General features: G+C 52.8%; 57 protein-coding genes (1 of these 57 running past the window's edge). 24 read left to right on the forward strand and 33 right to left on the reverse strand.

Annotated features, from left to right (window positions below; genetic code table 11):
* Window positions 1-40 precede the first annotated feature (40 nt).
* From RKA07_RS03125 to RKA07_RS03135, 3 genes are all read right to left on the reverse strand, one after another.
* Window positions 41-1,125 (reverse strand): IS3 family transposase gene (locus RKA07_RS03125; protein ID WP_310965554.1). Its coding sequence is split into 2 segments (ribosomal slippage): window positions 41-864 and window positions 864-1,125, totalling 1,086 coding nucleotides; the frame shifts between segments, so codons are not numbered across the junction.
* A 143-nt stretch (window positions 1,126-1,268) separates the two neighbouring features.
* Window positions 1,269-1,832 carry a DUF1415 domain-containing protein gene (locus tag RKA07_RS03130; RefSeq protein WP_310965555.1) on the reverse strand — a complete coding sequence of 188 codons (564 nt, stop codon included), beginning with the start codon at window positions 1,830-1,832 and terminating at the stop codon, window positions 1,269-1,271.
* A gap of 256 nt (window positions 1,833-2,088) precedes the next feature.
* Complete coding sequence (locus tag RKA07_RS03135) at window positions 2,089-3,675, reverse strand: ABC-F family ATPase (RefSeq protein WP_200202665.1); 1,587 nt, start codon at window positions 3,673-3,675, stop codon at window positions 2,089-2,091.
* Window positions 3,676-3,858: 183 nt separating this feature from the next.
* Between RKA07_RS03135 and RKA07_RS03140 the strand changes: the two genes are divergently transcribed.
* Complete coding sequence (locus RKA07_RS03140; protein WP_200202666.1) at window positions 3,859-4,137, forward strand: peptidylprolyl isomerase; 279 nt, start codon at window positions 3,859-3,861, stop codon at window positions 4,135-4,137.
* Window positions 4,138-4,202: 65 nt separating this feature from the next.
* Here the strand turns inward: RKA07_RS03140 and RKA07_RS03145 are convergent, their stop codons facing one another.
* Window positions 4,203-5,021, reverse strand: a complete 819-nt coding sequence (locus RKA07_RS03145; protein WP_200202667.1) for a DUF2059 domain-containing protein — start codon at window positions 5,019-5,021, stop codon at window positions 4,203-4,205.
* A gap of 167 nt (window positions 5,022-5,188) precedes the next feature.
* On the opposite strand from RKA07_RS03145, the gene RKA07_RS03150 reads away from it, so the two are divergent.
* Entirely contained in the window at window positions 5,189-5,830 is a 642-nt protein-coding gene (locus tag RKA07_RS03150) for a transglycosylase SLT domain-containing protein (protein ID WP_200202668.1), read from the forward strand.
* A gap of 19 nt (window positions 5,831-5,849) precedes the next feature.
* Here the strand turns inward: RKA07_RS03150 and RKA07_RS03155 are convergent, their stop codons facing one another.
* Complete coding sequence (locus RKA07_RS03155; protein WP_310965556.1) at window positions 5,850-6,749, reverse strand: LysR family transcriptional regulator; 900 nt, start codon at window positions 6,747-6,749, stop codon at window positions 5,850-5,852.
* Between the two features lie 141 nt (window positions 6,750-6,890).
* Here RKA07_RS03155 and RKA07_RS03160 point away from each other — a divergent pair, with 141 nt between their 5' ends.
* Window positions 6,891-7,085 carry a hypothetical protein gene (locus RKA07_RS03160; RefSeq protein WP_200202670.1) on the forward strand — a complete coding sequence of 65 codons (195 nt, stop codon included), beginning with the start codon at window positions 6,891-6,893 and terminating at the stop codon, window positions 7,083-7,085.
* A gap of 116 nt (window positions 7,086-7,201) precedes the next feature.
* Here the strand turns inward: RKA07_RS03160 and RKA07_RS03165 are convergent, their stop codons facing one another.
* Both RKA07_RS03165 and RKA07_RS03170 read right to left on the reverse strand, forming a co-directional pair.
* Complete coding sequence (locus RKA07_RS03165; RefSeq protein WP_200202671.1) at window positions 7,202-8,884, reverse strand: AMP-binding protein; 1,683 nt, start codon at window positions 8,882-8,884, stop codon at window positions 7,202-7,204.
* 410 nt (window positions 8,885-9,294) lie between these two features.
* A complete protein-coding gene (locus RKA07_RS03170; protein WP_200202672.1) occupies window positions 9,295-9,723 on the reverse strand; it encodes an Lrp/AsnC family transcriptional regulator in 429 nt (142 codons plus the stop codon).
* Between the two features lie 116 nt (window positions 9,724-9,839).
* Here RKA07_RS03170 and astA point away from each other — a divergent pair, with 116 nt between their 5' ends.
* The 4 genes from astA to RKA07_RS03190 all read left to right on the forward strand — a co-directional run bounded on the left by astA (window position 9,840) and on the right by RKA07_RS03190 (window position 13,190).
* Entirely contained in the window at window positions 9,840-10,949 is a 1,110-nt protein-coding gene (gene astA, locus RKA07_RS03175; protein ID WP_200202673.1) for an arginine N-succinyltransferase, read from the forward strand.
* Complete coding sequence (locus RKA07_RS03180) at window positions 10,939-11,745, forward strand: DUF1338 domain-containing protein (protein ID WP_200202674.1); 807 nt, start codon at window positions 10,939-10,941, stop codon at window positions 11,743-11,745. Before astA ends, RKA07_RS03180 begins: the two co-directional genes overlap by 11 nt.
* A gap of 98 nt (window positions 11,746-11,843) precedes the next feature.
* Window positions 11,844-12,341 carry a hypothetical protein gene (locus RKA07_RS03185; RefSeq protein WP_200369011.1) on the forward strand — a complete coding sequence of 166 codons (498 nt, stop codon included), beginning with the start codon at window positions 11,844-11,846 and terminating at the stop codon, window positions 12,339-12,341.
* A gap of 63 nt (window positions 12,342-12,404) precedes the next feature.
* Window positions 12,405-13,190, forward strand: coding sequence for a ZIP family metal transporter (locus RKA07_RS03190; RefSeq protein ID WP_200369010.1), 786 nt, complete (start codon window positions 12,405-12,407; stop codon window positions 13,188-13,190).
* Here the strand turns inward: RKA07_RS03190 and RKA07_RS03195 are convergent.
* The 3 genes from RKA07_RS03195 to RKA07_RS03205 are packed head-to-tail and all read right to left on the reverse strand — an operon-like array spanning window position 13,143 to window position 15,485.
* Window positions 13,143-13,862, reverse strand: a complete 720-nt coding sequence (locus RKA07_RS03195; RefSeq protein ID WP_200202677.1) for a Rossmann-fold NAD(P)-binding domain-containing protein — start codon at window positions 13,860-13,862, stop codon at window positions 13,143-13,145. The genes RKA07_RS03190 and RKA07_RS03195 overlap by 48 nt on opposite strands.
* A gap of 26 nt (window positions 13,863-13,888) precedes the next feature.
* Window positions 13,889-14,584, reverse strand: a complete 696-nt coding sequence (gene mtgA / locus RKA07_RS03200; RefSeq protein ID WP_310965557.1) for a monofunctional biosynthetic peptidoglycan transglycosylase — start codon at window positions 14,582-14,584, stop codon at window positions 13,889-13,891.
* The gene (locus tag RKA07_RS03205; RefSeq protein ID WP_310965558.1) at window positions 14,574-15,485 is read right to left on the reverse strand and encodes a diacylglycerol/lipid kinase family protein; all 912 of its coding nucleotides are present in this window, start codon (window positions 15,483-15,485) and stop codon (window positions 14,574-14,576) included. The genes mtgA and RKA07_RS03205 overlap by 11 nt, the downstream gene beginning before the upstream one ends.
* A 174-nt stretch (window positions 15,486-15,659) precedes the next feature.
* Between RKA07_RS03205 and RKA07_RS03210 the strand changes: the two genes are divergently transcribed.
* Complete coding sequence (locus RKA07_RS03210; RefSeq protein WP_310965559.1) at window positions 15,660-16,880, forward strand: iron-containing alcohol dehydrogenase; 1,221 nt, start codon at window positions 15,660-15,662, stop codon at window positions 16,878-16,880.
* A 31-nt stretch (window positions 16,881-16,911) separates the two neighbouring features.
* On the opposite strand, the gene RKA07_RS03215 is transcribed toward RKA07_RS03210, so the two are convergent.
* The 3 genes from RKA07_RS03215 to RKA07_RS03225 all read right to left on the reverse strand — a co-directional run bounded on the left by RKA07_RS03215 (window position 16,912) and on the right by RKA07_RS03225 (window position 18,667).
* Window positions 16,912-17,802 (reverse strand): DMT family transporter, encoded by an 891-nt coding sequence (locus RKA07_RS03215; RefSeq protein WP_310965560.1) that lies wholly within the window; start codon window positions 17,800-17,802, stop codon window positions 16,912-16,914.
* A gap of 126 nt (window positions 17,803-17,928) precedes the next feature.
* Window positions 17,929-18,165, reverse strand: coding sequence for a TIGR02647 family protein (locus RKA07_RS03220; RefSeq protein WP_200202682.1), 237 nt, complete (start codon window positions 18,163-18,165; stop codon window positions 17,929-17,931).
* A 25-nt stretch (window positions 18,166-18,190) separates the two neighbouring features.
* Window positions 18,191-18,667, reverse strand: a complete 477-nt coding sequence (locus RKA07_RS03225) for a hypothetical protein (RefSeq protein WP_310965561.1) — start codon at window positions 18,665-18,667, stop codon at window positions 18,191-18,193.
* A gap of 249 nt (window positions 18,668-18,916) precedes the next feature.
* Between RKA07_RS03225 and RKA07_RS03230 the strand changes: the two genes are divergently transcribed.
* Both RKA07_RS03230 and RKA07_RS03235 read left to right on the forward strand, forming a co-directional pair.
* The gene (locus tag RKA07_RS03230; RefSeq protein WP_200202786.1) at window positions 18,917-19,093 is read left to right on the forward strand and encodes a DUF1328 domain-containing protein; all 177 of its coding nucleotides are present in this window, start codon (window positions 18,917-18,919) and stop codon (window positions 19,091-19,093) included.
* 192 nt (window positions 19,094-19,285) lie between these two features.
* Window positions 19,286-19,984 carry a lytic transglycosylase domain-containing protein gene (locus tag RKA07_RS03235; protein WP_200202684.1) on the forward strand — a complete coding sequence of 233 codons (699 nt, stop codon included), beginning with the start codon at window positions 19,286-19,288 and terminating at the stop codon, window positions 19,982-19,984.
* A gap of 50 nt (window positions 19,985-20,034) precedes the next feature.
* Here the strand turns inward: RKA07_RS03235 and putA are convergent, their stop codons facing one another.
* Complete coding sequence (gene putA, locus RKA07_RS03240; RefSeq protein ID WP_310965562.1) at window positions 20,035-23,664, reverse strand: bifunctional proline dehydrogenase/L-glutamate gamma-semialdehyde dehydrogenase PutA; 3,630 nt, start codon at window positions 23,662-23,664, stop codon at window positions 20,035-20,037.
* 283 nt (window positions 23,665-23,947) lie between these two features.
* Here putA and RKA07_RS03245 point away from each other — a divergent pair, with 283 nt between their 5' ends.
* Window positions 23,948-24,400, forward strand: a complete 453-nt coding sequence (locus tag RKA07_RS03245) for an Lrp/AsnC ligand binding domain-containing protein (RefSeq protein WP_200369002.1) — start codon at window positions 23,948-23,950, stop codon at window positions 24,398-24,400.
* A gap of 5 nt (window positions 24,401-24,405) precedes the next feature.
* Here the strand turns inward: RKA07_RS03245 and RKA07_RS03250 are convergent, their stop codons facing one another.
* On the reverse strand, window positions 24,406-25,179 hold the full coding sequence (locus RKA07_RS03250) for a hypothetical protein (protein ID WP_200369001.1): 774 nt from the start codon (window positions 25,177-25,179) through the stop codon (window positions 24,406-24,408).
* 143 nt (window positions 25,180-25,322) lie between these two features.
* On the opposite strand from RKA07_RS03250, the gene RKA07_RS03255 reads away from it, so the two are divergent.
* Entirely contained in the window at window positions 25,323-26,480 is a 1,158-nt protein-coding gene (locus RKA07_RS03255; protein WP_310965563.1) for a hypothetical protein, read from the forward strand.
* Between the two features lie 39 nt (window positions 26,481-26,519).
* Here RKA07_RS03255 and efpL read toward each other — a convergent pair whose 3' ends face one another.
* Window positions 26,520-27,086 carry an elongation factor P-like protein EfpL gene (efpL, locus tag RKA07_RS03260; RefSeq protein ID WP_200368999.1) on the reverse strand — a complete coding sequence of 189 codons (567 nt, stop codon included), beginning with the start codon at window positions 27,084-27,086 and terminating at the stop codon, window positions 26,520-26,522.
* 284 nt (window positions 27,087-27,370) lie between these two features.
* On the opposite strand from efpL, the gene RKA07_RS03265 reads away from it, so the two are divergent.
* A complete protein-coding gene (locus RKA07_RS03265; RefSeq protein ID WP_310965625.1) occupies window positions 27,371-28,225 on the forward strand; it encodes a PA4780 family RIO1-like protein kinase in 855 nt (284 codons plus the stop codon).
* Between the two features lie 18 nt (window positions 28,226-28,243).
* Here RKA07_RS03265 and RKA07_RS03270 read toward each other — a convergent pair whose 3' ends face one another.
* The 7 genes from RKA07_RS03270 to RKA07_RS03300 form a co-directional block, all read right to left on the reverse strand.
* On the reverse strand, window positions 28,244-28,918 hold the full coding sequence (locus RKA07_RS03270) for a spermidine synthase (protein WP_200369583.1): 675 nt from the start codon (window positions 28,916-28,918) through the stop codon (window positions 28,244-28,246).
* A gap of 19 nt (window positions 28,919-28,937) precedes the next feature.
* Window positions 28,938-29,303: a thiol-disulfide oxidoreductase DCC family protein gene (locus RKA07_RS03275; RefSeq protein WP_200202692.1), complete on the reverse strand. Its 366-nt coding sequence runs from the start codon at window positions 29,301-29,303 to the stop codon at window positions 28,938-28,940.
* A 65-nt stretch (window positions 29,304-29,368) separates the two neighbouring features.
* A complete protein-coding gene (locus RKA07_RS03280) occupies window positions 29,369-30,625 on the reverse strand; it encodes a dicarboxylate/amino acid:cation symporter (protein ID WP_200368998.1) in 1,257 nt (418 codons plus the stop codon).
* Between the two features lie 102 nt (window positions 30,626-30,727).
* Window positions 30,728-31,759: a threonine aldolase family protein gene (locus RKA07_RS03285; protein ID WP_200202694.1), complete on the reverse strand. Its 1,032-nt coding sequence runs from the start codon at window positions 31,757-31,759 to the stop codon at window positions 30,728-30,730.
* Between the two features lie 23 nt (window positions 31,760-31,782).
* Window positions 31,783-33,855 (reverse strand): FUSC family protein, encoded by a 2,073-nt coding sequence (locus RKA07_RS03290; protein WP_310965564.1) that lies wholly within the window; start codon window positions 33,853-33,855, stop codon window positions 31,783-31,785.
* A gap of 4 nt (window positions 33,856-33,859) precedes the next feature.
* Window positions 33,860-34,744: an efflux RND transporter periplasmic adaptor subunit gene (locus RKA07_RS03295; RefSeq protein WP_200202695.1), complete on the reverse strand. Its 885-nt coding sequence runs from the start codon at window positions 34,742-34,744 to the stop codon at window positions 33,860-33,862.
* A 9-nt stretch (window positions 34,745-34,753) separates the two neighbouring features.
* Window positions 34,754-34,954 (reverse strand): DUF1656 domain-containing protein, encoded by a 201-nt coding sequence (locus RKA07_RS03300; RefSeq protein ID WP_200202696.1) that lies wholly within the window; start codon window positions 34,952-34,954, stop codon window positions 34,754-34,756.
* Window positions 34,955-35,153: 199 nt separating this feature from the next.
* On the opposite strand from RKA07_RS03300, the gene RKA07_RS03305 reads away from it, so the two are divergent.
* The gene (locus tag RKA07_RS03305; protein ID WP_200202697.1) at window positions 35,154-35,981 is read left to right on the forward strand and encodes a M90 family metallopeptidase; all 828 of its coding nucleotides are present in this window, start codon (window positions 35,154-35,156) and stop codon (window positions 35,979-35,981) included.
* 18 nt (window positions 35,982-35,999) lie between these two features.
* On the opposite strand, the gene RKA07_RS03310 is transcribed toward RKA07_RS03305, so the two are convergent.
* From RKA07_RS03310 to RKA07_RS03350, 9 genes are all read right to left on the reverse strand, one after another.
* Window positions 36,000-36,698: a crotonase/enoyl-CoA hydratase family protein gene (locus RKA07_RS03310; RefSeq protein ID WP_310965565.1), complete on the reverse strand. Its 699-nt coding sequence runs from the start codon at window positions 36,696-36,698 to the stop codon at window positions 36,000-36,002.
* Window positions 36,699-36,805: 107 nt separating this feature from the next.
* Window positions 36,806-38,287: an esterase/lipase family protein gene (locus RKA07_RS03315; protein WP_200368994.1), complete on the reverse strand. Its 1,482-nt coding sequence runs from the start codon at window positions 38,285-38,287 to the stop codon at window positions 36,806-36,808.
* Window positions 38,288-38,445: 158 nt separating this feature from the next.
* Window positions 38,446-38,625, reverse strand: coding sequence for a hypothetical protein (locus RKA07_RS03320; RefSeq protein ID WP_200368993.1), 180 nt, complete (start codon window positions 38,623-38,625; stop codon window positions 38,446-38,448).
* 14 nt (window positions 38,626-38,639) lie between these two features.
* On the reverse strand, window positions 38,640-40,016 hold the full coding sequence (locus RKA07_RS03325; protein WP_200368992.1) for a GGDEF domain-containing protein: 1,377 nt from the start codon (window positions 40,014-40,016) through the stop codon (window positions 38,640-38,642).
* The gene (locus RKA07_RS03330; RefSeq protein ID WP_200368991.1) at window positions 40,013-40,174 is read right to left on the reverse strand and encodes a hypothetical protein; all 162 of its coding nucleotides are present in this window, start codon (window positions 40,172-40,174) and stop codon (window positions 40,013-40,015) included. The genes RKA07_RS03325 and RKA07_RS03330 overlap by 4 nt, the downstream gene beginning before the upstream one ends.
* A gap of 169 nt (window positions 40,175-40,343) precedes the next feature.
* Complete coding sequence (locus RKA07_RS03335) at window positions 40,344-40,703, reverse strand: thioredoxin family protein (protein ID WP_310965566.1); 360 nt, start codon at window positions 40,701-40,703, stop codon at window positions 40,344-40,346.
* A gap of 2 nt (window positions 40,704-40,705) precedes the next feature.
* Window positions 40,706-41,146 (reverse strand): thioredoxin TrxC, encoded by a 441-nt coding sequence (trxC, locus tag RKA07_RS03340; RefSeq protein ID WP_200202702.1) that lies wholly within the window; start codon window positions 41,144-41,146, stop codon window positions 40,706-40,708.
* Window positions 41,147-41,192: 46 nt separating this feature from the next.
* A complete protein-coding gene (locus RKA07_RS03345; RefSeq protein WP_200202703.1) occupies window positions 41,193-41,576 on the reverse strand; it encodes a DUF2750 domain-containing protein in 384 nt (127 codons plus the stop codon).
* Window positions 41,573-44,188, reverse strand: coding sequence for a DUF2339 domain-containing protein (locus tag RKA07_RS03350; RefSeq protein ID WP_310965626.1), 2,616 nt, complete (start codon window positions 44,186-44,188; stop codon window positions 41,573-41,575). The genes RKA07_RS03345 and RKA07_RS03350 overlap by 4 nt, the downstream gene beginning before the upstream one ends.
* A 336-nt stretch (window positions 44,189-44,524) precedes the next feature.
* Here RKA07_RS03350 and RKA07_RS03355 point away from each other — a divergent pair, with 336 nt between their 5' ends.
* From RKA07_RS03355 to RKA07_RS03395, 9 genes are all read left to right on the forward strand, one after another.
* Entirely contained in the window at window positions 44,525-45,709 is a 1,185-nt protein-coding gene (locus tag RKA07_RS03355) for a thiamine pyrophosphate-dependent dehydrogenase E1 component subunit alpha (RefSeq protein ID WP_200202705.1), read from the forward strand.
* A 1-nt stretch (window position 45,710) separates the two neighbouring features.
* On the forward strand, window positions 45,711-46,688 hold the full coding sequence (locus RKA07_RS03360) for an alpha-ketoacid dehydrogenase subunit beta (RefSeq protein ID WP_200368989.1): 978 nt from the start codon (window positions 45,711-45,713) through the stop codon (window positions 46,686-46,688).
* 26 nt (window positions 46,689-46,714) lie between these two features.
* The gene (locus RKA07_RS03365) at window positions 46,715-47,989 is read left to right on the forward strand and encodes a 2-oxo acid dehydrogenase subunit E2 (RefSeq protein WP_200368988.1); all 1,275 of its coding nucleotides are present in this window, start codon (window positions 46,715-46,717) and stop codon (window positions 47,987-47,989) included.
* A 32-nt stretch (window positions 47,990-48,021) separates the two neighbouring features.
* Window positions 48,022-49,881 (forward strand): protein kinase domain-containing protein, encoded by a 1,860-nt coding sequence (locus RKA07_RS03370; protein WP_310965627.1) that lies wholly within the window; start codon window positions 48,022-48,024, stop codon window positions 49,879-49,881.
* A gap of 438 nt (window positions 49,882-50,319) precedes the next feature.
* Window positions 50,320-51,207 carry a LysR substrate-binding domain-containing protein gene (locus RKA07_RS03375; RefSeq protein WP_310965567.1) on the forward strand — a complete coding sequence of 296 codons (888 nt, stop codon included), beginning with the start codon at window positions 50,320-50,322 and terminating at the stop codon, window positions 51,205-51,207.
* A 135-nt stretch (window positions 51,208-51,342) separates the two neighbouring features.
* Window positions 51,343-52,350 carry a TRAP transporter substrate-binding protein gene (locus RKA07_RS03380; protein ID WP_310965568.1) on the forward strand — a complete coding sequence of 336 codons (1,008 nt, stop codon included), beginning with the start codon at window positions 51,343-51,345 and terminating at the stop codon, window positions 52,348-52,350.
* Between the two features lie 129 nt (window positions 52,351-52,479).
* Complete coding sequence (locus tag RKA07_RS03385) at window positions 52,480-53,019, forward strand: TRAP transporter small permease subunit (protein ID WP_310965569.1); 540 nt, start codon at window positions 52,480-52,482, stop codon at window positions 53,017-53,019.
* 43 nt (window positions 53,020-53,062) lie between these two features.
* The gene (locus RKA07_RS03390) at window positions 53,063-54,343 is read left to right on the forward strand and encodes a TRAP transporter large permease (RefSeq protein WP_310965628.1); all 1,281 of its coding nucleotides are present in this window, start codon (window positions 53,063-53,065) and stop codon (window positions 54,341-54,343) included.
* A 25-nt stretch (window positions 54,344-54,368) separates the two neighbouring features.
* A complete protein-coding gene (locus RKA07_RS03395; protein WP_310965570.1) occupies window positions 54,369-54,860 on the forward strand; it encodes a universal stress protein in 492 nt (163 codons plus the stop codon).
* Window positions 54,861-54,910: 50 nt separating this feature from the next.
* On the opposite strand, the gene gloA is transcribed toward RKA07_RS03395, so the two are convergent.
* A complete protein-coding gene (gene gloA, locus RKA07_RS03400; RefSeq protein WP_310965571.1) occupies window positions 54,911-55,318 on the reverse strand; it encodes a lactoylglutathione lyase in 408 nt (135 codons plus the stop codon).
* A 143-nt stretch (window positions 55,319-55,461) separates the two neighbouring features.
* On the opposite strand from gloA, the gene RKA07_RS03405 reads away from it, so the two are divergent.
* Window positions 55,462-56,231 carry the 5' portion of an aromatic ring-hydroxylating oxygenase subunit alpha gene (locus RKA07_RS03405; protein WP_310965572.1) on the forward strand. The gene runs 538 nt beyond the window's last position, so 770 of the gene's 1,308 nt are visible here — the first part of the coding sequence; its start codon is at window positions 55,462-55,464; its stop codon lies off the right edge, out of view.

Genomic DNA, 56,231 nt, shown 5'->3' on the forward strand with positions numbered 1-56,231 from the left:
TGTAATCCCCCCATTTATAACCGCTCTTTTGAGTAGAGGGTTAAGCTGCCTTTCGCAGCTTGGTTGGTGGTATGCCCCCGATAGCGGTATTGGGTCGCTCGTTATTGTATTGCCACAACCATTGCGTGGCTAATAGCTGGGCATGGGGAATACTGTTGAACTGATGCAGATCCAGCCATTCGTGCCGCGCAGTCCGATTGAAGCGCTCGATATAAGCATTCTGAGTAGGCTTGCCCGGCTGAATATAGATCAGCGTAATTCGATTCCTGTTGGCCCAATCAACCAGTGACTGCGAGATATACTCCGGCCCATTGTCACAACGAATGGCCGCTGGTTTGCCGCGCCATTCGATGATTTGATCCAGAGCGCGGATCACTCGTTGAGCAGGTAATGATAGGTCTACTTCGATGCCAAGGCCTTCGCGATTGTAGTCGTCAATCACATTGAACGTCCGGAACGTCTTGCCGCTAACCAGTTGGTCGCTCATGAAGTCCATCGACCAGACTTGATTTGGCGCTGTAGGAACGGCCAGCTCGCCCGGATAATCCCGCTGGATTCTTCGCCGGGGCTTGATGCGTAAATTCAGTTCCAGTTCCCGGTAAATGCGATACACGCGCTTGTGGTTCCAGCTGTAGCCCTTCACGTTACGCAGATACAGGAAACACAAGCCAAAACCCCAGCGCTTGTGGGTCTGAGTGAGCCGTAACAGCCAGTCAGCAACCAGAGCGTTCTCGCCGTCCAACTTCGATTGGTAGCGATAGCAGGTCTCGCTGATGCCATAAACTACACAGGCCAGGCTTATGCTAATTCCATGCTTGGCCACACCCTTTATGGCCATCTCCCGGCGCTGAGATGGCCTTACAACTTTCCCTCCAGGGCTTCCTGACGCAGCTCGGCCTTGAGCCGTTCTTCGGCATACATTTTTTTAAGGCGCGCATTCTCGGCTTCCAGTTCCTTCAGGCGCTTCATCATCGAAGCATCCATGCCGCCAAACTTCGAACGCCACTGATAAATCAGTGCGGTGCTGACGTTGTGCTCCCGGGCCAGTTCAGCTACCGGGACTCCGGCCTCATGCTGCTTCAAAATCGCCATAATCTGGCTGTCGGTAAATCGAGACTTTTTCATTTTTCGCTCCTTCTGCGATCATTGTAAAAGCCTCTACTCAAAACCTCGATTATTTTCTGGGGGGATTACACACCGGCTCTTCGTTCTACTCCCCTGTATTCCTTGCAGTGCATCTTTTAAGGGAGCCACCGTCAGCTCACTCTCTAGTCCACAGTTTTCTCTTGCGCTTTCAAACAGCCTGCAAGGATATCCCGCATTTTTTGTGCGCCGAGTTGGGTCATCAGTTCGATATTTCGCGGCGGTATGCCATCCACATCCGGATGGTTATCAATCGCAGATTCCAGGCTAGCTTCGCGCAACAGGTGAAGCATGGGGTACGGAGATCTGTTGGTGTAGTTCTCCGCATCATTCGATTCAGTGCCTGCAAACTGATATTCCGGGTGGAAGCTGGCGATCTGGTAGATGCCTTCCATATCCAGATAGGTCAGTAACCCGTCTGCAGCACCCAAAAATTCGTTGTAGTCTGCAAAGTCCTGCAGTACGTGAGGATGAATAAGAAGAGTGGTTTCAATTTCCGGCTCATCGTCCAAACGCAGGAGTTCTGTTTGCAGGGCCTGGAGGAGTGAGTCCTCGTTATCAGCCTCGGATACCACAAACCGAACCCGATCCCTGACCAGCTCGCGCTTGGCAAACGGGCATAGGTTGTAACCAACAACAACATCTTCGACCCATTTCCGGGTCGCCTGAACTACGGTTCCTTCGCTCACACAAAATTCCTCTTGTTGTTGATCCAACCTGTAAAGTTCAGATCGGGTAGACGGGCAGGGCGGGCCAAAAATGTGCGGAGCCATGGGTGGAGTGCGAAGCACTTCACGGGCAAGCCATGGACGGCTTGCCCAGGACCTTTAGCGCGACGCAGGAGCAATAAGCGCTAAAGGGCGGAGCCAAGCGTACACGGACGTATCCACAGCGTTTTTTGGCCCGCCCTGCCCGTCTGCCCAGCCCCCGCAGTATCAGTAGTTTTTAAAGATGACCTTGGCTACGAAGATAATCATCATAAGTCCCACTAAAGTCCGTAATCCCCTCAGGCGTCAACTCAATAATCCGAGTGGCCAAGGAAGACACAAATTCACGGTCGTGGCTCACGAAAATCAGTGTACCGGGATAGTTCTCCAGCGCGAGGTTTAGCGCCTCGATAGACTCCATATCCAAGTGGTTAGTAGGCTCATCCAGCAGCATTACGTTCGGCTTTTGCAGAATCAGCTTGCCGAACAGCATGCGCCCCTGCTCACCACCGGAAATCACCCGTACCGACTTACCAATGTCGTCTCCAGAGAACAGCATGCGCCCGAGAGTGCCACGAACCAGCTGCTCGCCACCGGTAGTCCACTGCGCCATCCATTCCGACAGGGTGTCGTCGTCAGCAAAATCATCCGTATGGTCTTGGGCGTAATAACCCACTTCGGCGCTGTCCGTCCATTTCACTTCGCCGCTGTCCGGCTCGTAAGCACCTGCAAGGCACTGCAACAAAGTGGTTTTACCAATACCATTAGGGCCAATGATGGCCACGCGCTCGCCGGCTTCTACTTGCAGGTTCAGCTTGTTGAATAGCGTATTGCCATCAAAACCTTTGGTCAGATCCCGGATGGTGACTGCCTGGCGATGCAGCTTTTTGCCCTGTTCAAAACGGATAAACGGACTAACGCGGCTTGAAGGCTTTACTTCATCCAACTGGATCTTGTCGATCTGACGGGCGCGGGAAGTGGCCTGCTTTGCTTTGGATGCGTTGGCAGAGAAGCGGCTAACGAACTGCTGCAGTTCCGCAATCTGTGCTTTCTTCTTCGCGTTATCCGATAGCATGCGCTCGCGAGCCTGAGTGGCCGCGGTCATGTATTCATCGTAATTGCCCGGGAACAGCCTCAACTCGCCATAGTCCAGGTCAGCCATGTGGGTGCACACGCTGTTCAGGAAGTGACGGTCGTGAGAAATGATGATCATGGTGCTGCTGCGAGCCACCAGAATGTTTTCCAGCCAGCGGATGGTGTTAATGTCCAGGTGGTTGGTGGGCTCGTCCAGCAACAGCACGTCTGGGTCAGAAAACAGAGCCTGGGCCAGCAATACTCGTAGCTTCCAGCCAGGGGCCAGGCTGCTCATCGGCCCTTCGTGCTGTTCCAGTGGAATATCCAGTCCCAAAAGTAGTTCACCGGCGCGGGATTCGGCGGTGTAGCCGTCCATTTCCGCGAACTGAACTTCCAGATCCGCCACCGCCATACCGTCTTCTTCGCTCATCTCGGCCAGCGAATAGATGCGGTCACGCTCTTTTTTGACGTTCCACAGTTCTTCATGGCCCATGATGACTGTGTCCATGACGGAGCAGGTCTCGTAGGCAAACTGATCCTGCCTCAGCTTACCCAGACGAACATTCGGCTCCAGCATAACCTGGCCGGCAGACGGTTCCAGGTCACCACCGAGAATCTTCATCAGGGTGGATTTACCGCAGCCGTTGGCCCCGATCAAGCCATAGCGGTTGCCGTTACCGAACTTTGCGGAAACATTTTCAAATAGGGGCTTAGCCCCGAATTGCATGGTGATATTGGCAGTAGAGATCAAGAAACAAACCTATAGAAGTAAGGGCCAGCGCAGCACCGGCTAAATAAAGCCGGCATTGTACAGGTTTGCGATGGTAACCGTGAGGCCGCAGAAACACGCATAAAAAGGGCTTGCCTAGAGCGCGGGGGAAAGGCAGCATTCCTTTTCAGAGTTACCCATTCATTTTATTTAAGGAACGTTTTCATGACACAGGCAACTGCACGCCACATTCTGGTAGACAGCGAAGCGAAATGCGAAGAGCTGAAGAAAGAAATTGAAGGTGGCAAGGATTTCGCGGAAGTAGCGAAACAGCACTCTTCTTGCCCGTCTGGCCGTAACGGCGGCGACTTGGGTTCATTTGGCCCAGGCCAGATGGTTCCGGAGTTCGACAAGGTTGTGTTCAGCGGTGAAATCAACAAGGTTCTTGGGCCGGTCAAGACCCAGTTTGGCTACCACCTGCTGGAAGTAACCAGCCGCAGCTAAGCAACCCGGAATGCCTGCAAGCTGGCTCCTGAATACTTTCGGAGCCAGCCTCTCCCATGCGGTCTTTACTTTTGCGGAGCGAGAAATCTCGCCATCTGGTTGCCGATAGACTCAATCGGATCGGTAATAGCCTGCTGGATACTCTGGGTGACGGTTTTTGAAAATGCAGAACCCGGCCCGCTTTCCAGAAAGTCGATATACAGCCCCATCTCCTGCATGCTTATTTTTTCATAAGTGTGCAAATAGCTGTCGTATACCTGCTGTTCAACCACACCCCTTATAGCATTGCGCTGGTTCTCTATCTTCCGTTTAAGCTCATCGTAGTTTGCTGAGTCAGGGCTGAACGCAGCCATGGCCGTTGCCAATCCAAGCTGCACGGCAATGGTGGTGTCTACAGCACTTTCCGTTGCGCGGGCTGCCCGATCAAAGCGCTCGAACATCCGGGCACGATCCGTGCCTTTGTACTTTTTACCAAGCTCCGCAGCCTTGGCCTGCATCTGTTGCCAGGCAGCCGGGTCTGAAGCTGCAATTTCCACAGCCGAGATTTTCCGGGCCACCGGTGTCTTGTACCAGCCTTCCACTGCTTCAAGCTGCTTCCCGGAGAGGTCGCGCTCCAGGTTTTTCACTATTTGCTGCTCTATATCCGCCGCACGAAAGCTGTTGCTGACAACGTATCCAATGGTGTCAGCAACCATGGGAGGCAGCTGCGGGCTGCGCTTCAAGCCTTCGCGAATGCCTTCGCTCATCATGGCCGGGTAGCGTTCAACAATGTCATCGACAGGCGATGCTGCCAGCACCTGCTGCGCACTGGGCGCGGCCATGGCAGGGCCAGCGATAATCAGGCCGGTGATTAAAAGAGGTTTAACTAGGGTACCAAGCTTCATTTAACTATCATCCTGTTTGGTGGATGCTGCGTTTATGACACGCACACCCTCCCCTGAGCAAGCAATCCATGGGTTCCGGAGATGACAGTTTGGTAGGAAAGCTCTGGACGCGGTCACGCACACGCAAAAGAAAGCGCCAGACACGTCGTGATCGGTGGCGATCTCGCGTGAAATGGTACGGGCTTCCGGTTCTGGGCTTGATCATCGGCACCTGGGCAACACTGCGTTTCAGCTTGCTCGCCCCGGAACCTCCCGTGAACCCGAACGATCTGTGCGAGATCTTTCGTGAACATACGGTTTGGTACGACTACGCAAAGGACTCCCAGGAACGCTGGGGAACACCCATCGCCACCCAGATGGCTTTCGTGTACTACGAGTCATCGTTCCGCAGCCACGCCCGGCCACCCAGAACCCGCTTATGGGGCTTCATTCCCTGGACCCGGCCAACCACCGCCTATGGTTACGCGCAGGCCCTGGACCCGGCTTGGGGTGAATACCTTGCCGCCAATGGCGATGGTTTGTTTACCGTACGGACTGATATGGAGTACGCGCTGGATTTTGTGGGATGGTACAACCACCTCTCCCATCGGCAGCTCGGCATCCCCTTCCATAGTCCACGCCTGCTCTACCTGGCATACCACGAAGGCCGCGGCGGCTACGCCCGCAAAACGTTTGCCCGCAAGCCGTCTATTACAGCCTTGGCATCTCGGGTGCAGTCAAGGGCTTTCCGGTACGACAACCAACTCAAATCCTGCGAAAAGGAGTTCCAGTGCTGGCGCTGGTACCAGTTCTGGCCATTCTGTGGCTGAGCGCCTGCACCCTGTATGCTCAGGGTGTCGGGTTGAACTCGATTGCTGAGGCCTGAGCTCGAAGCCTGTCCACCAGAAACTCTTTCACAATTCGAATTCTCGCCATTTGCTGAGTGTCCTGGCTTACGTGCACCCACAGGTCGACACTTTCGCCTTCCAGCGGATCTGACAAACGGCGAAGCTCTTTGGTGCTTTCCCCCAAATAACAGGGCAAAACTGCAAGACCAGCGCCTGACCGCGCCAGCGCATGCATGGCGTGCAAGCTGTTGCAGCGGATGACCGACGTGGCATGTTTAAGATGTTTGCGGTACCACCGACCCGTTGCCAGGTGGCTGAAGGTGTCATCCGGAATAATCCAGAGGCAATCTTCTGGCTGATTTTCAATATCCATATTGCGATGACGCCGGCAATAACTGGCAGAGCCGTATACCGCCGATTCGATGGCCGCTATGCGCTCACCCTCCAGCGTTGCCTGAGGCTTGTTCTCGGGGCGCAAAGTGAGGTCGGCTTCCCTGTGGGTAAGATTGGTAACATCATTATCGGTGAGCACTTCCAGCTCAATATCAGGAAATTCCCGCACCAGTTCAGCAAGAACCGACCCGAGCAACTCGCTCATCATCGTATCTTCCGCCGCCAGGCGTACCTTGCCTACGGGCGCTGCATCCTGCCCAACCAGCTTGCGCTCAAGGTTTTCCATTTCTACTGACAATTTTTCGGCATTACGGAAAGCGGTTTCTCCCACTGGTGTCAGTTGAAGTCCATCCCGGTTGCGTTCAAAAAACTGCACGCCCAAGGTCTCTTCCATCTGGTCGAGCCGGCGCAAAACAGTGGTTTGATGCACGCCCAGCAATTCTCCAGCTTTCGCCAGGGTTCCACCTATTGCCAGAGCATGTATATATCGAAGATAATCCCAGTCCATAGCTACTGCATATTTGCAACATGAGTACGGATTTTAACGTATTTACGCTGCAAAAAAATACCCTTATAATTCAATGTAAATTCAGGTAAATAGATTTTAACCAATCACAAATAGCAACTCACCAGAAAGGAGGAAGTCGCTATGGCACAAAGACATATGGCAACCGTTAAACCGCTACCATCCAGCATCCTCCACAATGGTGCTGAGGTTAGAAGTCAGCACACACGTGCGGCAGCAAAGATGGCGGTCCGGTTCATGAGCCGCAAGCTGCGGTCATTCAACCGTAAGGCTGCAGAAGCAACGCCCGATATCGTTCAGATGCAAGGCGGTCACTAATTCCAGTCAGGCCAACGTAAAGAGCTGCACCATATAGCGCAGCTCTGAAGCAAGTAGCCAAACTGAAAACGCCGGTGGTGCTGATTCCAGAGCCACCGGCGTTTTGCATTACCCGATCATAATTCCCAAACCACTTTCCTTTTCTGCTCAAACCAACTGTCCATTTTGCGGTTGTAAGTGTCCTCGATTACGTTCCGCTTGATCTTCATGGTTGGCGTGAGCATTCCGTTCTCCATGGTCCAAGGCTCCTTCACAACCACAACGAAGGATATTTTTTCGTGGGCTTCGCATTCTTCGTTTACTGCGCCCAGTTCTTTCAGCAACTCCTGCTCAAGCTCTGCCCGGTCCATTCCATTTGAAAGCGCCTCCCGAACGTCCTCTGACAGAAGTATCATCAGGCAAGGTTGAGGCTGGTTGGCACCGGCTACACAGACTACTTCCACCGAAGGATGGTTAAACCGGTTCTCGATAGGAACCGGCACAACGTATTTACCTTTTGAGGTTTTGAACAGGTCTTTTACCCGGCCGGTAATTTTCAGATAGCCGCTTGCATCAATCTCACCCATATCACCGGTTTTGAGAAAACCATCAGCGGTAACATCCTCGCGGGTTTTCTCTTCGTTTTGGTAGTAGCCCATCATCATTCCCGGGCTTTTCACCTCCAGTTCACCCCCTTCGCCAATGCGGTGCTCAACACCCGGATTGGCCTCGCCTACCCAACCTATCCGGGCTCGTCCGGGCCGACTGGCATGGGAGTATCCGAAATTTTCTGTCATACCATAAACTTCAAGCAACTCCAGACCAAGGTTGCGATACCACAAAATAATCTCTTCCGACAAAGGTGCTGCCCCCGTCAGTGCAGCCCGGCAATGATCCAGCCCCAACTGTTTAAGCACCTTCTTTTTCACAACGGAACGCACAAACGGGATGCTGAATAACAGCTTTTGCTTTTTGGGAGGCAGTTTGGCATTCACCCCAAGATAAAACTTCATCCACAGCCGCGGCACAGAGAAGAACAGTGTTGGCCGGGCACGCTGAAGATCCTGCTGAAAGGTGTCCAGGTTATCGGCGAAATAGGTATGAAAGCCAAAATACAGGGATTGCGTTTCAACCGCCGCTCGCTCCGCCACGTGAGCCAACGGAAGGTATGACAGCATTCGATCCTCAGAGGTCACCGTGAACATCTGCTGCAAACCGTCGGCCACAGACATCATGGATCCAAAATTATGCATTACTCCTTTAGGGCGGCCAGTACTGCCCGAGGTGTAAACAATCGTAGCAAGTGCATCCTGGCTCGGTAACTTTGGTGCCGCTGGCTCGTGCCTGGCAATGACGTCAATCCACTTGGGCGTATCATCTCGCGGCGACATAGGCAGGGAGATGATTGGGAGATCAGAAGGAATGTGCCCTTTTATATCGTTCCAGCCATCTGCGGTGCCATCCAGCTTCCCCAGGAACAGCAATTTTGCCTTTGAGTGTTCAAGAACATAGGCAGCAGCGTCCCCATTAAGCGTGGGATACAACGGCACTGAAACATGCCCGGCGGCCCAAATAGCGAGATCCGACAATATCCAGTGCGCACTGTTTTTGCCGAGGACGGCAATATTACTGCGCTCAGGGAGTTCAAGGCTGTTGAGATGGGCGGCCATGCGTGAAACCTGGTCCGCAGCCTGTTTCCAGTTAATATCCTCAACAGTCCCATCGGGATAGGGCTGAGTGAGGTATGTCCGTTCCGGGCTTTTCTCGGCCCAATAGTACAAACAGTGCAAAGAAGTCAGCTTGCGGGGATCCACTGCCATGAAAAACTCCTGATTATTGTTATCGGTGACGAATTCCGCCCAACATGTGAATTAGGATTCACTCTAATGCACTTCCACTGGAATTCACAAATATTAGCGGTATTTGGCGAGAGCTCAATGGCATTAAATACCCGCCTTATTGACTAAATCCACCCCATACTCTGTTTCGCGCCAACGAAGCTGGTTATTTTTTGTGTGACATTCGTCAAGATTGGTCTAAAGTGAAAATCGAAGCTTATCGAACTCTACCCCTCAGAGGAGACCGCCATGAGGCAGTCAACGAATCGCTCTATCCTGATCTTTCCTGCTTGGGGACTTATCCTTCTTGGCTCAGCCGCTTTCCTCTACAGTGCTTTCGCAGGGATGCTGGGCGCCTGAAAACCCACTATCCCAAAGGTTGTGAAATGCGCCTAACGCCGGAAGCGGGTTTCCAGCACCACGGCTGAGTTAGTGCGCTCAACCCCATCGAGATTGCCAATCTCGTCCAACACTGCGCTCAGCTCCTCAAGAGACTGAGCCTGAACGATTGCTATGAGATCGTATTCTCCGCTAACCGAAAACAACTGCGACACCTGGCTAATGCCCTCAAGAGCCTTGTTCGTTCGCGCCGTTAATTTTTGAGCCACCTTGATAGACACATGGGCTTCCACTTGGCTGGAAGAAAACGCGCCCCCCAGTTGCACCGCATACCCAGCTATCACGCCACTAGCTTCTAACCGGGAGATCCGGCTTTGCACCGTTGAGCGGGACAACTGTAAAGCCTTCGCCAGGTCTGTAATGCTGACTCGGGCATTCTGGCGAAGCAGCATAAGCAGTTTTTGGTCTTTGCTATTGATCATTTTGATAACCGATCGCGTTATTTTGACAAGAGCATAGCTCATTCCGGACAAAATGCACCTACAAACCGGCAAAGTCCAAATGCATACTGTTTCGAAACAACGCCAGGTTTCAGCCCATGATTATTCGCCCAATTGCAGACAAAGATCTGGATACGCTCTACCAGATAGCCGAAGAGTCTGGCCCGGGGTTTACATCCCTAATGCCAAACATGGACGCTTTGTCACAAAAAATTGCCCACTCCATAGCAAGCTTCGAGCGTGACGTGCATAACCCTGGTGATGAGCACTACCTGTTTGTACTGGAAGATGAGGCCACTGGCGACATCCTCGGCACCAGTGGTATTGAGGCAAACACCGGGCATACCCAGCCGCTTTACCACTTCCGGCGCAACACAGTAACCCATCACTCACGGGACCTTGATGTTCGCAAGAGTGTGGAAACCCTCACCCGCTGCAACCACTACACAGGCTATTCCGAGATTTGCTCTCTTTATTTGCGCCCTGAGTTTCGCCGGGCCAATGCGGGCAAACTGCTCTCCCGGGTGCGCTTTCTGTTTATGGCTCTTCACCCGGAGCGCTTCTCGCACAAGGTCATTGCCGAAATGCGCGGGGTTTCTGATGCTGCCGGTCGCTCCCCCTTCTGGGACTGGCTAAAAGCGCACTTTGTGGACATGGAGTTTAGCCAGGCAACCCAGCTTATTGGTGCGGGCTACACAGATTTTATTGATGAACTGATGCCCTCTCACCCTCTCTATACCTGCCTTATGAGCCCGGAGGCCCGAGCTGTACTTAGCCAGGTACACAACAACACCCGGCCAGCCTTACAGATACTGGAGGCAGAGGGTTTCAAGCACAAAGGGTTGATAGACCTGTTTGATGCGGGTCCAACCGTGGAATGTGCCCTGGCAGAGATACGAAGCGTCAGGTCTTCCTCTGCGCACAGCGTCAGGGTGGATGATTATCTGGCAGGGACAAATACGCCATTTGGCCGCACCAACCACCGCCACAACGAACCAACGCTGATTGCAAATACAGAAACAGCAAATTTTCGGGCAACCGTCACATCCGAGGTGTCCGAGTATTCAGATACACTGATTATTTCCCGCTCTCTGGCGACCAAACTTTGCCTTGAGAACGGCGACCTCTCGCGCATTTTGCCTTTAAACCATGCGACGTCGACGGCACGAAACAGAATTACGGCTACGGAGTTAAGCTATGCATACTGATCGCAACGCCTTGTTCGAAAATCTCTGGCAGGACTATAGAGCTGTCACACCATCGGCCGCGAAGATCCACCGCATTCTGGGTGCCGAAGAAGGCCAAGCAATCATCAATGATCATATCGCCCTGAGAACCTTCAACCTGAAGCCAGTTGGTCTGGATACTCTCGCAGCGCATTTCCTGGCCTTAGGGTACCGGGAAGGCGGCGAATACCACTTCGAAGGCAAGAAGCTTTATGCCCGGCATTACGAGCACGCAGACCCTGAAGCTCCGAAGGTGTTTATTTCAGAGTTGCTGACAGAGCAGTGCTCACCAGAACTTCAGGCTATTGCCTCACAGCTGGTGGACGGGATAACAGACGATAAGGTTACGGCAGACAACTTTCTGTACTCAGGGCGGCATTGGGATCTGGATTCCAGCACTTACCGCCAACTGCTCGAAGAGAGCGAATATGCAGCCTGGCTCGGGGCCTGGGGTTACCGGGCAAATCACTTCACGGTAAGTGTTAACCACCTGACTAACTTTGAAACAGTTACTGATATTAACCAGCTCCTGAAGGACAAGGGTTTTGCAGTGAATGCGGCCGGTGGTGAAGTGAAGGGTTCTCCTGAAGAGTTGCTTGAACAGTCATCCACAATGGCCGACCGGGTTCCTGTTCAGTTCAGCGACCGTGAAATGACGATTCCCAGCTGCTTCTATGAGTTCGCACTTCGTTACAAGAAGCCCAACGGCACCCTTTACAGCGGATTTGTTGCGGCATCTGCCGACAAGATCTTCGAAAGCACCAATGCCGGGATTTAAAAGCTGAAATATACACCCGTGTACCAGCGGGATAGCTAAGCTAAACTAAGCCCTTGTTCCCGAACAATTCCATTTGTTCAATGCAACAAGGAGTATCAATGAAGCCTGTCGTCACGCTTTTGCTGGCCTGTTTTCTTGTGTTGGCTGGATGCCAGTCATTGCCAGATGCAAGCCCGGCTGCCGGTCAAAAAAGTAAGAGCATGCCCGAAAGCACGGGAGCAGTAAGCCATAGTAGGGTTTTACTGAGTGCCCAGCACTGCCTGAGCGAATACCTGAAGGAGCACGGCAGGGTTCACTACGGCCCTTGCCTTAAAATCATCAGCGTGGACGGCAATACGCCAAAGATTCGGGATGACGGCTTCATAGAATTACCAACGGCTGAACCCGCCACCCTCAGCGTGAGCTGTGTATATCGTCACGCCGATGGCTCGCCAATACCCGCCACCATGGAAACAACCGATTTTCAGATAACCCGGAATACCTTTACCAAACCCGGGCAACGCTGGTATCTCCATGCACACAGGCAGGCGAGGCAAATTGTTGGCTGTGAACCCACACTGTCGCGGTCGAAAAACCCCAACTACGAAACGGACTGATGATTTGACTAATTTCAAACGAGGTTCACAAGGCATAGCACTGGCCCGGAGCATCCGGTTTTCATGACTGCCGATATCAACATCGTTTGGCTTGGTGCACTGGCCAGCTTATTAGCGGGGCTGGCAACCGGCATCGGAGCCCTGGCTGTATTCTTCGTTAAAGATCTCTCTACCCGCCTGCAGGACTGCATGCTGGCGGGTGCTGCAGGCGTAATGCTCGCGGCCTCCGTTTTTTCATTGTTGATCCCCGGGCTGGAATACGGAGAAGTGCTGCTGGGCTCAACATGGGCGGCTGCACTGCTTGTAATATTCGGCGTTCTTTCGGGTGCTGGAGCTCTGTACTACCTCCACCAGAACTTGCCCCATGAGCATTTTAATCTCGGGCCAGAGGGGCCTGATGCAGCCCATATTCGCCGAATATGGTTGTTCATTATCGCTATTACGTTGCACAACTTTCCCGAAGGCATGGCGGTAGGTGTTGGTTTTGCAGGGGGCGATGTGCGCAACGGTTATGTCCTGGCACTGGGCATTGGCATTCAGAATATTCCGGAAGGCCTTGCCGTTGCATTTTCGCTGATTGCCATCCAATACTCGCGAGTTCGCGCCTTTACTATCGCTCTTTTAACAGGATTGGCCGAACCTATCGGTGGTCTGTTCGGTGCTGCACTGGTGTCGCTGGCAGAACCGATAATGCCCTGGACTCTGGGTTTCGCCGCCGGTGCCATGCTGTTCATTATCAGCAACGAAATCATTCCCGAAACCCATCGAAGCCGCTACAAGGCCCAGACCACCTTCGCACTGCTAATCGGTTTTGTGGTGATGATGTTCCTGGATGTCACCCTGGGCTGAGGCGCCTGCCAGCGCAACAATATCCTCATACTGGCGAACCTGAACAACCTGCTCGGCAACCGGTTTGGCAGCCAGGCTGCAGGCCTCGTTAACCATGGCAGATGCAACGGTTTGTGCCTCGATTGCCCGGTACTTTTCCAACGGCCCCAACAACATGCGGTTAATCAGCGGCATAGCCTTGGCACCTATGGCTTCTCCCAAACGGTGATCCGGCCTGTCGCCCAGCAGCAGGCTAGGGTGATATATCGACAAATAAGGGTAACCAAGGCCTTTCACTGCATCTTCCAGTTCGCCTTTAACCCGGTTGTAGAAAATTGTTGAAGAAGATGACGATCCAATAGCAGACATCAAGATGAACGCACCAGCACCACCTGCACGCCCAAGTTCAGCTGCTTCCAGGCAGTAATCGTAATCTACCTTTCTGAATTGTTCCTGAGAGCCTGCCTTTTTAATGGTCGTGCCCAGGCAACAGATAATGACATCCACCTTAAAAAGCTCAGCATGGTCTGCCATGCGGTCAAAATCCATTTCCTGCTGCTGCAGCTTGCCGTGAACAGATTCCAGCGCTTTCCGAACAGGCACTACCACCAGTTCAACCTCGTCACGGGCCAAAAGGCCAGTGAGAACCAATCCACCGGTCAATCCGGTGGCACCCAGCAATAACACTTTCATAAAGTTCTCTTTATTTTGCGAATGCTCTACAAATCCTTCAGGTAGTGTAGCCCGGATAGCTGATCCATTTGCCCCCTAATCCAGAAAATACGATCCCGCACATAGGGCGACGGCGAGGTCACACTCAACACTTTCGGATTAGGCAAAACGGCAGCCAGCCGTGCAGACTGGCTGGCCGATAACTGCCGGGCAGATATACCGAAATACGCCTTGCTCGCAGCCTCAACACCGTAAATTCCGGGACCAAACTCGGCTATATTCAAATACACCTCAAGAATTCGGCGTTTTGGCCAAAGCCCGTCAACCGCGAGCGCAAGCCCGGCCTCCAGAGTTTTACGGACAAAACTTCGGCCATTCCATAGAAACAGGTTTTTTGCGGTTTGCTGTGTGATGGTACTGGCGCCCCTGAGCCCGTCACCTGCATGATACTCAGCCAAGGCTTTGCGAATCGCGACAAAATCAACACCCCAATGATCGGGAAACCGCTGATCCTCGCTGGCCACCACCGCAAGTGGCATCCAGGGCGAGATGTCCGAAAAACTAACCCATTGCTGCTGCACTTCTTTGTGCGGATGAGTAAAGCTGTAACCAAGCATGAACGCCGAGGTGGGTGGATTTACATACCGGAACAAGAGCAGCACCGACAGAAACAGCAGTACCAGCGTAACCAATACCCATGCAACGCTACGAAACAGTCGCTTCGAGAGTGATTTACGAGCCATTTACACCCCCGCTCGCAACTTTTCCAGCCTCACCTGTACGCACTACGGATGCGCCGATCACCCGGAGACAGTGTTTACGACACACAACGTGAAGCGGTGTTTTTCCCGCTTCATCTCCGTCCACCGTAACGATTTTCGGTTTTGGCGTATAAATATCGCAGCGCTTGCCCTTCAGGTGCACCACCGTGCTGGTGCGATCAGGAGACTTTCCACTCAGTCGCACCAGCAGGAAGGTAAGCAGCAACTGCAGCAAAGGGCGTGGCTTCACCGCAATAATATCAAGTAGCCCGTCATCCGCTGTTGCTTGCGGAATCTCATTCCCACCCCCAAAAAATGCGCCGCTGGACACAGCAATCGATAACCAGCGACCCCGCACAAACGCCTTGTCGCATGATATTTCCGCATGAAAACCGCGCTTGGCACTCACCTGCTTCAACAAAGCCACGCCATAGCTGAAACGACCAAAGAATTTTTTGGCTGCACCTTCCGCTTCCCGGGCTGCTACCGTTCCGAGGCCAATGTGCGCGACATTGAGAAAAATCCCATCTCCAAATTCTGCCACATCCACTTTTTGCGTGACCCCTCGCTGAACAAGCTCACACACAGCGGCAGGGTCTTCCGGCAGGGCCAGGTTTCGGGCGAAATCATTGGCTGTACCAGACGGCAACACCGCAAGCACTGCTTTGTGTTCCAGGCATATCTGGGCAACGGCATTAACTGATCCATCACCTCCGGCCACCATCACTATGTCGCCAGGTTGTACCTGCGCAGTCCAACTCTTATCCTGAAGATCACAACACTCCGGGCCTGTAATACCTGCGCTCGCAAGCCTTTCACGCCAGAACTCCCGCCCTTTCTGGCCATTGCCTGCGCCAGGATTTGCTACCAGCCAATGAGTCATAGCATCACACTCGCTTTAACAACATCAAAAAGCTCCTGAAACCTTAAACCACCAAAGATACCTCATACATGCCATTGTGGTCGTTACCATACGGACACAGGAACTTCTTCCAACTGCTATATTGTCCGACTATAGTTAACCACTGAACTAAACATCACTATCCGGAAACCTGCAATGATTACAGACCTGATCACGCCAGTGCGCTCCAAAGCGCAACTTGCAGCCCTGAAGCTAATAACAAAACTCATTCCAAGCCAGACTCCCAACATGTTTCTGGGGGCGCAATCCCGGCTAAGGCTGGCTGATCACATGGCGCACTTCGACTTCAAGCGGGTTCTGCTTGTGACAGATGACGTGCTCTTTCAGCTTGGCGTTATCAGTCCAATTGAGGAGCACCTGAACAAGCTGGGGATTAAAACGATTGTGTTCAGCGGTGTAACGCCAGACCCGGGATTTCTGGTTGTAGAACAGGGTCTGGAAGTACTTCAGCAAAATGGCTGTGACGCTGTATTGGCTATTGGGGGAGGTTCTTCTATTGACGCTGCAAAAGTGATGGCACTGGCAGCCACGAACAACAAAACACCCAGAGAGCTGGTTGGCATTCTCAAAGCTCGAAAGTCATCTCTGCCACTGTTTGTTATTCCCACTACCGCAGGTACCGGCTCAGAAGTCACTATAGGGGCGGTTATATCGGATGAAACCACTCACGTAAAACATCTCGTGATCGAGCCAAAGGTGGTCCCTTTGGCGGCCGCGCTGGATCCCGAAATCATGGCCGGCATGCCCAAGTCGGTAACCGCAGACACGGGCATTGATGCGCTAACCCACTGCCTGGAATCCTGGATCAGTGATTTCTCATCACCTGAAACCGAGCTGTACTCCGGTGCCGGCGTGAAACTCGTATTCAAATACCTGGAAAAGGCCTGCGAAAACGGACAAGACTACGAAGCCCGTGACGCCATGGCTCTGGCTGCAAACTACGGTGGCATGGCACTGAACAAAACGGGTCTGGGCTACGTGCACGCCATTGCTCACCAGCTTGGTACCCAATATGGCGTTCCTCACGGCCGGGCCAACGCCATTGTTCTACCGCACATTCTTGAGGTAAACAGGCACAGCGCAAAATCTCGGATGGCAAAATTGGCCAGACTGTGTGGCCTTGCCACAGATGCAGAGGAAGATTCACTGGCAACCGACAAGTTGATCCAGCGTGTTAATACGCTACTTGCAACCTTGCCCATAGCCCGTGAGGTGAAGGGTATTGATGAGAAGCACTTTAACGTCATGGCGCAAGCTGCCATGAAAGAAGCTCACGGAACCTACGCCGTGCCCAAATACCTGAATAAAAGCGAGATAATTCAGGTACTCCGCGTTATAAGCGGACAAACGGCATAACCGGTGCACCTAGGCCCCGTCAGAGCGCCCCTTAACCGGGGCGTTTCTGCGAAACCACCAGAGCAACGCCCGTAATGGAAATGATTCCTCCGGTAATGGCCAATACGCCCAGGCGCTCATCAAACAGCCAAAAGGCTTCCAGAGCGGTTACCGGGGGCACGAGATAGAACAGGCTTGCCACCTGGGAAGCAGCACCCTGGCGAATCAACCACATCAAAAGCAGAATCGCGCCAATAGAAACCCCCAAAACCAGCCAGGCCATAGAAAGTTGGAGTTGCAACGACCAGACTACTTCACGGGTTTCCAGAAGCAGCGCGCCAGCGGCAAAAAACAAGGCTGCGGCGCCGTATTGAATGATGGTGCCAGTCACCAAGTCTGCACCAGTACCGTGGCGTTTCTGATACACCGTACCCAGTGAAATTCCGGCCAACGCCAGCAGTGCCCATATCAGTGTCCACAATGGAAATGCTGCTCCCGGGTTGCCTGCTCCGCCAAACTTTTCCAGCAAAACCAGAGTGACACCCACCAAGCCAAGCCCCAAACCCAGCCACTGCCGCCATGAAATGGCTTCTTTCAATACAAGAACCGCGACACCCGCGGTAACCAGCGGCTGCAAACCCACCACCAGCGACACTACTCCGGAGGGCATACCATCCTGAATGGCATAGTACACACCGCCAAGATAGCAGCCGTGGACCAGCAGACCTGTAACAGCAAGGTGCCCAGCCGAGCGCCAGCCCGGCCAGCGGGCTTTGAGGAGGCCTGCCAGCACCATAAGCAAACCCAGAGTGAGAAGCATGCGGATAAGCAGGAGGGTGAACGGCTCGGCATAGGGCAGGCCGTATTTTGCGCCGATAAAGCCCGTGCTCCACAGCCAAACAAACAGGGCAGGTACAAAAAACGAATAAAAGAAAGAGCGCATAAACAGCTGCCGGGGTCAGGTATCTGGAACAACGTTCAGTCTAGAGCCTGGTTCGTATACAAAACAGATACAGGCACCCAGCAATGCCACCATTACAGGTGGCATTGAGGGATCAGTCAGAGGCGGTTATGTCGTGAGGATAGACTGCAGTTTCTGTGTCAGCTCGACTGCCTCACTACCCATAGGAGTGAGGTAGCCTCCGTCATCCCGCGTTATCAGGCCTTTGGCAAACAGACGCTCCGCTGCCTGCACGGTCTCGGGTGAGGCACCGCTTTTGTGAACCTTGATTCCAGCCTGCCCTGAAGAGGATTCAAACTGCGACAACAGATTTAGCTCGGCAATAGTGTCTGGAGAAAATGGCATGGTATTTCCTTGTCTGGTTTAGTGGTCAGATGCTTTGATTACGTTTTTCCTGATCAAGGGTCAAATCCCGCTCAGTTTCACTCCACTGCTCGGAAAGTGCATCATAGGCATCGGAGAAACCTTTTTTAGCTCGCTCCCATGCCGATGCCGAACTGGCTTTGAGTTCGTTATACCAGGCTTGCACCCGCTCACGCTGCTCACGCAAGGAGGCCAAACTCTCCTGTGAGCGGTCGCGCGCGACGCTGCTCATGTCGTCCCAGTTTTCTGAAAGCTCTTCCTCCAGTTCTGCAATTCGTTCGTCGAGCGCAGTCAGTGCTCGATTTATGGAGTCTTCCGCTTGGTCCTTCTGGTCGGCACCATATTTCTGTAGCGTTTCGCCAAGCTCCCGGGTTTCTCGCTTGAGCTCATCAACGGTTGAATCTGCTGGTTCAGCATGGAGAGGCCCCACAAGCATAAAGGAAGCTGTAACAAGCAAAGCACCGATACTGTGTTTCAAAGTCATAAATTACTCCAGGACCCGGTTCATAAAGAATAGCAGTAGCGCCACCATAACAATATCCCAACGGCCAGCTTATCTTATAAAAGCTTAATGAGCCGGCAACAAACCCTGTTTAAATCAATAAAAACATAACTTTGAACCCGGAAAATATAGGTAAAAAGCACACAGAAAGGATTCTGCCGCTGCTTGATATTTGTGCCTCCCCCAAACCTGTGTCACTTTTAAGTGGAAGCCAAACAAAGAGGAATGATTATGCTTTATTGGGCTGTAATCTGTCTCATCATAGCCATTATTGCCGGTGTCCTTGGTTTTGGGGGTATCGCGGGTACAGCGGCAGGTATTGCAAAAATTCTGTTCTTTATCTTTCTCATACTTCTGGTGATCTCTCTTGTTGCCAATGCTGTTCGCGGGCGGGGACCAAAGATCTAGCATTCCGGATGAATCTGATCAGAGTTTCGGCCCGGGCAACTGCAGCACGCCCGGGCTTTCCACCTCTTCCGGTAACATTTCACCGACAAGACGTAATATCATTTCTGCCCGGTAGCGCCGTATAATCTTTAATCTGCCTGATTTAATATAACGAACAGTAAGATTACTGATTACGCTTTCCGTGAGCAGCTGATGATAAGTCCCAAACAATGCATCCTACCCGCACTTATCGCTTTAATCTGGCTCTCTGCACCCGTTGCAGCAGACTCCATCAAGCGTATTGTGCATCCGGATGGAAGAGTTGAGTTTACCAACGTAAAAAGTAACAGCCCCGGGCGAGCTTCAAGCAAAAGCGAAACTGTATTCCGCTACACAGACGACAATGGCGTCGTTGCCTACACCAGTACCCGGCCTTCAGTGGCAGATTTCGATGTTATCAGCTTCCACTGCTACGCCTGCGACCCGGATTCTCATGTGAACTGGCGCACTACCCCACTGTTCGCTGGTCGCTACGAAACAGAAATCAAAACAGCTGCTAAAGAATATGGTGTTGACCCGGCACTGGTGCGTGCGGTGATTCATGCGGAGTCTGCGTTCAATGAAAAGGCAATCTCACCCGTGGGTGCCCAAGGGCTTATGCAATTGATGCCAGGCACAGCTCTGGAGGTGGGCGTGCAGAATGCCATGGTGGCAGCAGATAACATCCGCGGTGGTGTTACCTACCTCGCAAAAATGCTGGAACGCTTTAAGGGTGATACCAGGTTAGCCACTGCGGCATATAATGCCGGCCCAGGTGCCGTAAGCCGTTACGGAGGGGTTCCTCCCTATGCTGAAACCAAGGCTTACGTTGAGCGGGTCGGCATATTACGCGAGCGCTATGCCAGTAATTGATCAGATCACCGGAAGCCCCCTCCCTGAGAGCTTCCGGCCCCATCCTGAGTTTACTCAGACGCCGCAATCAGGCTGGCGTTGCCACCGGCTGCGGTTGTATCCACGCAAAGGTGACGCTCAATCACAAAACGCTGATCGAGTGTGTGCTCGGTGATCAGAGGGATCAATGCGCCATCGCGCTTGGCCAGAGCCTGGCGATACTTGCGCAACAGAGCCTGATTGGCACAGCTCACAACCGCCTCAAAGCCAACAGCGTTTACCAGCACTTCCGGATCCAGAAGCCCGTCAACGCCCACTAACGGCAACCCGGCCGGAGTGGCACGAGCCACAACATCTTCAACACCTGGGGCAATGACCACCACCTTGTTGCCCTGTGACAGTGCCATGGCAGCTTGTGCCAATGCCGTTTCCTTGTCTGGCCCCAAACACAGAACGGTTCCACGGGCGTGATTGGAAAGGCGGTTAAGCTCCCCGGTTGGCCCTGGCAACTCTTCCGGGTAGGCATCCAGAGGCTCTGGCAACTTACCGAAAATGGGTTCCATGACCTCAATTCTGGCTTTCGGAGCAGCAACGGAAAGCTTGCCCAGACTGCTGACCAGACCATCCAGTTTCTTACCATCAATGGTTTTCGCACCTGGCTCTGCCGGGCGTTCAACATTGGCACCTTTCAGGAAGCGTCGAACGTACTGTGGACCGCCGGCTTTGGGGCCGGTTCCGGAAAGACCTTCGCCCCCAAATGGCTGGGAGCCAACAATTGCGCCAATCTGGTTACGGTTAACGTAGGTATTGCCAACCTTGATGCGCGCGACAACCTGATCAACACGGTTATCAACCCGGCTGTGGATGCCAAATGTCAGCCCATAGCCTTTGGCGTTTATGGCATCGACAACCTTGTCGATATCTTTGGCTTCAAATGTAGCCACGTGCAGGATCGGACCGAAGATTTCTTCTTCAAGCTCTTCGATTCCGCTGACTCTGAGCACAGCCGGTGAAACATACAGGCCCTTTTCAGGCACCGGAAGTTTTTTCAGCATGCGGCCTTCGCGCTCAAATTTATCGCAGTGATCTATAATTTTCTTGCGGGCAGCCTCATCAATAACCGGCCCTACATCGGTAGAAAGCGCCCAGGGATCGCCTATACCCAATTCTTCCATAGCGCCGTAGAGCATCTCCAGCAGGTTGTCGGCTATGTCCTTCTGCACATACAGCATGCGCAGTGCGGAGCAGCGCTGGCCAGCACTCTGGAACGACGATGCCAGTACATCACGAACCACCTGTTCCGGCAGCGCTGTTGAATCCACAATCATGGCGTTAAGGCCTCCGGTTTCCGCCACCAGCGGTGCGTCCGGCGCCATGTTTTCCGTCATCACTTTATTGATGCGCTGCGCGGTTGCAGTGGAACCAGTAAAGCAGACGCCTGCAACTCTGGAATCAGACGTGAGGGCCGTACCCACGGTAGCACCCGTGCCAGGAAGAAGCTGAATAGCATCTCTTGGAATGCCGGCTTCGTACATCATTTCAACCACACGAACCGCCAACAGCGATGTTTGCTCCGCTGGTTTGGCAACGACTACGTTACCTGCCGCCAGGTTTGCAAGAACCTGCCCTGCGAAGATGGCCACAGGGAAGTTCCAGGGCGAGATGCAGCAAATAATGCCACGAGCTTCGCCATTATCTTTATTGCGAAGTCCCTCGTTAGCGTAGAACTGAGCAAAATCCACTGCCTCGCGAATTTCAGCAACACCATCCAGCAATGATTTACCGGCTTCCCGGGTCGTCAGCGCAAACAGTTCGTGCGCGTTTTCTTCCAGCAAGTCACCTACTTTGCGCACACACGCAGCGCGATCTTCCGCAGATGTGGCCGACCAACCAGTAAAGCCTTGCTCAGCCGCTGCAATGGCAGCGTTAACATCAGCCTCATTGGCATGGGTAATGTGCCCAACCAGATCTTCCGGGTTGGCCGGGTTTTTGACCTCCAGCACCTCTGTGCCAGTAGTGTCAGCCGCAATCAGCGGGCCACCCACCCATAGATGGGTGCGGAATGCTCCGCGACCGTCATTAATACGGGCAACGGTCACCGGGTCGGTTATATCCCAACCTTTTGAGTTGCGACGTTTGGCTCCGAACAATTCCGTTGGGCGTAAAATTGCCTGGCTGGACAGATTTTTCCCAAGCTTCTGGACCACATCAATCGGGTCCCTCGCAATTTCTTCGGGGGTAATGCTGGTATCTACAATCTGGTTAACAAAGGAGCTGTTTGCGCCATTCTCAAGAAGCCGGCGCACGAGATAAGCGAGCAGATCGCTGTGTTTGCCTACCGGCGCATAGATTCTGCAGGGCACGCCACTTTCGCTGAGAACCTGGTTGTGCAGAGATTCACCCATGCCGTGCAGGCGCTGGAACTCATAGTTCTTAAGACCCGCCGAGCTGGCCAACTCACGAACAGCCGACACAGAGTGGGCGTTATGGGTAGCGAACTGCGAATAAATGCGGTCACTCATTCCCACCAGTTTTTTGGCGCAGGCAATGTAGGCAACGTCACTGCAAGCTTTACGTGTGAACACGGGGAAATCCGTCAGGCCCATCACCTGGGCACGCTTGATTTCCGCATCCCAGTAGGCGCCTTTCACCAAACGCACCATGATGCGGCGATCAAGTTTTTCAGAGAGTGCATATAACCAATCAAGCGTGTGGGCAGCTCGTTTGGCAAAAGCTTGAACCACAACACCAAAGCCTTCCCAATTTGCCAGCGTGGGATCAGACATTATTGCTTCAATAACATCCAGAGAAAGGTCCAGCCTGTCCTGTTCCTCAGCATCAATATTAAAGCCCATGTTGGCTGCGGCCGCCTTTTTGGCCAACTCCAAGGCACGGGGAACCAGCTCATTCATTACCCGCTCTTTTTGGCCATATTCGTAACGGGCCAGCAGCGCAGAAAGCTTGACCGAGATACCGGGGTTTTTACGCACATCGCCTTTACAGTTTTTGGCAATGCTATCGATGGCTCGTGAGTATGATTCGTAGTAGCGACGGGCATCGGCGTCTGTACGCGCGGCCTCACCAAGCATGTCGTAGGAGTAGGTGTACCCCTTCGCCATGTAGGATTCCGCTTCGCTCTGAGCTTCTTCAATGTCGCGACCCAACACAAACTGGCGCCCCATTTCCTTCATGGCCTGGCCGGCAACCGTCCGAACAACCGGTTCACCTAGCCGCTTGACCAACTTGCGCAGAGTGTCGCCCACCGTATGTCGATCAGAATCCTTCAGCAGGTTACTGGTCATCAACAGCGCAACAGTAGTGGAGTTAATAAATGCCGAGGTGGCTTTACCTACATGAGCGCCCCAGTTGCCAGAGGTAATCTTGTCTTCAATAAGCGCATTAATGGTTGTGTTGTCCGGCACCCGTAACAGCGCCTCTGCCAGACACATAAGGGCTACACCCTCTTTGGTAGTGAGGCCGTATTCCGCAAGGAACTTTTCCATGATGGTGGATTTCGCGCTCTTACGAACACTGCGTACCAAATCAGCCGCACGGGCAGAAATCATTTTGCGATCGGCTTCAGACAACTGAGCGTCAGCAATCATCTCGTGGATGACTTTGTACTCGTCCTCGAGATAGTAGTCGCGAACCGCCTGCCGGCAGTTGGCTAGCTCGGGAGCCAATGATTGCTGCGATATCATAGTTGTACCCTCTCAGTTGTTTGTCTTTACCGCATTCTACCGACAACAGCATAGACTGTTTGACTGTAAGCGCCGTAAAGACCCGCCAATATGGCCATATTGACCTTCATAAATGTATTAATTCTCTGCCATGAATTACAATTTCAGCCGAATCGACCATGCACACCAGTTTGAAACTACCCAAAACCCTTGCGGCATATGGCATTTATAGCCTACAGCATAGTGCCCTTGTTCGAGACTTGCCCAAAAGTCGCGGATTTACGCTTGTACAGGACAGAACAACATGAACGAGCTGGATCGAATAGATCATTCCATCATTCGTGAGCTGCAGAAGAATGCGCGAATTACGGTTACAGAGCTTGCGTCGAAAGTAGGCTTATCCAAAACCCCATGTCAGGTACGCATGCGGCGGCTTGAAGAGCAGGGGTTCATTACTGGCTACACCGTGCTGGTGAACCAGACCAAGCTGGGGCAAAGCCATATCGCCTTCGCTCAGGTTACGCTGAACGACACCAGCAGTGAGGCGTTAAAGGCGTTCAATACCGCCGTAAAAAAAATAGCCGCCATTGAGCAATGCCACATGATTGCTGCCAACTTTGATTACCTGATGAAGGTGCGTACACGCAACATGGCGGAGTACCGGCAGGTATTGGGAGAACAAATTTCAGCCCTGCCCCATGTGCTGCAAACCAGCACCTTTGTGGTGATGGAGAATGTGAAGGATGCCGGGCTCTGAGCGTCCTACTTGTTGACCCTGGCCAAGCCCAGCGCCGACACTGTCAGGCCCAGCTCACCGCGATACATCGCATTACCAATACCCAGCACTATGTTCCCCACTGTAAAGTTGGAGGATACGGCGCTGGCGCCACCAGGCGAGCGAGACTCGAGAACAAGCACCAGCCGCAATAGATCCAGAAGGCGGATAACCAAATCGAGAGTACCGAAATCTTCAGGAGCTTCGTCGATTCGAGACATTACGTGGGCCTTGGCAGATTCCACAACAAAGGCTTCGTTGTAGGTTAAATGCTCTACGCCAAGGCATTTTATGGATTCGACACGCTGCTGCCGCTCACGCCTGATTGCCTCCATGCACACCTGCCCGGAGTTTTCTGGCAAATCGCCCTGTCGCAGTATGCCGGCAAGCCGGAAGTCCACCTTGCCTTCGCTTCGCATCTGTTCGTATTCGTTTTTCAGCTTCTCTTTGGCGTGGGGGTAATATCGGCGAACCGCCATTTCCCGGGCTCGCTCCAGATCTTCAGTTGTGGCCAGATTTACCAGTGAACTCATCACCCGCACGCAGTGGAGCAAGTGCTCCCAAATGGCGGGTTCAATGGATTCGGGGTTATCGGGAAGAACCCGTTTGATGGACACAAACTCGAAATAAAGAGCCGTGACCTTCTGCTCCGAGAAGTCAGAAGTGCGGATAATTCTACGCAGCCCCAGCTTTTCAATATCGCCCAGCAGGCTGGGAATCAGCATCAGAACGTAATGTTTCGCGCCTACCGATATTGGCATATCTGATTGCAGCTCCGAATGAAATATACCCATACCATAGCATCAAGCTGGCTCCCTCGCTTAAGGGAAAAACATCTCGGTTTTCAATCAGATTACTGTATATTATAACGGTCCAATTTACGATTCAGGGATGATAGCAATCGATGGCGACACAACGCTTCCGGTATTCCGCCGGCATTATCAAGAACGGCATTCCCATCATCATTGCAGGGCTTGTTCTGGCTTTTCTGGCGACCGCCTTCGTAGTGCTGAATCTCCCAAACCCCAGTGAATTAGACCTTACCCAGCTATACCTGGACGCAGAGGGTGAGGTCGATATTGAGGTGCAGCTCTTCGGCCTGGTACTTGGCGTAGTATGTATCGCCATGCTGGCCAATCGCAGAGTTCGCTTGATTCTGAATAACGAGAGCCTGGCTATTCATATACCCAAGCTAACCGGTCTTGGCTTTATGGGGCTTACCACTGGCACCCACCGCATTCCATTAGGCGCCATCGAAAGCGTGGAGCTGACGCCCGTTACGGGAATCCGGAACATTGGCCAGGCAATTCAACAGTCGAGACTTAGCATCGTCACCCGCGAAAAAACCTACTGCCTGCAGCCTTATAACTTTTTGATAGAGGGTGGTCCGGATCACCGCATGGGCTTTGGTTCTGTCTTTGGAAAATCCCGAACCAAGGTAGAGGCGCTGCTTATTGAGGCGCCTCTTGTTCAGGCTCTCTCCCTGGCAACGAAAGGCGTCAGCTTCACATCAACCCCCGCAGAAAGTACCGGGCCACTGGCTGGCCATTTCAATTTAATGCAGCACAAAGGCATGGTGATACAGATGGCTTTATTAGCTGGTCTGGGCGCATACGCACTCGTCGACTACCTGATGCTAACCAACTATCTGGTTGTCGGGGACATGCCAATCTGGCCCTTCGTTGCTGGTGGTCTTCTGGCGGGAGCTTTGGGTATTCGGCTAGGGAAAGGTGCGCCGCGGGCAGAGCATCTCGGACTCGCTATCCTGTTAGGTTTAATCACCGCTGCTGCAATCTACCCGGGTTTGCAGAGGTACACGCTTATTGCTTCCCAGGCGCCGGTCGAAATCACCTACCAAATGACCGAATCCGGATACTTTGAGCATGCCAGTTTTCCAGACATCGATCAGCGCAAAAGTGGTATTTTCGAGTATTGGGCAAGCCTGCCCCTGGGAGAAAACTATAGGTTTTCTCTGTATGAGCCGGTGGCGGGATTTGTGATGGTGGATATGGCGCCCGTTTACGCAAAAAGCCGGGCTTTTTATGAGGCTTCGGGGCAATAAGAAAACAGGCCGGCATCTTTTGCCGGCCTGCTGAAGTGCTTAAGCGCGGCTCAAAAACTTCCGCTCTTCCACGTTGATCTTGATGCGATCGCCCGTGGAGATATGCTCAGGAACCTGGACAACCAGGCCTGTTGCCATTCTTGCTGGCTTGGTACGAGCCGTGGCTGATCCACCTTTAACTGAGGGATCTGTTTCCTCGATATCCATTTCAACAATTGGCGGCAAAGCCAGAGCTACCGGCGCTTCACTCACCAGAATCACCATGATTCCCTGAGTGTCTTCATCGATATACAGCAGTTCATCAGCAATGGCTTCCCGGTTCAGGCTGTACTGAGTAAAGTCTTCGCTATCCATGAAAACATATTCATCGCCATCGGAATAGGAAAAGGTAGCTGGCCTGCGCACAAGGTCAGCAAGGTTCAGCATGTCGCTGTCTTTGAACGTCTCGTCGATCTTGTTACCTGTTACCACATCGTACATACGCATGCGGTAGAGACTGCCGCCAGCACGGCCCTGCGGAACAGAGCGCTCAATATCCTTGACGAAATAAACCCGACCTTCGTATTCAACTGCAGAGTTTTTCTTGATTTCACTTGCTCTAGGCATCTTTTAAAGCTCCAAAACAATCTCGAAACGCATCCATACCGGGCAAAAGCCGGCGTGCTTTACACCCGGTAATTCTACCCTCAGACGTGCCCTGCCGATACAGGGCAAGCCGATACTATAGGCCATTCAGCTAAAAGCTTCTTGAGGCTACAACCAGATTCCTATAAGAAATAGCAATTTGATGTAAGCTATGCACCATTGTGACCAGCATCTTTGCTCTGGCCTGTCTTCAGGCCAACGCACCGCGCATGGTCGGCACGCTGACGGCTAAACTGAAAGGTGTTATGAAAGTACCCAAGAGATTGCAACCCTTGGTCGACGACGGCCTGGTGGACGAAGTGCTTTACCAGCTTATGAGCGGGAAAGAGGCACAGGTTTACGTGGTGCGGTGTGGCGAGGAAGTGCGCTGTGCCAAGGTATTCAAGGAAGCAAAAAAGCGAAGCTTCAAGCAGGCCGTTGAGTATCAGGAAGGCAGAAAGGTGCGCAACACCCGCCGGGCACGGGCCATGAGCAAAAAGACACGCTACGGCCAGAAAGAACAGGAAGACGCATGGCTTAACGCCGAAGTGGATGCCCTGTACCGGCTTGCGGAAGCCGGCGTGCGCGTTCCGGAACCAAAAGGCTTTGTAGACGGCGTGTTGCTGATGGAACTGATTGCCGATGCTGACGGCAAAGCGGCTCCACGACTGGACGACGTAACCCTCACTGCGGAAGAAGCAAGGGACTACCACGGCCGGATTATCGCAGAGATTGTGCGGATGCTGAGTGCCGGGCTTATCCACGGTGACCTGTCAGAATTCAACGTGCTGGTCGACAGTAATGGCCCGGTGATTATTGATCTTCCCCAGGCGGTTAACGCAGCAGGCAACAACAACGCCGAGCGCATGCTGGAGCGGGATGTAGATAACATGCGCCGCTATTTTGCCAAGTTCGCCCCCGATCTGCTTGTGACCGATTATGGCAAAGAAATCTGGGCGCTTTACGAGCGTGGAGATTTGCAGCCCGACAGCAAACTGACGGGATGCTTCGAGCACGACACCGCCAGCGCTGATGTAGAAGAGCTTATGGCTGTAATTGAAGCCGCCAAAGAAGAAGAAAGAGATCGATTAGAGCGCATGCAACTGGACGACGAGGACTAGTTCTCGTCGTCCAGTCATTCACCAGGCAAGCCAGATAACATGCTTTGCGCCTTTGCCAGGACGGTGGGCGCGCACGGTTACTGCCTCTGCCGAAAGCCCGGCGCGCTTCAGGCGCTCGGTAAATGCAGGGTCCTGCCCGGCTGACCAATAAGCCAGAATTCCCTCCGGCCGCAGTGCTTCTTGTGCTGCGGCAATGCCAGCTGCTGAATACAACCAGTCATTTTCTTTTTGCGTCAATCCCTCAGGGCCATTGTCGATATCCAGCAAGATGGCATCGTAACTGGCAGGTGAAGCCTTGATAAGCTGCACCACATCACCAATATGCACCTTGGCACGAGGGTCTTTGAGCGGATACCCAGAAGCGCTGCCCAAAGGGCCAAGATTCCACTGCTCTACCTCCGGCACCAGTTCGGCAACGGTGACTTCTGCGGCGTCACCCAGCGACTGCAAGGCCGCTGCGAGGGTGAAGCCCATACCAAGCCCGCCTATAAGCACTTTTGGTGCGGGATGGTCTGTAATACGCTCACAGGCCAGAGTTGCCAAAGCATCTTCAGAACCGTGCAAGCGAGTGTTCATCAGCTCACCGCTTGTGCCGGCAATGCGGATAGAGAATTCATCGTTGCGCTGCAGTAGCCGCAACTGGGTGCCCTTACCAGGAATAATTGCAGTGCCTAGCAACTCAAAGCGAGCCATAAAAACCTCTGAAATGGATTCAGGCGCGCTCACCAAGGCGACGCCCAACCCATGAATGATACAGCCTCGCCAGCGTAGGCCGGATCAAGGGTAAGGAAATTAGCCATGCCAAAGGTTTCAGCAAAAAAACTCGCGACATAAGCAGTATGTAGGCATCCATCTCACGGTGAATTTCACCCTGATCATCTTTTACATGCAGCTCGCGGAGCGCCTTGTAGGGGTCTACCCCCTGCTGGCGTAGTTCCTCATCACGGCCGGTGATATCCAGCCATTCAACTGAGTCTCCGGTTCTTCCTGCCAGCTTTTCATACCAGCGTCGATCCCTGACACAAACGGGACATGAGCCGTCATAGAAAACAATCAGTTTACTTTGCGACTTACTCATAAGTGCCCTCCAGTCATAAAGAAAGCCTGAAAGGTACTCTATCACATCAACAGGTCCGACCTTGCTCAGGCAGCAGATTCCTTTCCTGAAGAAGCTGGATCACCCTGGTATTTGTTTTCACTACGGGCAACAATTGCCGTTCCAACCAGATCTCCGGTCACGTTCAGCCCGGTCGCGCCCATGCCAACCAGCGCATCAATGGATACCAGGAGTGCGACAGTTTCAATTGGCAAACCCACTTGGGCAAAAACTGTGGCAATCATTACGATGCCTGCGCCGGGAACTCCCGCTGTACCAATAGACGTAAGCGTGCCAATGAACACTATTTCAGCCATGGTCACCAGATCCAGAGGAATACCAACCACATTGGCCGCAAACACCGCAGAAATCGCGATACGGATTGCTGCCCCATCCATATTTATGGTGGCACCCAGCGGCAGACTGAAACCGTAAATTCGCTTGGGTATGCCCAGACGTCTTGCAGCATCCAGCGTCAGTGGTAGCGTACCGGAACTGCTCTGAGTGGCGAACGCCGTAGCCATAGGTGTGCGAGCTGCCCGGAAAAACTCGCGAATACCCACGCCATAAAACCGCATCAAAATGCAGTAAACAACCAGATGCACAGCCAGCGCAATATAAAGCACCATCACCATATCGCCCAGAGCCAATATGGTAGATATACCCTGCTCACCCGCCGTCTTGGCTACAATCGCGAATACACCGATGGGGACGTACTGAAGTACGCCAGCCATGACCTTCAAAGTGATCTCGTTAAGCCCTTCAACAACTTTATAAAGATGCTCGCCAAGCTCTGCATGTGCCTCACTCTCTCGCAGCTTCAGGAGCGCAATGCCAAACACAATGGCAGTGAAGATGATTCCCAAAAGGTTCAGCTCGGTGAACGCCGTAAAAATATTGTCGGGCACAATTCTCAGCAGCACACTCACAAACCCGGGGTTGTCCGGTACGTTTACTTCAGCGTTTTCGTCCAGAGCAATGCCGCTTCCCGGCTCAAGCAGAGTTGCCACCACCAAACCGACCACAATGGCCAAGGCTGAAGTCATCACGTAAAACCCGAACAGCTTCCGCCCAACCCGGCCCATGCTGCCAATATTGGCTTGATTGATGCCAACCATAAGCGTGAACAGTACGATAGGCACAATAAGAAACTTGAGCAGACGCAGCAGAAGCTCCCCGAAAGGCGCCAGCCAATCAGCTGCTTGCTGGCCACCGATCAGGCCCACGGCCACGCCCAACACCAACGCTATGCTTACGCGAAGAATGAGTGAAGAATTTAGGTATTTATTAAAGAGGGCTCTCATCAGATCGCCTTGGGTGAGGTTGATGAGTACAGCATAGTATGAGCTCCTTATCGGGGATGGCGCCGATTGTGGTGGAAATCGTCCGGCGGGTAAACCACAGACCTACGCCTGCAGTTGCCGCACATCCGCCAGAAACTGATCAACCACTGCCGGGGTAGTGGCCCAGGAACACATGAGACGAGCACAACCTCCGATAAAGTTGTAGAAGCGCCACCCTTTTGCCCGCAAAGCCGCCTGCAAAGGCTCGGGCATTTCTACAAAAACACCATTTATTTGCCGTGGGTAGCGGAGCTTGATGCCCGGCAACCCCGCCAGCCCGTCAGCCAGCCTTTTCGCACTGGCATTCGCATGGCGGGCATTGTCCAGCCACACGTTGTTCTCCAGCAAACCACACCAGGGCGCAGAGATATACCGCATTTTGGAGGCCAGCTGCCCTGCCTGCTTGCAGCGCCATTCAAAGTCCTCGGCCAGTGCCTTGTTAAAGAAAACCACCGCTTCGCCAAGGGCCAAACCATTCTTGGTCCCGGAGAAACACAGCACATCAACACCCACCTTCCAGGTGATTTCTGACGGATGCACATCCAGCGCCGCCACCGCATTCGCAAAGCGTGCACCGTCCATGTGGATATTCAGCTTGTATTGATCCGCCAGCATGCGGATCTCCCGAAGCTCATCCGGGGTGTAGATTGTGCCCACTTCCGTTGCCTGAGTGAGGCTTAGTGCCTTGGGTTTGGGGTAGTGAATGTCTGTGCGTTTGGTCACCAGGTGCTCAATGCTTTCGGGGGTCAGCTTTCCGTTTTCGCCCTGCCCCAGTAATAGCTTGGCACCATTGGAGGCGTATTCCGGCCCGCCGCACTCATCAGTTTCAATATGCGCCAACTCATGGCAGATCACGCTATGGAAGGATTGCCCTATGGACGCCAATGCCAACGAGTTGGCAGCCGTACCGTTAAATACAAAGTAGACATCGCAATCTGTATCAAACAAAGATCGCAAACCATCGGCCGCCCGCTGTGTCCAACTGTCCTCACCGTAGGCTGGTTCGTCTACCCGGTTTGCCGCTTCCATGGCCTTCCATGCCTGCGGACAAACACCACTGTAATTATCGCTGGCAAACTGTTCTGACCGTGACACGGCAGCACTCCTTCATCGGATGGCTAAACACTCTGGCTTTTGGTTTCGGCAATACCTTTGGCGGTTCGTTCAAAGGTCAGCGCTATACGCTCGAACATGCCCTCAACGGTTGACGTTTGTGCATCGGGTTCCCTGGCCGAGTGGATCGCCGCCAACAGTTCCGCACTCACCTCTCTGAACCGGGGGTTCTTTTTTCCTTGGGAACTCACAAGGTAGGTATCTGCAAGTACCTGCTGCCACTCGGCGAGTTTCGCATCTACCTCGGCACTTCGATGGTTCTCGATGCGCCTCCTCAGGCGAATGGACATGTGGCCTATGTTCAGTCCAGTGAAGCCCAGGTCTGTCATATGGCGACTGGGGTTACCCGACCCTTGATCGTAATTGGCTAACCGCAACAGGCGCTCCCCCATACGCCCGTTAAGCCAGTTCTCCGGCCGATTTTGATAATCAATGCTGGTCAGGTCGCGGGCGGTTGCTTTCAGCAATCGCCGCTGCATGAACTGCCCATCCAACGGGGTGATCAGCTTGAACACCCAGTAGAGAATGCTGATTCCCACAAACAGCCCCAGAGCATTGCTGGTGGCTGTATCGGCATTGAATGCCATGTGGTTGCCAGGCTGAACAATAAGCGTGAAGGGGATACAAATGCCTAAGCCATAAGGCAGGGTCGGGCGTTCGGCAAGGGCAAGCAGGCCGATGAAAAATGGCCCGGCAAGCACCAGCACCAATATCTCGAAATCCCCACTGCTTTTGGCAAGCAACCCCAACCCATAAACCAGTGCCACGGGAATCGCCACCACCACACTGAGTAACAGGCGCCGCAGCATGTTAATCAACACCGCCAGTGAAAACCGGGCAAACACAATAGAAAACACAACCGGCATGATCATCAGCATTATGGCTGCAGGGCTACCTGTGCTCATCCACACCCCTGCCCCAATTGCGAACACCACGGCTGTCCTGAAGCCATTTACTACGCCTATCAGGGGATCCCTGTGGGTTTTCAGCTTGGACGCTTTGAGCAGTGTCTGGTCGCGATTTTCCAGCGCATTATACGCTCGCAGTACCATAACCAGGTCCGCCACCAATTCCACTGCGGTTTGGGTGAGGCGTATAACGATGGCAGATTCGTTTACATAGGCCGCCTTGTGCTCCAGAAGCGCGCGCCTGAGTTCCTGAGCCTGGTTGTAGGATTCTTCGTAACTGGGCGCCTCTGCAATAGCAATGAACAACATCCGCATATCCTTGAGCAGCACACCAAACGCGGGCGAAACCAGTTCCGGATGGTTGCGGGGAAAGCGCCCCATTATCTGTGTGACCGCAAGCAGCGACATCACCTTGTTAACTAACAGATGTGCTGCCCGGCTGCGTCCCGGCCCTTCGGGCCCTTCATAGGCCACTGCACTGGAGTCATCGTTCAGTACAATCAGCGTTTCCAGAATCTCATCCGCATGCTGGTGGCGCTGTTCATGGGTACTCTTAGGGTCCAGCTCCAGCGAGAGGTATTCAAGCGTTTTGTTGATGACATTCCGGGCGTGATTTCGAAGGCTTTCCTTGACTGTGACCGGCCACAACAGCCGGCTGACCAACATGGCACAGAGGGCCCCCACGCTGATTTCGCTGATACGGGACTGGGCAATATCAAAGACCGCACGGCCATCGTTCGCATTGGGGTCCGCCACAACCATAATTACAACAAGGCCAGCCGTCATTCCCGACATGGCAAAGGCGTAGATAAAGTTGGCGTTATGCACCATAGACGAGGCTGCAGAGTTGAGGCCTATCCAGAGAGTGAGGCACGCAAGCGCCAGCAACGGGTATGGCATAAACAGCGCCAGTATTAAAATCCCCGCGCCGCCACCAACCACTGATCCGGAAATCTGGCACAGGGCTTTTTCAATCACCAATCCGCTCTCGGGGCGAATCTGCAGAAAGACAGCAGACACCACCGCCCAGTAGGGCCGATCAAGCTGCAAATACATGGATACAAACAACGCCAGCGCCATGGATATGACCCCTTTCAGGGCGAATATCACCGTGCGCCGGTTTGGGGTAAAGAGTTGTGTCGCAAGTTGTGGGAGCGCCAGGGATGCCACGTTGCTACTCTTCTTCCGGAGTGTTTTCCGTGTCTGTTTCCAGATAGATGGAAACCGTCATGCCCGCACTGATATTGAGATTGTCAGGGAATGGGTCAAGTGCAATATCAACAGGTATACGCTGAGCCAGCCGCACCCAGTTAAACGCTGCCTGCACTTTCGGCAACATAAGGCTGTCGCTGGTGGTGTTTGAATCTGCAATTCCGCGGGTAATGCTGACCACTTCACCACTCAGCTTTTCCCCGCCAGAAAGCAGAGTAATTCGGGCCTTTTGCCCAACATGCACTTGCTGCAACTTGGTCTCTTCAAAATACCCTGTCACATAAAAGGAGTCATTGTTGATAAGCGATAAAACCGCCTCCCCCCGGGCCACATAGTTGCCTCGCCGCAGGCTGAGGTTATTCACGATACCGCTTTCCGGCGCCAGCACTTGTGTTCGCTCCAAGTCGATTCTGGCCGTATCAAGTTCCGCTTGTGCAAGCTGGTAGCTGGCCTTCGCCGCCTCGGCACGAATACGATAAGCCTCAAGACTTTCCTCACTGATAGACTGAAGGTCAGCCATGCGCTGCCGGCGCTCATACTGATGCCTGGCCAAGTCCCAACCCGTACGCTCTTGAGCAAGCCGCGCATTGCTCTCGGCAAATTTTGCCCGGTAACGAGTGTCGTCAATTGTGAACAGAGGGTCACCCTTATTCACAAGTCGGTTATTTTTAACGCTCAACTCGGTTACCCAGCCCGACACATCGGGAGCGATCGTGATGACGTCTGCGCGAATTCGCCCGTCCCGTGTCCAGGGCGAATAGAGATAGTGATCCCATACCCAGGTTCCGGCAACAACCGCCGCAGCCACCACAAGCAATGTCAGTCCTATACGCCCTAGCCTTCCCATGAGAGCCCTTTAATTCGCAAACAGATAAACAATAGCAGCCAACCAGCAGACGAACGTTGCCACGTCGAACCAGGCTTTCTTCCAGATGTAGGTGCGCAGGCCTGTATAGTGCAAAACGCCCCGGGTGATGGCCGCCATAACAAACGCAAAAGGCACCAGCACCACAAACGGACTAAACAACATCCCACCAATACTCATCTCGTGAAGCATGTCATCCCTATTGCTGCTGCTCTGCCATCGTTTTTTTGCAATCAAGTGTCTGATGATAGGTGCGATTCAAGCTATCAGCCAACTAGCGTATGCTAGCAACGTGATGATTTCTCCGCAGCCTGAATTTGCTCTGCCAAACACGAATGGTTTGAGATTACAGCAAACAGCCGGCACATACGCACGAAGCGAGCTTAAGAACATGTCGTCAGCATCTGTATTTGCACTATTCTCCGCAGCTCTCATTGCACTGGCTGTTTTCTATCTGTTCTTCTACCGCACCTGGCGACGTGAAAGAGAGCTGAAACAGCCCTTCCCAAAAGCCTGGCGAAAACACCTCCAAACAACGGTACCCCTGTATCGCCAATTGCCAACACCGCTGCAGAAAACTCTAAGGGATCAGGTTCAGCTCTTCATCGCAGAAAAGAACTTTTACGGATGCGACGGATTTGAAATAGACGATCGCGTTCGGGTAGCCATTGCCGGGCACGCATGCCTTCTCACGGTGAAGCGCTCATATGGGGATTTTGATGACGTTCGCAGCATCCTTGTATACCCGGATGTATACCGGGTGCAGGCATCCGAGCGTGATGGCATGGTGGTTGGCGTGAGCGATCAGATCAGGGCCGGAGAAGCATCCTCACTAGGCCAGGTAGTGTTAGCTTGGTCAGAGTGTGAAAGCGGGGCTATGCGTGCGGGCAGCGAGCACAATGTAATTCTTCACGAATTTGCCCACCAGCTTGATTACCTGGATGGCTCTGCAGACGGCGCTCCGCCTCTTGGTAGCGAGCAAGCAAAAGAATGGCAGGAGATTATGACTACTGCCTTTAACAACCTAAGGCACTCGCTCATGCATCGGAGCACAAGTTGGCTCGATCCTTATGGCGCAACAAAGCCGGCTGAGTTCTTTGCTGTGCTGACAGAAACCTTCTATCAGCAACCTCAACACCTGAAAGAACAACAGCCGGCAGTGTATGATCTGCTTCGGGACTTCTACAGAGTGGATCCTGGAGAGCTGGCCCCGAGCTAGCCCCGCAAGATTGGCGGTTTAACCGTTAAGGCCGAGGCTCTGCGCATCCATCTCGATGCTGCGATCCAGCAACTCAAGATAACCCGCTTTGGTTTTCACCTTGGTTTGGGCGTGGGCTCTCATGTTCAGTTTACGGAAGCCCTGGGCGAGTTCATTCGCACGGCTCATAAGCTGTTCCGGAGCAACCACTTCATCCAGGTATCCTGCAACTACAGCGCCTTCAGGGCCGTATATTTCTGCATTGATCACCGACCGGTAAAAATGTGCCGGCGCCAGACGGTGGCGGGCAATCTCGATACCTGCATGGTGCATGGTCATGCCGATAGCCACTTCGTTCAGTCCCAGCTTGAAACTGCCCTCAACACCTACACGGTAATCTACAGAGAGCAGAACAAACGCTGCTTTTGCAAGTGCATGGCCGCTGCATGCTCCGATAATCGGATACGGAAATGCGGCCAGACGGCGGGTGAACTTTGAGCCAACAGTCACCAGGGCAGCGGCTTCCTTCATTCCCTTTTGCATTTCTTTCAGATCGTAGCCGCCGGAGAAAATACCAGGTTGCCCGGTCAGGATAACCACTGCTTTATCCTGTTCTGCCTGATCGAGAGCTTTGTGCAACTGTTCAAACACTTCATGGCTCAGGGCATTCACCTTGCCGTTGTTGAGCACTACGGTCGCAACACCGTCATTGAGTGAGTAGCTTACTAGGTCGGTCACCGGCGTTTCCTCTTGGTGGAGATAGGTCTGATTTCGCAGAACTTTGCCAGCTTATGCCTGCAGCCACAAATCATTATTCACCAGGAACCCGTTTCTTGTCTGATTTGTCAGCTTCTACGCCGGAGTTTCACCTGCAATTGGGCCTTGAAACCCTTCTTTGACGCCAGGGGGATCAGATAGTTGTCACCATCCTGCTCGGCCTTACTGCCACCGCGCTCGCTCCACTGTTCATCCGTGGTGACATAACGCAGATTCCATCCGTCTTCAGTGGGCGTCATTTTCAACGTGAGTGTATCCCGATACAGGTATTCCCCTTCCACCCGGTGCTCTGTCCAAGGGGCTCCATCTACAAAATAATCGGTGGCAGAAACGGCAAGCTCGACAGTCATCACCATGGTTCGACCCCGATCAACCGTAATTTTTGAACTATCGAGAAATGCGGAGAACAGCATTGGAGAACGCGCAGAGTCCAGCCCTGCCCGCTTTGGTTTCATCATTTCGTCGAATTTTCGCAATACTGCGCTGAAGGTTTCTTTACGCCTTTCTGTAAGCCTAAAACTGCGAGCGCCCCGGGGGGAAACAGTCGCTTCAAAATAATAGGAGGCGCGAACCCGACGACCTTCTTTTCTGGCCTTTTCTACCGAAGGCGGCAGTGGCAAGGATTCCACATTCATCACCCCGTCTACGCGCACATCACCAAACAGAAAGCGTACCAGGTTCTGATAGCCGTCTTCGGAGTTAACAATGCCGTAGGGGCCGCTGTGGCTGCGATATACAAAAGCTCTGGGCGCACCCTGAACGGCCGCATTCTCGATCGCAACCAGCCCATCGCTCATCTTGCCCGCAAGCCACTTGGACACGCCTTTGGCGGCACCATAGTCTTGCTGGTTTGTTCCCACCAGGCAGAAAAACCGGTCCGGATCGAATTTGCCATCCAGGGAATCCACTCTGGAAGGCTTGCCGTCAAACCCAAGATAGTCTGCCATGACTGACCGGTTGAAGTTGTTGATATCCCAAAGCCCGAGAAACGCCGGCACGTTGATACCGGCCATTTCAATACCATTGTGCGGGGTGGCATAGGTAAACACCTTGTCCACTATCTGCCGAACGGCCGGGCTGCTGATTCCACCATTCTGTAAAAGACACCGACACACCAGGCCACCCATGGAGTGCGCCACCAGATTCACCCGGAACTCTGCCCGGCGATCCATATCGTCGCCGCATAGCTGGTCGCGGATATTCAGAATCAAATCACCCAATTGCAGAGCTGCCGCGGGAATTGAAAGTGGCTTTCCTTCGCCGAAATCCCGGTCTGCCTGATCGTAGTAGCGGTATATAACAACGGTTTTAGGCGTGATGTCGCGGTCGACCTCGGCACCATCGGAAAACGCATCTGTGTAGCCGTAGTCTTTCATCAGGCGCATCATGGGCGATTCGAAGACCTGTTTATAAATACTTCCGTCCCAGGATTGACGCACTTTGGTCGCGCCCAGATTGAAGCCCATATAGGGCATGGAAACGGTATCGGCAATTTCGCTGGCGGTCATGGCGTAGCCACGAACGTAGATAATGGGGTGGAACTGGCTCATGAGTCGTGCATCCTTTCAGGCTGATCCTGCATTGATGCATGCGATATTCGTTCCGGAAGATTAATTCTCTGGTAGAGGCGAGGACTTGCGCCCTATCGGCCCAACTGGCTTTGAAGAATGTGTAAAGAAGACTGACGAGGCCGGGCCCAAAAATGCTCTCAGGAAAAGTAGTACCGAACCATTTGGGCAACGATCAAGAGCGCCACCAGCGGAAAGATAAAACGCGTTATGTTGCCATAGTTTCCCGTTTCGTCTTTTGGCGCATATTTCTCGACCAAAGGCAGAATAATAATCAACGCAATGAACAAAACGGCAAGTATTGTTAGCAGTACGCCCATAAAATACTCCTTAGCTAGCCGACCTTGATGCAATTCCGGCCACTATCCTTGGCAAGATAGAGTGCCCGGTCGGCTCGGTTAAACACCATTTCTTCGGTATCATCGGGGCCAAAGCCCGCCAGACCACCAGAGAACGTAATCGTCAGCCGCTCCCCGCCAAAATGAAATGGCAAAGCACTGACATGGGCTCGAATTTTATCCAGCACAGCATGTGCCTCGTCGGGAAGCGTTTCCGGAAACAGTACGACAAACTCCTCGCCACCAAAGCGGGCCGCAAAATCGGTGGTGCGCACGCGTTTTTTTATCTCCCGGGCTACGACCTGAAGCACTTTGTCGCCAGCCTTGTGGCCATATGAGTCGTTCACGCGTTTGAACAAATCTATATCAAGAATGCTGAGTGTCAGTGGATACTGATAGCGCTGCCAGCGATTCAGCTCAAAGGCCATCCTTTCTCGCCATGCTTCACGATTGGGAAGTTGGGTAAGCTGGTCCGTCATGGCACGCTCGCGTTCCTTACGAACCTGGCCCTGCATCTGACCCGAGTAGGCCTCCATCAGAGCCACCTTCTCACGCATTGCCGCCAGCTCTTGGGATAGCGCTTTTTCCCGTTCGGATTCCTGAGCCTGGAACCGACTAACTACCATGCCGATACCTTCCAGATGGCGGCCAACTGAATCTTTCAATTCCTGCAGATCATCACTGGCTTCGATATGCCGGCTAACCAGCTCGATCTCTTCACGAATTTCCCGCTCAAGGGCTTCTGCAGCTGCCTGACGGCCGGTTTGAGCACTCGACTGAACCGAAAAATGCTGCTTCAGCGCCTCGAGTCGCTCATCCAGACGCTTCAGGAAGCTCTCGAATTCGCGCTGGCCACGGGTGACTGCTGCTATCACCAGATCTGCCACCTGGTTTAGCCCTTCCCTCAACTCTTCCCAGCTGTCACTGGTCAGAAGCGATCTTTGCAAATTCCTTGCATGCGTCTCTGCTTCCGCCTCTAAAGAAACCTGGCTGAGCAGCTGACCAATCAGATGTCCAACACGCCGGGCGATCAAAAGTCGCTGCCTATTTTCTACTTCAGTGGCAGTTCCGGTAGATGGCTCGCTGCGGTTTCTGGAAGTACGGGGAGCAGCAGCATCCAACTGAGCAACCTGACGATCGATCTGTGCCTGCAAATCTTCCCAGATAGTTACATCAACGCTGTTCTTGAGGAGGTCAGATCGGACTCTGGCAAGCAAGCGATCCAGCTCCTGCGTCTGTCCTTCAGAGGCCAGGCTGATGCACACCAGCATGCGCTCAAGTGCATTGCGCTCGATCTTCCAGCGCTCTTCTCTATGCTTTACAGACTCCAGCTCATGAAAATATTTTTCTTTCCAGGACTGATCCGATGTCATATGTAGTTTCTTCCTGTCTGGGGCAGGTAATAATGGCCATGCGCTTCGATACGGCGCACCTTGAGTTGGCTCCGGTCGTAAATCCAAGCCGATTTCTGGTAATCAAAATCAGCATAGACCCTTTTGGCGACTGTGTCCGAGCGGCCAATAACATCCATAAGAGCCCCTCTGAATGCAAATGAACGCAGTCATTTACCGAGAAGCTGACATAGTTTTAAGTATACCCACAAAATCTGTGGATAACTTTGTGAAAAGGCGCGGGACAAGCCTGCTCAGGCCAGTTAAAACGGGCGTTCGACAAACATGACCGTTAACTGATCAGATCATTTACTGCTCAGCGATATCTTGTTGAATCGTCAAACAATATGGACGCTCTAACGCCGAACGCACATCGCCCATAGAGAAGACTCTGGAAAACTCGGCGAAGCGTTGCCCCTGAAACCAGAGGTGAATGACTGGCAGTGAAAAAATGCCCCGCGAGGCACACACTGGTGCAGACGCCTGGCAATCTACATACGCCATAATCAGCTCAGGAAATTCCTCCCTGGCCACGCGCTCCAGCTGTGGTTTCACCGACTGGCACACGCCACAGCTTGCACCACCGTACAGCACAAGGGCTGCAGAACTCGTATTAACAAGCTCTACCAGTGCGTCTTCACTATCAATCACCCTCATGCTGCCACCCATCTTCAGCAACCGTTACTCTTCAACCACTGATCAATCTGGCCCTGGTTCATTGCACCACTTTGCCGTGCAAGCTCGCGGCCATTGCGGAACAGTATCAAGGTAGGGATGCTGCGAATATTGTACTGACCTGCCGGTGCCGGGTGCTCTTCGGTATTGAGCTTGGCAAAACGTACTTTGCCCTTCCAGCCCTGAGCCGCCTGCTCAAACTGGGGTGCCATCATTTTGCAGGGGCCACACCAACTTGCCCAGAAATCTACCAGTACAGGCACATCGCTGCGCCCGGTGTGGGGAGCAAAATTTTGCCCCGTCAGCTCAAGCACTTCGCCCGGCCATAATGGCTGCTTGCAGGCTCCACAGTTACCGCCAGATGCCAGCCGCTCAGCCGGCACACGGTTCAACTTGTCGCAATGTGGACAAACAACATGTTTAAGATCGTCAGTCATGCATTCACCTCATCACACTTATAATGTCAGTTTGGCTATCTATACATCAGAAACTGGACAGTTCATCTTGCAGGTCTTTTTTCAGCTCATCTGCTTCTGTTATCCACAGAGTTTTATCGGCCCCCGGGAATACGCCCACTTGCAGGCCGTCTTTCGATAATCCAGGTACCCATTTCTTGAAGAAATCTGGCAGCGAGATACTTTTCGGGGTCAAACCATCTGCGCCCTTGGCATATTCAACGGCAAATTCGGAGCTGGGCCAAACCGGCAAATGTGCTACACCGTCATCCTCCGACACTATGGACAGGAAGCGGCTCTCCGAATTAACGAGTATCCAGATCTCCCGCTCTTCCAATACTTCGCTCAGGAAGTAGTCGTATCTCTCTTCACCATCCATTTCGAGTACGCTGGCTAGCTCTTCGCTATTCATAAATCTGAATCTCTGTTGAGTGAATCAGGCTCAGGGTTAACTCCCTGAGCTTTTCGGTACATCCATGCAAGGCCCAAGAGAGCGAGCCCCAAACCCATAAAGGCCGCAACCCGCCAGAACCCTTGCAGGCCGGCCATATCGATCAAGAAAATCTTGCCGATCACAATCCCCAGCAAAGCCATGCCCACCTTGTACAAGATGATATGGGTGCTTTTTGCGGAATAAACAGTGGAGTAGAGGATTGCCACTATGGCGTAAAGCATGCCGACTACCGAATAGGTATACAGCTCGCCCTCGGTCATGCCATGCCACAACGCCATGTCGCTGCCCTGCCAAAGCTGGCGAATTTCCAGAGCAGTGAATAAGAGAAACCCTGCCCCCGCGACACACATTGACCAGAGCTTGGGCGCAATCTGCGGGAACCGGCTGATAACAAGAGCCAGCAGTACCGGGCCACCAAAAGCAGGTAACAGCATATTGAAGATGGGCGTGCTGCCAATGAAACTGCCACTCCACCAAGGGTTATGCAAAGTGAGCAGCGTGAAGTAGCTGAGGGCGGAAAGTGCCAGCAGGACCCATGAGAACAACCGGTAGAGCCAAGCCAATGATTGACTGGACTTTGCCCGGAAAGCATAAGTCACACTGAGCGCGCCCCAAAGCAGCGTATTCATGGTTGCTTCGATCAAGCTGTATTCGTGAACAAAAATATCACCGTCGTACAGCCAGTAACGCAGCTCCGCGCCCAGGAACAACACCAGCAAGTGCAGGGTTGCGCCTTCCAACCAGGGGCGAATCGAATGGCCTTTCTCTGAAAGCCTGGTAGCAACCGCCGCCAGTAATGTAGCACCACCATAGGTCCATAGCGTCCAGTGCACACTGGCATCGTAACCTTGTATCCATGGATTGAAAGTGAGCCGCGCAACCACCAGCGCCAATACGCACTTCAGCAACAGGTACAGCTCTGGCATCTGATAGCGCCGAGCCAGCCAGGTAAGGCTGACGAACTGAACCGATAAGGCCAGGGTGAGTGATGCTTCACGGAAAGCCATCACTGCGGCCAGTGAGTAACTGACGTGCGCCGCCATCAAGGCCCAGACCACGCCGTTCCCATAACGAGCCTGCCCTTCCATCCGCCAGGCCAGAACGCCGTATACTGCCCCAAGCACCAAGGTGGCAACCGCCCACACAACCGAAGTTTCGCCATAGCCTTGCAGCAACAGCCAGCCAAGCACCAGCCATACCAGCGGCGAAAGCAGGGTTAACGAGGCCCAGCGTCGCTGGTCGGCATAGCGCCCCCACAGCCAGAGGCCCAAACCAGTGGTGGTGATGGCAGCGGCAATCAGGTAGCTGACAAAACCAGCCTGCTGCGCCAGGGGAATCTGCATCAGGTAAAACAGATCGCCATCCATTCGCCCCATATACAGCAACCAACCGGCAGCACTGGCTAACACGGCACCCCAAGGCAAAAACCACAGCGTACCCCGGCTCTGAGGAATCAGGGATGCGACCGGCAGAATGAGCAGCCAACTCCACAACGACGGGTTATCAACAGATTGATGTGCAATCGAAATACCCCAAATCGCCAACAACGGCAGAAGCGCCTCACGCAAACGTGAAGGTGCGGCCTGCTCTTCGCCCGGCAAGAATGCAAAAGCAACAAACAAGGCGGCCAAATACATCGCCGTTGCCAACTCAGCAGGGGCTGCAGCCACGGTGGCTGCCCACCAAAGCAAGGCACCGGCCAGTGTGGCGTACCAGAGCCAATCACGGAAAACGTAACGCATTAATAGCAGCGAACTGATCGTAATCAGAAAGCTGTACGAGAGCACAAAGGCGACGCTGCCGTCCTCGCCACCAATAAGCAAAGGCACGATATAGGCGCCACTCAGCCCCATAATGGCCAGCAGTGGGCCATGCACCAGAGCCAAAGCCATGGTAGCCAGAGACACAGCCGCAAGCAGGATTAACCCGACAACCGGGCTGATTAGCTGGTAGTGGTGAACACCGGCAAGCAATGCGGCGTATAGCGTGATACTGCCCCCGCCCGCCAAGGCGGCAAACACCTGATCTGTGCTCATGTGCCGCCTGCGCAGGTATTCCGCGCCTGCGTGCAGGGCAAGGCCCGTAACAAGAGCGAGCAACAGTTGCTGTACAGGGCCAATCAGCCCCGCGCTGATGGAGTGGCTGACCATGAATATCCCCGCCAGCGCCACACTCAGGCCACCCAGCCAGACCATCCAGTTTTCTTTCAGGGCCTTTTTGATGCCTGAATAATCACGAGCCGGTGCAACTGAATCCAGCCAATCACCTGCCTCAACGCCAGGCTCTTCGGCCCATTCAGTCTTCGCTGCAACAGGAACCGGTGCAGGCTCTGGCGCCGGCGGCTGGACATAGGCCAAGCCTTCGGCTGCAGGCAGAGGACCGTCTGGCTGTTGCTTATTTGATCCACCAGAGCTTCGGAGAATCTCAATTTCCCGGCGCAGCTCCGAGACCTCCTGACCCAGGGATTCAATGCGTGCAGAGTGTGCATTCCGCTGCTGAAAAGCCATGAAGCCCAGAACAGAGCCCACGGGTATGAACAGTGCCAGGCCCACGCCAAGCAAAATGAGCATTGCTTCCAAATCCCTTTATCCTTTCGAAGTTTCCATCTGGTGCAGCGCGAGTCGCTGGTGCAGTGTGCAGTCTAACTTCTCTGAAGCAATAGCTCACCCGTAAAGGACACTACCCAAAGCTCGCACTTTACGTTAAGGTCAACTTTGTCCTGTTTAATCCGGTTTTATCCAAACCGGGCGAACTGGCAATAAGAGCCATATTGCAACACCGGCAGGGTTGCTCAATGCGTTCTATACTCTGGAAAATCACCGGCAAATAGAACAAGGCTCCATAACTTAACGAGGCCCCCACAAGGGGCATTTTGTTCCTCAAGCCATCACCCCAGGAAGAGGATTATGACAACAACAAAGTACAAATCCGTTTACACCCCTGTCTTTACAGACGGCTCGGAATATCACATTCCGACACTCAAACTCCTGAAACAGGACGGCTCGCTCTACAAAGGCAGCAAAGCGCCTGTCATCGACAAAGACAAAGCGCTACGAATTTACCGCGCCATGGTCACCACCCGCATTCTGGATGAACGCATGCTGGGCGCCCAACGACAAGGCCGCCTAAGCTTCTACATGCAATGCACCGGTGAAGAGGCTTCCGTTATCGGCAGCGCTGCGGCCCTGAACGACGCTGACATGATCATGGCCCAGTACCGTGAGCAAGGTGCTTTGGCCTATCGCGGCTTCACTATTGATGAGTTCATGAACCAGCTGTTCGGTAATGAGCGGGACTACGGCAAAGGCCGCCAGATGCCGGTTCATTATGGTTCCAGCAAACTCAATTACATGACTGTTTCATCCCCCCTTGCCACTCAGATCCCCCAGGCAACCGGCTATGCCTATGGCCAGAAAATGGCCGGCGACGGCCATTGCACCATTGTTTACTTTGGTGAGGGCGCAGCTTCGGAAGGCGACTTCCACGCGGGCCTTAACATGGCCGCCGTACACCGTGTGCCCGCTATTTTCTTCTGCCGTAACAATGGTTACGCCATTTCCACCCCCGCGAATGAACAGTTTGCCGCCGACGGCATAGCGCCTCGTGGGTTCGGCTATAAAATGGATACCATTCGTGTCGACGGCAACGACATACTGGCCGTTTATCAGGCCACCGAAGCCGCCCGCAAACTGGCCGTGGAAGAGAACCGCCCGGTACTCATCGAAGCCATGACCTATCGCCTGGCGGCGCATTCCTCATCCGATGATCCCTCCGGCTACCGCAGCAAAGATGAAGAGGCCGTGTGGCGTGAAAAAGATCCTATCTTGCGCATGCAAAACTGGCTCACCAGGAAAAAATGGTGGAGCGAGAGCGAAGAAAAAGAGCTGCAGGAACGTATGCGCCGTGAAGTGCTGGAAACCATGAAGCGAGCCCAAAAGCTCCCCCCTCCTCCTTTGGAAACCCTGGTAACGGATGTTTACGACGAAGTGCCCCCGCTGCTGAACGCGCAGTTTGAAAAACTGAAGGCACACATTCGCAAATATCCCGATGAGTATCCCAAGTCGGCTATCCACGTTCAGGGAGGGGCATAACATGGCTAAAATGAACATGCTACAAGCCATCAACGACGCCCTTGATCTGGCGATGGCTGCGAACGACAAGGTGTTGTGCTTTGGTGAAGATGTGGGTGTCTTTGGCGGTGTTTTCCGGGCCACCAGCAACCTGCAACAGAAATACGGTAAAGATCGCTGCTTCAACACGCCTCTGGTGGAGCAAGGCATTATCGGCTTCGCCAACGGGCTGGCCGCTCAGGGCTCCTTCCCGGTAGCCGAGATTCAGTTCGCCGATTACATATTCCCGGCCTTTGATCAGATTGTTAACGAGTCCGCCAAGTTCCGGTACCGCTCGGGCAACCTGTTCAATGTGGGCAACATGACCATTCGCACGCCCTACGGCGGCGGAATTGCCGGCGGCTTGTACCACTCCCAGTCACCAGAAGCCTACTTCGCCCACACTCCAGGCTTGAAGATTGTGGTGCCACGCAACCCGCACCAAGCGAAAGGGCTGTTGCTGGCCTCCATCAATGACCCCAACCCGACGATCTTCTTTGAGCCAAAACGCTTGTATCGAGCCTCTGTTGGCGAGGTGCCTGAGGGGGAATACCAATTACCACTGGGCGAAGCCGAAGTTCTCAAGGAAGGCACCGATGTAACGGTATTGGGCTGGGGTGCTCAAATGGAAGTCATCGATAAAGCCGTCGAAATGGCAGAAAAAGACGGCTTCTCCTGCGAAGTGATTGATTTGCGCACCATCCTGCCCTGGGATGTGGACACCGTTGCCGAATCGGTGCTTAAAACCGGGCGCCTGGTGATCACTCACGAAGCGCCGCTTACGGGTGGTTTTGCGGGCGAGATTGCCGCCACCATTCAGGAACGCTGCTTCCTCTATCTGGAATCGCCGATCGCTCGGGTGACCGGGATGGACACCCCCTTCCCGCTGGTGCTCGAAAAAGAGCACTTCCCCAACCACCTGAAGGTCTATGAGGCCATTCGGGAAAGCGTCGAATTCTAAGCAGATATCCGGACAGGAGAACAATTATGAGCGATTTTATACTGCCCGATATCGGCGAAGGTATCGTGGAATGTGAGCTGGTCAAATGGCTGGTAAGTGAAGGCGATCTGATCGAAGAAGATCAGCCGGTTGCAGAAGTAATGACCGACAAGGCGCTGGTGGAAATACCTGCCCCCTATGCAGGGCGGGTAACACGCCTGTACTGGAAGGAAGGCGATATAGCCAAGGTGCATGCGCCGCTGTTTGAACTGGTGGATGAAAGCGGTGAAGCTTCGGGAGAACAACCCAAAGCCAGCGACGAAGGCAAACACGCCGAACCAGAGGCCAGGCAAGCGGAACCTGAGAAAAGCCCTGATCGCGCCGAAACTGTCGCCTCAGCCGCTCCTTCAGCGCGGAAAGACGGTGAGCGGACGCCCGCCAGCCCAGCGGTGCGCCGCTTGGTTCGCGAGAACGACCTGGCGTTGGAGAATATTCAGGGATCGGGCAAGGATGGCCGCGTACTCAAAGCCGATGTGCTGTCCCATTTGGAGCAACCTGCATCCGGCGGCTCATTCGTCTCAGCAGGCAGTAGTCCAAGAGCTGAAGCGCAAAACCAGGAAGTCCGCATAGAGCCCATCAAAGGCATGCAGGCTGTCATGGCCAAACGCATGGTGGCATCGGCCTCCACCATTCCCCACTTCAACTTCAGTGAAGACATTGATGTGACGGAATTGCTCGCCCTGCGCCAGCAGCTCAAGCCAGAAGCCGAAGCACGTGGTTCCCGCCTCACGCTCATGCCGTTCATCATGAAGGCTATTGCACTGGCCGTTCGTGAGTATCCAATACTCAATAGCCAGATCAATGAGGATGTAACCGAAATCCACTACCAGCCACAGTGCAACATCGGCATGGCCGTGGACAGCAAAATAGGACTGCTCGTACCCAACGTGAAAAACGTGGGCCAGCTCACTCTGCTGGAGATAGCCGACGAAGTCACCCGCCTCACCGAATCTGCCAGAGAAGGCAGGGTTAGCCAGGCGGATCTCAAAGGCGGCACCATTACCATTTCCAACATTGGTGCACTGGGCGGCACTTACGCCTCACCCATTATCAATGCTCCGGAAGTGGCAATCGTGGCTTTGGGGCGCACCCAGAAACTGCCAAGATTTGATACCAATGGGCAAGTGGTAGAACGCTCCATCATGACCGTCAGCTGGGCGGGCGACCACCGCATTATTGATGGCGGCACCATTGCCCGTTTCAATAACCTGTGGAAAAGCTATCTGGAGTCACCACAATCCATGCTTCTGCACATGAGCTGACAGGTATGGCGCCGCCGAACCAATCATTGCCGATGCCGCAACAGGCCCAGCTTCAGCAATTCTACATCCCGGAAGAGCAGTCGATTTATCTGCTCAGTCACGACGATGCCAAGAAGCTGAAAAACTGGGTTGAGCTGTGCACAGATCAGCTCAGGCAAATGGGCTACGCGGACATAGCAATGATTGGCAAGGGCGCCTTTGGTTTTGTCTTTGCCGGCCGGTTGCCGCTGGAGGGTGCGCGGGACCTTGAGCATGTATTCAAGTTCACCCGCATCACCCTACCCCAGCACCTGCATGACCGGCTGGAAGACGAAGCCTATATTCTGGAACAGGTGGAGCACCCCCGGGTGCCCGCCCTGGTTGCCTACCACCGCGCTGGCAGCCAACCGATTCTGGTGATGGAGCGCGCACCGGGCTTTAATCTGGAAGAGGTCTCTCTCCGGCAAGGCCGCCTGAGCCCGCGCCTGATCATCCGCATTGCCGATCAATTAGCCGACATTCTGCGCAATCTGCGACGTGAAACCGATAGCGGGAGGCGCCCAATTGTGCACGGAGATATCAAACCGTCCAATCTGGTGTTTGATGCAGAAACCGAGAACATCGCCCTGATCGACTGGGGCTCCTCGGTCTTCGCTCAACTGGATGCTAACCAGCAGTTCCTCAGCCCCAGCGTAATGGAGCTGATGTCCGACAACCTGCAACAAACCAATGCCCGTTTGGGCGATGTGTACTTTATTGGTGAAGAGCAACTCTACGGCGGGCTCTCATCACCACGATTTGATGAACAAGGCGCGGCGGCCACGCTTTATGCTCTGGCCTCTGGGCAGTCTTGCCGCTTTGGCCATCTGGCCATACCCGCAACATCTCTTGGCTTACCCATGGAATTTGCCCGCATGCTCGATGGGATGCTGGACCCGGATCCAGCCATGCGCATGCGAGCCGGCGATCATTACCTGAACGAGATGCCGCGTATGGCGCGCACAGTGATGATTGATTTACCGGAACCGCCTCCTACGCCATTGGTGCCCATCTGGACACGTATTTCAGATCGAGAAATCGACACCGTAGTTTACAGCTCCCGAAAGGCTTTCTTGCGCCAAGAGGGTTCGGACCAGTCGCTGAGTGATGTAGACGACGTACAGTTGGATCGCTACTACAAAAACTTCATGCAAGGCATGGGGGACACTGAAAAAGCTTTCCTGGCCGCTGTCAGCCGGTTGGGCCGTTATCCGGTAGAGGGCGGGCTGGCAGTTCGCTGGGAACCAGACGGCGTATACGTGGACACCTCCCTGAACCTGCACGACGCCGAGCTACGAACCTCCTTCACCACCGCCGTGAACAACATGGTGAATCTTGCCCAGGCAATCTATCGCCAGGGTATCTTCAAGAGCTGTCTGTTCAACGCCCGGGATACTCTGCACATTGAGCGGGAGGAACAGGACCAGCCATTCATAGCGCCACCGGAGATGCGGCTGCCGTATCAGGTGAGTTCCGCACCTGAAGTGGAAGACCGCTCACGAATACACTCCTACTTTGAAGACGGGCCAGACCCGGAAGAGTTTCTGGTGCTACCCGAAACTATCATCAAATCCCTCGAGGCCCTCAACAGCATCCGCCATACCGGTATGATTATCTTCGAGGCTCTGCCCCTGCACCTCAAAATCCACAGCCAGTACCGACTGCTGGATCCGGATAAAGAAGACGAGTTCCGCCAACGGCTGGATGAAATTCTCGCCGCCGTGGATCAGATTACCGGGCTGGGCGTATCCGGCTTTATGAAAATGCCCTATAAAGACGCTCGTTTCTTTCCTTACATCGAGCGACTGCCTGAGCGTTATTATCCCAGAAACCCAAGGTTGGAAGCGTCGGACTCTACCTTGTCAGGCAGCTGAAAACACTCTTAGCCAGACGATAACGAACAAAAAAGTCACTCCTGCTCCTTCAGCATAGTGAGTACCTTTCACCCAACGAGCCTGCTGCAGTATATTTGAACAATACGTTTGGATAGTTGCCATCAGCCTGGAGTTACTAAAGACTTCAAGCCTATAGTTTGCGCCTTGCATCTGTGAGCAAGACTTTCTGGGACTGCACCGATTATTCGAACATGCTGTAAGCACCCGATTTAATGCCACCTAATAGCCGTTACAGCTCAACCGTATGAAATGCACGATACGAAACTGGCCAATTACTGAGCGTCGGCATACAAGGTGAATAATTGATCGGAGCAATGACACCAATGGTTTGATGGCATTGTTTTCAAGGTGCTGGAGGCCAGATCAACAGGAACCACAGATCATTTATACCGATCAAAGCTTTCAGAGAACAAAAATATGCTGCACTTACCTTTACTGAATGGACTCAAAACGTTCGTAGTTGCCGGAAGCCATCTGAACTTCACGCGAGCCGCCGATGAACTGCTGGTTTCGCCTTCGGCTATCAGCCATCAAATTCGAGCACTTGAAGATTATCTAGGGGTCAAGCTGTTCCTAAGACAAAACCGCGCACTTTCTTTGACACCAGAAGGTGCACGCCTGCATCAGGCCCTAGAGCAACCATTCGACCAAATAGCCAGAGCCATTCTGGACACGCAGCGAAACCGGGATACGGAATCTCTCCGCATTGCTCTACGCCCTTTCTTTTCGGGGGCATGGCTGGCGCAACGGTTAAACCGATTCTGGGGTAAGTGGCCACAGATTAGGATTGATCTGATCCACACTATAAAAATGATGGATTTCAATACAGAAAACATTGACCTGGAGATTCTCTGGGGCAAGGGCGACTGGCCTGATCTGGAAGCTAAAATGTTAGTGCCTGGCAACCTGACACCAATCTGCAGTGCCGGACTGATCGAAGAGCAAGGGCGCCCGGTATCGCCCGCAGATCTGACCCGGTACACACTTATTCACGATGAGGATCATTCAGCCTGGGGTGCATGGGTAGACAAAGCCAATGCGGGACCGGTGGATTTTTCAACCAATTTGACCATTGATGATACCAACGTACGGCTGCAGTCGATCCTCAATAATCAGGGCATTATGTTGGGGTGTCCGGCGCTTTTGAGAGAGTATCTTTCCGATGGGAGGCTAGTACAACTTTTTGATATCTCGCTTGATACTTATTCCTACTACTTGGTTTATCCAAAAAACTTTCAGCTGACCAAGAATATGCAAATTTTCGTCGATTGGCTTTTGGCGGAAACAGACGCAGACCATATGTGAATCCAGCTCATAGACACATGAGCACGCCTCCACTCTAGCCGCGTAAATTTATGACAGTATGAGACTCAGGTGGTGAGCTCATCATTGCTGTTTTCCTAATTACAATAATTATTCTCAAGCCAGTGGAGAGAAGACATGAGAAAAACAACAAGCACTATACTAGTTCTTTCATTAGCTTTTACCTTGACCAATATCACATCCGTAAGCGCCAAAGAAATCGTTTGGGATATGCCAAACGAGTACCCTGCGACATCTGTCCAAGGTAAAGGAGATCAGGCCTTCGCGGCGCTTCTTGAAGAGAAAAGTGGTGGTAAGATTAAAATTGCGCATCACTTCGGTGGCGCTTTGGGCTTCAAATCCAAAGACCAGCTGGATGCGGTGGGCGATGGCATCGTTCAGGTTGCCAATACCTTCATCCCCCCCCTAGGCGGCATTAATCCGGTCTTCTTGTTGTCGTCGCTTCCATTTTTGAGCTCCAACACTGAAGAAGCGCGGATGCTGTTTGATACGGCGCGCCCAACCTATGAGCGGGTCTTGGCCAAATACAACCAGCGCTTGCTGTACTCGTCACCCTGGCCTTCCAGTGGTATTTGGGGAAAAGAGCCGCTGCAGAGCCACGAGGCCATTGGCAACCTCAAAATGCGCACCTACGACGCTAACGGCACTCAGGTGTTCCGCGATGTGGGTTCAGCCCCTATCCAGTTGAGCTGGGCTGACATAGTGCCATTGCTGAGTACCGGTGGAATTGATGCAGTACTGACGTCGATTGAGTCTGGATTGAGTTCCAGCTTCAATGATTACGTTACCTATTTCACCGCGATTAACTATGACAGCACCATCAACCTGGTGACGATGAACCGCGATGTCTGGGACGATTTGTCTCCGGAATTACAAGCTGCTGTAGAGGCCGCTGCTAAAGAGACCGAAGACAAACTATGGGCCAATGCAAGTACTATTATTCAGAACAGCTATGCCGAAGCTGAACGTCGTGGTGTCACCATCATGAACGAAGTTCCAGCAAACTTCCGTAAAGAACTGCAAGACGCCTCGACACCCGTTATTGAATCCTGGGCCAGCAAAATGGGCCCCGATGGCCGTGAGATCCTGACCAGTTATCGGGCAGCCATCAAAAATATTCAATAAACACCCAAGTTGATCTGATGTCGATATAACTCACTTGCCAGCTGCGATAGTCGCTGTTGATGGGTGGGTTGTATCCATATCATGCAGAACTGCCTACGTGTGGTTGCTAAAAAATGGGACGGTTAAACAATGAATAATCCCTTCATGAAAGCCTTTAGCGTGTTTGCGACTGGGTTTTCTGTTCTTGCAAGTCGGCTTTCAATGGCTGGGGCAATTGCTGCTATTATCTTTATGGCGGGAATGACTCTGCATATTATAGTAGAGATATTACTGAGATATTTTTTCAGTACGTCCACTTTTGTGCTCGATGAATTCGTTGGTTATGGCGTCGCGGCGATGACATTCCTAGCGCTGAGCTATACCTTCGAACATAATGTACTGATCAGGGTTAACTTTATACTTCTTAAAATTCGCAGCGCGCTCGCGCGCAAGATGCTTGAAATCTCGTGTGTAATGACAACACTGGTTTTATGCTCATTTATTGCACGCTATTTCTGGAGAAGTATCAGTCGTAACTTTGAGCGTGGCTCAACCAGTGAAACAATTGCTCAAGTCCCTTTATGGATTCCGGAGTCATTAATCCTTATTGGCCTGATCATATTTGTTATTCAGATGCTCGCTTATGTTTTTAGATTATTATCTGGCAGTAAATTAATGTCTGAACAATAAAAAAGGGTAAATGACGATGGATGTTCTATTAAGCATGGGCTTCATGTTGTTGCTGATTATACTTTTCCTTGGACTTGGTATATGGGTATTTTCAGGGCTAATACTGGTTTCAATATTCAGTTTGGCAATTCTTGCGGATTTTCCGATGGATCGAATTGGTATGATCGCTAAATCCATTATCTGGCGCAGTTCCAGTGCATGGGAATTATCGGCGATCCCGTTGTTTATTTGGATGGGGGAGATTATTTTCCGTACCGATATATCCGACCGGCTGTTTCGCGGCTTGTCGCCACTAGTGCAATGGATGCCAGGTCGCCTTCTGCATACCAATGTGTTGGGCTGCACCCTGTTCGCAGCGGTAAGCGGCTCTACGTCGGCAACTACGGCGACGGTCGGCAAAATCACCACCGGTGCTCTGGCCGAGCGTAATTACAGTAATTCTCTATCAATAGGTTCGCTGGCTGGTGCGGGTAGCCTGGGCTTGTTGATCCCACCCTCAATCGTAATGATTATTTACGGCGTGTTGGCTGAAGTTTCGATCGCCAAGCTCTTTGCCGCCGGTATTCTGCCGGGTTTGTTGGTCGCGTTTGTTTACTCCATGTACATCATCACTCGCTGTACCATGAACCCAGAGCTGGCCCCCAAAGAGACGGAGCCGTTTAGTCTGAAAGAGTGCATCAGCGGGTTGCAGAACTTGTTACCGGTGGTGTTTCTGATCGTGCTGGTGCTGGGCAGTATCTATGCCGGTATCGCGACACCTTCAGAAGCCGCAGCAGTCGGAGTGTTGGCTACGTTCTTTGTGACCATCGTCATGGGCAGTTTCTCATGGAAGGTCATTATCGAGGCCGCTATGGGAGCAATACGTACCTCGTGCATGGTGTGTTCCATCCTGATTGCCGCGGCGTTGCTGTCCACGGCCATTGGTTATTTGCACATCCCCTCTCAGCTGGTGGCTGTAATTGAAAGTATGGGTCTCACGCCTTATGCCTTATTGCTGATTCTGGCGTTGTTTTATGTGGTTCTCGGATTCTTCCTTGATGGTATTTCTATCATCGTTATGAGCCTGCCGATCACGCTGCCGCTGATCTTGCAGGCAGGGTTTGACCCGATCTGGTATGGCGTGTTTTTGGTACTGATGATTGAGCTGGCGCAGATGACGCCGCCAGTAGGGTTCAATCTGTTCATACTTCAGGGCCTGACCGGGCAGCCTATCGGTACGATCGTAAAAGCGGCGTTTCCGTTCTTCTTGCTGATGGCTGCCGTTGTCATGGTAGTGAGTCTGTTTCCGAGCATTGCGTTGTTCTTGCCGCAGTTAATGTCATGAGAGTGAATACCAAAAGGACTAATTCATGAATATGCCAAAGATTAACCGGGTGTTGTACACGACTGCACTTGGTCCCCATAGTCGACATGTATATCGGCATGCTCTAAAGCTGGCTTATAGAAACGAAGCCGAGCTGATTATGCTGCACGTAATCAGACCAGTTGGCTCTATGGGTGAAGCTCTGATCAAGGAATACTTGCCGGCAGACCTGGTGGAAGAAGTGCACGATGAAGGCGTGCGTCGGGTTATGGCAAAGATGGAAAAACGGCTACAGGAAATCATGTCAGACGAACTGAAAGATATGGGAAAGTACACAAACGTTGTGGTACGACCCATGGTAGTAACCGGGCGCTATGACCAGGCGATCCTGGACACTGCCACAGCAGAAGGTGCTGACGTAATCGTAATGGGAACTGAGAACCGCGCCGGGATGCAAAGCAGTAAAACCCAGCGCGTTATTCGCCGCTCAACTATTCCTGTATATGTCGTACCAACGGGAAAACAATATCCTCAGTAAGTGCTTATAGAGCATAAAAAAACAGCGATCAAATGATCGCTGTTTTTTTATTAAGAGATGGGTTCATTTAATTCGATAATATAGCCATCAGGATCGTAAACAAACCCCAACATTCTAGTACCATGGTTCATGGGTTTAGCAGGGCTACGAATACTTACCCCTTCAGCCTCCAAATAGGCCATGGCTTCTTTTACATTTTTAACATTAAAGGCAATGTGCCCATAGCCCTTTCCTTTATCGTAAGGTTCTTTTGTATCCCAATTATAGGTTAGTTCCAAAGTGGTGGTTTCATTCTCCGGTCCATACCCTAAAAATGTGTTGGTAAACCTGCCTTCTGGATATTCATTCTGTCGCAATACCTTCATACCCAGAATCCGAGCATAAAAGTCAAGAGATTTATCCAGATCGGAAACACGAAACATCGTGTGGTCAAGTCGAAAATTTGGTTTTATAGTCATCGTATTTAGGCCCACAGTTATAAAATTTACCGATACCACCCTAACATAGATGACCCTCTATTTTTTAAACAGGCATGCTGAGGTTTACTCACCCTGCATTGAAGTCTACTCGCTTCCCTAAGCATTAGAGCTCAGGCAACATAATGACAAATGGGCTCATCATTTATTTAGAGTCTTTTCAGCAAGGTTTATACGGTCGTGTTGATCTTCAAGGGAGTTATATTCAAATGAACATTAAAAAAACAATAAGTCCTCTACCAATCGAAACTTTCGATATAAGTTATCCTGATGATAAAGGATCGCCAATTTATTCTTTGCCTGCTGAGACCTACTGGTCCAAAGAATTCTATGAGTTTGAGTTGAACGCTGTTTGGCGTAGCGACTGGATTTGTGTTGGTCGCGCTACCGACATCCCCAATGCGGGCGATTATTACACGGTTACGATTGGCAACGACCCACTAATCGTTATTCGCGATCGAAGTGGCTCTGTAAACGTGCTGTCTAATGTATGTCAGCACAAAGGTATGCTTATCCTGGAAGGCCGGGGCAATACTCGCCGCTTACAGTGTCCTCTGCATGCCTGGGTTTATAGTACCAAAGGTGATCTGGTTTCTGCTCCTGGTTTGACAGACGTAGAAGAAGACTTTGATATCAAGGAGGTATGCCTACCCAAGATTCGCGCTGATCAGTGGGAAGGGTTTGTCTTCATCACGTTTGATGAAACCATTCCATCGTTGCAGGATCGTCTCGGCAATCTCGGCGAGCAACTCAAAAACTACGATCTAGCAGGAATGCGCCCACCAGAGCCACTGGAAATGGAAACCTTTGACTGGAACTGGAAAATCTTCAACGACGAGTGCTACCACTGCGGTTATCTGCACGCTTCGTCGTGGGGTGAAATGTATCCGCTCCC

This window comes from Marinobacter xiaoshiensis (assembly GCF_031631795.1).
GTDB lineage: Bacteria > Pseudomonadota > Gammaproteobacteria > Pseudomonadales > Oleiphilaceae > Marinobacter > Marinobacter xiaoshiensis.

What these genes read in the sequence shown, in the direction of transcription:
- RKA07_RS03395 (WP_310965570.1), top strand. Translation starts at nt 54,369, where the DNA reads ATGAATATGCCAAAGATTAACCGGGTGTTGTACACGACTGCACTTGGT.
- RKA07_RS03245 (WP_200369002.1), top strand. Translation starts at nt 23,948, where the DNA reads ATGAACGAGCTGGATCGAATAGATCATTCCATCATTCGTGAGCTGCAG.
- RKA07_RS03390 (WP_310965628.1), top strand. Translation starts at nt 53,063, where the DNA reads ATGTTGTTGCTGATTATACTTTTCCTTGGACTTGGTATATGGGTATTT.
- RKA07_RS03330 (WP_200368991.1), bottom strand. Translation starts at nt 40,174, where the DNA reads ATGGATGTTATTGGCCGCTCGGACACAGTCGCCAAAAGGGTCTATGCT.
- RKA07_RS03270 (WP_200369583.1), bottom strand. Translation starts at nt 28,918, where the DNA reads ATGGCTCGCTTTGAGTTGCTAGGCACTGCAATTATTCCTGGTAAGGGC.
- RKA07_RS03385 (WP_310965569.1), top strand. Translation starts at nt 52,480, where the DNA reads ATGAATAATCCCTTCATGAAAGCCTTTAGCGTGTTTGCGACTGGGTTT.
- RKA07_RS03160 (WP_200202670.1), top strand. Translation starts at nt 6,891, where the DNA reads ATGGCACAAAGACATATGGCAACCGTTAAACCGCTACCATCCAGCATC.
- RKA07_RS03180 (WP_200202674.1), top strand. Translation starts at nt 10,939, where the DNA reads ATGCATACTGATCGCAACGCCTTGTTCGAAAATCTCTGGCAGGACTAT.
- RKA07_RS03360 (WP_200368989.1), top strand. Translation starts at nt 45,711, where the DNA reads ATGGCTAAAATGAACATGCTACAAGCCATCAACGACGCCCTTGATCTG.
- RKA07_RS03335 (WP_310965566.1), bottom strand. Translation starts at nt 40,703, where the DNA reads ATGGGTGGCAGCATGAGGGTGATTGATAGTGAAGACGCACTGGTAGAG.
- RKA07_RS03380 (WP_310965568.1), top strand. Translation starts at nt 51,343, where the DNA reads ATGAGAAAAACAACAAGCACTATACTAGTTCTTTCATTAGCTTTTACC.
- RKA07_RS03230 (WP_200202786.1), top strand. Translation starts at nt 18,917, where the DNA reads ATGCTTTATTGGGCTGTAATCTGTCTCATCATAGCCATTATTGCCGGT.
- RKA07_RS03345 (WP_200202703.1), bottom strand. Translation starts at nt 41,576, where the DNA reads ATGAATAGCGAAGAGCTAGCCAGCGTACTCGAAATGGATGGTGAAGAG.
- RKA07_RS03205 (WP_310965558.1), bottom strand. Translation starts at nt 15,485, where the DNA reads ATGACTCATTGGCTGGTAGCAAATCCTGGCGCAGGCAATGGCCAGAAA.
- RKA07_RS03350 (WP_310965626.1), bottom strand. Translation starts at nt 44,188, where the DNA reads ATGCTCATTTTGCTTGGCGTGGGCCTGGCACTGTTCATACCCGTGGGC.
- astA (WP_200202673.1), top strand. Translation starts at nt 9,840, where the DNA reads ATGATTATTCGCCCAATTGCAGACAAAGATCTGGATACGCTCTACCAG.
- RKA07_RS03280 (WP_200368998.1), bottom strand. Translation starts at nt 30,625, where the DNA reads ATGAGAGCCCTCTTTAATAAATACCTAAATTCTTCACTCATTCTTCGC.
- RKA07_RS03210 (WP_310965559.1), top strand. Translation starts at nt 15,660, where the DNA reads ATGATTACAGACCTGATCACGCCAGTGCGCTCCAAAGCGCAACTTGCA.
- RKA07_RS03215 (WP_310965560.1), bottom strand. Translation starts at nt 17,802, where the DNA reads ATGCGCTCTTTCTTTTATTCGTTTTTTGTACCTGCCCTGTTTGTTTGG.
- RKA07_RS03275 (WP_200202692.1), bottom strand. Translation starts at nt 29,303, where the DNA reads ATGAGTAAGTCGCAAAGTAAACTGATTGTTTTCTATGACGGCTCATGT.
- RKA07_RS03300 (WP_200202696.1), bottom strand. Translation starts at nt 34,954, where the DNA reads ATGCTTCACGAGATGAGTATTGGTGGGATGTTGTTTAGTCCGTTTGTG.
- RKA07_RS03250 (WP_200369001.1), bottom strand. Translation starts at nt 25,179, where the DNA reads ATGCCAATATCGGTAGGCGCGAAACATTACGTTCTGATGCTGATTCCC.
- gloA (WP_310965571.1), bottom strand. Translation starts at nt 55,318, where the DNA reads ATGACTATAAAACCAAATTTTCGACTTGACCACACGATGTTTCGTGTT.
- RKA07_RS03325 (WP_200368992.1), bottom strand. Translation starts at nt 40,016, where the DNA reads ATGACATCGGATCAGTCCTGGAAAGAAAAATATTTTCATGAGCTGGAG.
- RKA07_RS03220 (WP_200202682.1), bottom strand. Translation starts at nt 18,165, where the DNA reads ATGCCATTTTCTCCAGACACTATTGCCGAGCTAAATCTGTTGTCGCAG.
- mtgA (WP_310965557.1), bottom strand. Translation starts at nt 14,584, where the DNA reads ATGGCTCGTAAATCACTCTCGAAGCGACTGTTTCGTAGCGTTGCATGG.
- RKA07_RS03140 (WP_200202666.1), top strand. Translation starts at nt 3,859, where the DNA reads ATGACACAGGCAACTGCACGCCACATTCTGGTAGACAGCGAAGCGAAA.
- RKA07_RS03265 (WP_310965625.1), top strand. Translation starts at nt 27,371, where the DNA reads ATGAAAGTACCCAAGAGATTGCAACCCTTGGTCGACGACGGCCTGGTG.
- RKA07_RS03365 (WP_200368988.1), top strand. Translation starts at nt 46,715, where the DNA reads ATGAGCGATTTTATACTGCCCGATATCGGCGAAGGTATCGTGGAATGT.
- RKA07_RS03165 (WP_200202671.1), bottom strand. Translation starts at nt 8,884, where the DNA reads ATGGCAGTGGATCCCCGCAAGCTGACTTCTTTGCACTGTTTGTACTAT.
- trxC (WP_200202702.1), bottom strand. Translation starts at nt 41,146, where the DNA reads ATGACTGACGATCTTAAACATGTTGTTTGTCCACATTGCGACAAGTTG.
- RKA07_RS03235 (WP_200202684.1), top strand. Translation starts at nt 19,286, where the DNA reads ATGATAAGTCCCAAACAATGCATCCTACCCGCACTTATCGCTTTAATC.
- RKA07_RS03225 (WP_310965561.1), bottom strand. Translation starts at nt 18,667, where the DNA reads ATGACTTTGAAACACAGTATCGGTGCTTTGCTTGTTACAGCTTCCTTT.
- RKA07_RS03320 (WP_200368993.1), bottom strand. Translation starts at nt 38,625, where the DNA reads ATGGGCGTACTGCTAACAATACTTGCCGTTTTGTTCATTGCGTTGATT.
- RKA07_RS03305 (WP_200202697.1), top strand. Translation starts at nt 35,154, where the DNA reads ATGTCGTCAGCATCTGTATTTGCACTATTCTCCGCAGCTCTCATTGCA.
- RKA07_RS03255 (WP_310965563.1), top strand. Translation starts at nt 25,323, where the DNA reads ATGGCGACACAACGCTTCCGGTATTCCGCCGGCATTATCAAGAACGGC.
- RKA07_RS03315 (WP_200368994.1), bottom strand. Translation starts at nt 38,287, where the DNA reads ATGAGCCAGTTCCACCCCATTATCTACGTTCGTGGCTACGCCATGACC.
- RKA07_RS03195 (WP_200202677.1), bottom strand. Translation starts at nt 13,862, where the DNA reads ATGAAAGTGTTATTGCTGGGTGCCACCGGATTGACCGGTGGATTGGTT.
- RKA07_RS03155 (WP_310965556.1), bottom strand. Translation starts at nt 6,749, where the DNA reads ATGGACTGGGATTATCTTCGATATATACATGCTCTGGCAATAGGTGGA.
- RKA07_RS03190 (WP_200369010.1), top strand. Translation starts at nt 12,405, where the DNA reads ATGACTGCCGATATCAACATCGTTTGGCTTGGTGCACTGGCCAGCTTA.
- RKA07_RS03145 (WP_200202667.1), bottom strand. Translation starts at nt 5,021, where the DNA reads ATGAAGCTTGGTACCCTAGTTAAACCTCTTTTAATCACCGGCCTGATT.
- RKA07_RS03170 (WP_200202672.1), bottom strand. Translation starts at nt 9,723, where the DNA reads ATGATCAATAGCAAAGACCAAAAACTGCTTATGCTGCTTCGCCAGAAT.
- RKA07_RS03370 (WP_310965627.1), top strand. Translation starts at nt 48,022, where the DNA reads ATGCCGCAACAGGCCCAGCTTCAGCAATTCTACATCCCGGAAGAGCAG.
- RKA07_RS03355 (WP_200202705.1), top strand. Translation starts at nt 44,525, where the DNA reads ATGACAACAACAAAGTACAAATCCGTTTACACCCCTGTCTTTACAGAC.
- putA (WP_310965562.1), bottom strand. Translation starts at nt 23,664, where the DNA reads ATGATATCGCAGCAATCATTGGCTCCCGAGCTAGCCAACTGCCGGCAG.
- efpL (WP_200368999.1), bottom strand. Translation starts at nt 27,086, where the DNA reads ATGCCTAGAGCAAGTGAAATCAAGAAAAACTCTGCAGTTGAATACGAA.
- RKA07_RS03295 (WP_200202695.1), bottom strand. Translation starts at nt 34,744, where the DNA reads ATGGGAAGGCTAGGGCGTATAGGACTGACATTGCTTGTGGTGGCTGCG.
- RKA07_RS03185 (WP_200369011.1), top strand. Translation starts at nt 11,844, where the DNA reads ATGAAGCCTGTCGTCACGCTTTTGCTGGCCTGTTTTCTTGTGTTGGCT.
- RKA07_RS03375 (WP_310965567.1), top strand. Translation starts at nt 50,320, where the DNA reads ATGCTGCACTTACCTTTACTGAATGGACTCAAAACGTTCGTAGTTGCC.